The 56,147-nt window shown below is 64.7% G+C and carries 48 protein-coding genes and 1 tRNA gene (1 of these 49 only partly in view); 18 read left to right on the forward strand and 31 right to left on the reverse strand.

Features of this window, described 5'->3' with window-relative positions; translation table 11 throughout:
- The 3 genes from spoT to CR917_RS01095 all read right to left on the reverse strand — a co-directional run.
- Positions 1–1,349, reverse strand: the 5' portion of a protein-coding gene (gene spoT, locus CR917_RS01085) for a bifunctional GTP diphosphokinase/guanosine-3',5'-bis pyrophosphate 3'-pyrophosphohydrolase (protein ID WP_043861568.1). It extends 760 nt beyond the left edge of the window; 1,349 of the gene's 2,109 nt are visible here — the first part of the coding sequence; it begins with the start codon at positions 1,347–1,349; its stop codon lies beyond the left edge, outside the window.
- A gap of 60 nt (positions 1,350–1,409) precedes the next feature.
- Positions 1,410–1,676: a DNA-directed RNA polymerase subunit omega gene (gene rpoZ, locus CR917_RS01090; protein ID WP_043861569.1), complete on the reverse strand. Its 267-nt coding sequence runs from the start codon at positions 1,674–1,676 to the stop codon at positions 1,410–1,412.
- A gap of 253 nt (positions 1,677–1,929) precedes the next feature.
- Positions 1,930–2,820: a LysR family transcriptional regulator gene (locus CR917_RS01095; protein WP_054916676.1), complete on the reverse strand. Its 891-nt coding sequence runs from the start codon at positions 2,818–2,820 to the stop codon at positions 1,930–1,932.
- 243 nt (positions 2,821–3,063) lie between these two features.
- On the opposite strand from CR917_RS01095, the gene CR917_RS01100 reads away from it, so the two are divergent.
- From CR917_RS01100 to CR917_RS01110, 3 genes are all read left to right on the forward strand, one after another.
- Positions 3,064–4,446 carry a glutamine synthetase family protein gene (locus CR917_RS01100; RefSeq protein ID WP_043861571.1) on the forward strand — a complete coding sequence of 461 codons (1,383 nt, stop codon included), beginning with the start codon at positions 3,064–3,066 and terminating at the stop codon, positions 4,444–4,446.
- Positions 4,447–4,479: 33 nt separating this feature from the next.
- The gene (locus CR917_RS01105) at positions 4,480–5,250 is read left to right on the forward strand and encodes a gamma-glutamyl-gamma-aminobutyrate hydrolase family protein (protein ID WP_104571778.1); all 771 of its coding nucleotides are present in this window, start codon (positions 4,480–4,482) and stop codon (positions 5,248–5,250) included.
- Positions 5,251–5,356: 106 nt separating this feature from the next.
- Complete coding sequence (locus CR917_RS01110; RefSeq protein ID WP_043861573.1) at positions 5,357–6,877, forward strand: APC family permease; 1,521 nt, start codon at positions 5,357–5,359, stop codon at positions 6,875–6,877.
- An 18-nt stretch (positions 6,878–6,895) separates the two neighbouring features.
- On the opposite strand, the gene gmk is transcribed toward CR917_RS01110, so the two are convergent.
- Positions 6,896–7,516 (reverse strand): guanylate kinase, encoded by a 621-nt coding sequence (gene gmk, locus CR917_RS01115; protein WP_043861574.1) that lies wholly within the window; start codon positions 7,514–7,516, stop codon positions 6,896–6,898.
- A gap of 13 nt (positions 7,517–7,529) precedes the next feature.
- Positions 7,530–8,393 carry a YicC/YloC family endoribonuclease gene (locus CR917_RS01120; protein WP_104571779.1) on the reverse strand — a complete coding sequence of 288 codons (864 nt, stop codon included), beginning with the start codon at positions 8,391–8,393 and terminating at the stop codon, positions 7,530–7,532.
- A 264-nt stretch (positions 8,394–8,657) separates the two neighbouring features.
- Here CR917_RS01120 and rph point away from each other — a divergent pair, with 264 nt between their 5' ends.
- Together rph and CR917_RS01130 are read left to right on the forward strand one after the other, a co-directional pair.
- Positions 8,658–9,380, forward strand: a complete 723-nt coding sequence (gene rph, locus CR917_RS01125) for a ribonuclease PH (protein ID WP_043861576.1) — start codon at positions 8,658–8,660, stop codon at positions 9,378–9,380.
- A gap of 12 nt (positions 9,381–9,392) precedes the next feature.
- Positions 9,393–9,758 (forward strand): DUF4870 domain-containing protein, encoded by a 366-nt coding sequence (locus CR917_RS01130; RefSeq protein WP_043861577.1) that lies wholly within the window; start codon positions 9,393–9,395, stop codon positions 9,756–9,758.
- A gap of 135 nt (positions 9,759–9,893) precedes the next feature.
- On the opposite strand, the gene CR917_RS01135 is transcribed toward CR917_RS01130, so the two are convergent.
- Positions 9,894–11,113 (reverse strand): IS3 family transposase gene (locus tag CR917_RS01135; RefSeq protein WP_104571780.1). Its coding sequence is split into 2 segments (ribosomal slippage): positions 9,894–10,765 and positions 10,765–11,113, totalling 1,221 coding nucleotides; the frame shifts between segments, so codons are not numbered across the junction.
- A 325-nt stretch (positions 11,114–11,438) separates the two neighbouring features.
- Between CR917_RS01135 and rhtA the strand changes: the two genes are divergently transcribed.
- Together rhtA and CR917_RS01145 are read left to right on the forward strand one after the other, a co-directional pair.
- A complete protein-coding gene (gene rhtA / locus CR917_RS01140) occupies positions 11,439–12,326 on the forward strand; it encodes a threonine/homoserine exporter RhtA (RefSeq protein ID WP_054915733.1) in 888 nt (295 codons plus the stop codon).
- Between the two features lie 181 nt (positions 12,327–12,507).
- A complete protein-coding gene (locus CR917_RS01145) occupies positions 12,508–12,789 on the forward strand; it encodes a hypothetical protein (protein ID WP_043859840.1) in 282 nt (93 codons plus the stop codon).
- 43 nt (positions 12,790–12,832) lie between these two features.
- On the opposite strand, the gene CR917_RS01150 is transcribed toward CR917_RS01145, so the two are convergent.
- The 4 genes from CR917_RS01150 to CR917_RS01165 form a co-directional block, all read right to left on the reverse strand.
- The gene (locus CR917_RS01150) at positions 12,833–14,623 is read right to left on the reverse strand and encodes an aminopeptidase P family protein (RefSeq protein WP_371920427.1); all 1,791 of its coding nucleotides are present in this window, start codon (positions 14,621–14,623) and stop codon (positions 12,833–12,835) included.
- Positions 14,624–14,695: 72 nt separating this feature from the next.
- Positions 14,696–15,856 carry a cysteine desulfurase family protein gene (locus CR917_RS01155; protein ID WP_078480526.1) on the reverse strand — a complete coding sequence of 387 codons (1,161 nt, stop codon included), beginning with the start codon at positions 15,854–15,856 and terminating at the stop codon, positions 14,696–14,698.
- A 105-nt stretch (positions 15,857–15,961) separates the two neighbouring features.
- Positions 15,962–17,401, reverse strand: coding sequence for an FAD/NAD(P)-binding protein (locus CR917_RS01160; RefSeq protein WP_104571782.1), 1,440 nt, complete (start codon positions 17,399–17,401; stop codon positions 15,962–15,964).
- Positions 17,402–17,478: 77 nt separating this feature from the next.
- Positions 17,479–18,459, reverse strand: coding sequence for a GlxA family transcriptional regulator (locus tag CR917_RS01165; protein ID WP_104571783.1), 981 nt, complete (start codon positions 18,457–18,459; stop codon positions 17,479–17,481).
- 104 nt (positions 18,460–18,563) lie between these two features.
- On the opposite strand from CR917_RS01165, the gene CR917_RS01170 reads away from it, so the two are divergent.
- Positions 18,564–19,121 carry a cysteine hydrolase family protein gene (locus tag CR917_RS01170; RefSeq protein ID WP_043859844.1) on the forward strand — a complete coding sequence of 186 codons (558 nt, stop codon included), beginning with the start codon at positions 18,564–18,566 and terminating at the stop codon, positions 19,119–19,121.
- Between the two features lie 7 nt (positions 19,122–19,128).
- Here CR917_RS01170 and CR917_RS01175 read toward each other — a convergent pair whose 3' ends face one another.
- The gene (locus CR917_RS01175) at positions 19,129–19,692 is read right to left on the reverse strand and encodes a helix-turn-helix domain-containing protein (protein ID WP_104571784.1); all 564 of its coding nucleotides are present in this window, start codon (positions 19,690–19,692) and stop codon (positions 19,129–19,131) included.
- A gap of 84 nt (positions 19,693–19,776) precedes the next feature.
- On the opposite strand from CR917_RS01175, the gene CR917_RS01180 reads away from it, so the two are divergent.
- The 7 genes from CR917_RS01180 to CR917_RS01210 all read left to right on the forward strand — a co-directional run bounded on the left by CR917_RS01180 (position 19,777) and on the right by CR917_RS01210 (position 26,946).
- Positions 19,777–20,724 carry a DMT family transporter gene (locus CR917_RS01180; RefSeq protein WP_104571785.1) on the forward strand — a complete coding sequence of 316 codons (948 nt, stop codon included), beginning with the start codon at positions 19,777–19,779 and terminating at the stop codon, positions 20,722–20,724.
- 149 nt (positions 20,725–20,873) lie between these two features.
- A complete protein-coding gene (locus tag CR917_RS01185) occupies positions 20,874–23,792 on the forward strand; it encodes a monovalent cation/H+ antiporter subunit A (protein WP_054915726.1) in 2,919 nt (972 codons plus the stop codon).
- On the forward strand, positions 23,792–24,136 hold the full coding sequence (locus tag CR917_RS01190; protein ID WP_007986256.1) for a Na+/H+ antiporter subunit C: 345 nt from the start codon (positions 23,792–23,794) through the stop codon (positions 24,134–24,136). Before CR917_RS01185 ends, CR917_RS01190 begins: the two co-directional genes overlap by 1 nt.
- Entirely contained in the window at positions 24,133–25,818 is a 1,686-nt protein-coding gene (locus CR917_RS01195; protein WP_043860101.1) for a monovalent cation/H+ antiporter subunit D, read from the forward strand. The genes CR917_RS01190 and CR917_RS01195 overlap by 4 nt, the downstream gene beginning before the upstream one ends.
- On the forward strand, positions 25,815–26,303 hold the full coding sequence (locus tag CR917_RS01200) for a Na+/H+ antiporter subunit E (protein ID WP_043860102.1): 489 nt from the start codon (positions 25,815–25,817) through the stop codon (positions 26,301–26,303). The genes CR917_RS01195 and CR917_RS01200 overlap by 4 nt, the downstream gene beginning before the upstream one ends.
- Complete coding sequence (locus tag CR917_RS01205; protein WP_043860103.1) at positions 26,300–26,578, forward strand: K+/H+ antiporter subunit F; 279 nt, start codon at positions 26,300–26,302, stop codon at positions 26,576–26,578. Before CR917_RS01200 ends, CR917_RS01205 begins: the two co-directional genes overlap by 4 nt.
- Positions 26,575–26,946: a Na+/H+ antiporter subunit G gene (locus tag CR917_RS01210; protein ID WP_043860104.1), complete on the forward strand. Its 372-nt coding sequence runs from the start codon at positions 26,575–26,577 to the stop codon at positions 26,944–26,946. Before CR917_RS01205 ends, CR917_RS01210 begins: the two co-directional genes overlap by 4 nt.
- Positions 26,947–26,955: 9 nt before the next feature.
- Here CR917_RS01210 and CR917_RS01215 read toward each other — a convergent pair whose 3' ends face one another.
- From CR917_RS01215 to CR917_RS01305, 18 genes are all read right to left on the reverse strand, one after another.
- Entirely contained in the window at positions 26,956–27,165 is a 210-nt protein-coding gene (locus tag CR917_RS01215) for a hypothetical protein (protein WP_235384112.1), read from the reverse strand.
- A complete protein-coding gene (locus CR917_RS01220; protein WP_043860106.1) occupies positions 27,162–27,629 on the reverse strand; it encodes a hypothetical protein in 468 nt (155 codons plus the stop codon). The genes CR917_RS01215 and CR917_RS01220 overlap by 4 nt, the downstream gene beginning before the upstream one ends.
- A gap of 535 nt (positions 27,630–28,164) precedes the next feature.
- Positions 28,165–28,374, reverse strand: a complete 210-nt coding sequence (locus CR917_RS01230) for a hypothetical protein (RefSeq protein ID WP_054915725.1) — start codon at positions 28,372–28,374, stop codon at positions 28,165–28,167.
- Between the two features lie 117 nt (positions 28,375–28,491).
- On the reverse strand, positions 28,492–30,099 hold the full coding sequence (locus CR917_RS01235) for a methyl-accepting chemotaxis protein (RefSeq protein WP_043860108.1): 1,608 nt from the start codon (positions 30,097–30,099) through the stop codon (positions 28,492–28,494).
- A 162-nt stretch (positions 30,100–30,261) separates the two neighbouring features.
- A complete protein-coding gene (locus tag CR917_RS01240) occupies positions 30,262–30,666 on the reverse strand; it encodes a TraR/DksA C4-type zinc finger protein (RefSeq protein ID WP_043860109.1) in 405 nt (134 codons plus the stop codon).
- Positions 30,667–30,916: 250 nt separating this feature from the next.
- Entirely contained in the window at positions 30,917–32,599 is a 1,683-nt protein-coding gene (locus CR917_RS01245; RefSeq protein ID WP_054915724.1) for a NahK/ErcS family hybrid sensor histidine kinase/response regulator, read from the reverse strand.
- Positions 32,583–33,746 (reverse strand): alcohol dehydrogenase-like regulatory protein ErcA, encoded by a 1,164-nt coding sequence (ercA, locus tag CR917_RS01250; protein WP_043860111.1) that lies wholly within the window; start codon positions 33,744–33,746, stop codon positions 32,583–32,585. The genes CR917_RS01245 and ercA overlap by 17 nt, the downstream gene beginning before the upstream one ends.
- Positions 33,747–33,868: 122 nt before the next feature.
- Positions 33,869–33,940, reverse strand: a complete 72-nt coding sequence (gene pqqA, locus CR917_RS01255) for a pyrroloquinoline quinone precursor peptide PqqA (protein ID WP_020289857.1) — start codon at positions 33,938–33,940, stop codon at positions 33,869–33,871.
- Between the two features lie 109 nt (positions 33,941–34,049).
- Positions 34,050–35,570: an aldehyde dehydrogenase family protein gene (locus CR917_RS01260; RefSeq protein ID WP_043860112.1), complete on the reverse strand. Its 1,521-nt coding sequence runs from the start codon at positions 35,568–35,570 to the stop codon at positions 34,050–34,052.
- Positions 35,571–35,700: 130 nt separating this feature from the next.
- Entirely contained in the window at positions 35,701–40,278 is a 4,578-nt protein-coding gene (locus CR917_RS01265; RefSeq protein WP_104571786.1) for a hypothetical protein, read from the reverse strand.
- A 72-nt stretch (positions 40,279–40,350) separates the two neighbouring features.
- Entirely contained in the window at positions 40,351–41,124 is a 774-nt protein-coding gene (locus CR917_RS01270) for an enoyl-CoA hydratase (protein ID WP_043860114.1), read from the reverse strand.
- A gap of 14 nt (positions 41,125–41,138) precedes the next feature.
- Positions 41,139–42,266 carry an acyl-CoA dehydrogenase gene (locus CR917_RS01275; RefSeq protein ID WP_043860115.1) on the reverse strand — a complete coding sequence of 376 codons (1,128 nt, stop codon included), beginning with the start codon at positions 42,264–42,266 and terminating at the stop codon, positions 41,139–41,141.
- A gap of 8 nt (positions 42,267–42,274) precedes the next feature.
- Positions 42,275–43,468, reverse strand: coding sequence for an acetyl-CoA C-acyltransferase (locus tag CR917_RS01280; protein ID WP_058541898.1), 1,194 nt, complete (start codon positions 43,466–43,468; stop codon positions 42,275–42,277).
- 14 nt (positions 43,469–43,482) lie between these two features.
- The gene (locus CR917_RS01285) at positions 43,483–44,250 is read right to left on the reverse strand and encodes an SDR family NAD(P)-dependent oxidoreductase (RefSeq protein ID WP_104571787.1); all 768 of its coding nucleotides are present in this window, start codon (positions 44,248–44,250) and stop codon (positions 43,483–43,485) included.
- A 9-nt stretch (positions 44,251–44,259) separates the two neighbouring features.
- Positions 44,260–45,912 (reverse strand): AMP-binding protein, encoded by a 1,653-nt coding sequence (locus CR917_RS01290; protein ID WP_054915718.1) that lies wholly within the window; start codon positions 45,910–45,912, stop codon positions 44,260–44,262.
- Between the two features lie 136 nt (positions 45,913–46,048).
- The gene (locus tag CR917_RS01295) at positions 46,049–50,617 is read right to left on the reverse strand and encodes an NEL-type E3 ubiquitin ligase domain-containing protein (protein ID WP_104571788.1); all 4,569 of its coding nucleotides are present in this window, start codon (positions 50,615–50,617) and stop codon (positions 46,049–46,051) included.
- A gap of 82 nt (positions 50,618–50,699) precedes the next feature.
- Positions 50,700–51,713 (reverse strand): AraC family transcriptional regulator, encoded by a 1,014-nt coding sequence (locus CR917_RS01300; RefSeq protein WP_043859675.1) that lies wholly within the window; start codon positions 51,711–51,713, stop codon positions 50,700–50,702.
- 73 nt (positions 51,714–51,786) lie between these two features.
- A complete protein-coding gene (locus CR917_RS01305) occupies positions 51,787–52,647 on the reverse strand; it encodes a LysR substrate-binding domain-containing protein (RefSeq protein ID WP_104571789.1) in 861 nt (286 codons plus the stop codon).
- Positions 52,648–52,759: 112 nt separating this feature from the next.
- On the opposite strand from CR917_RS01305, the gene CR917_RS01310 reads away from it, so the two are divergent.
- The gene (locus CR917_RS01310) at positions 52,760–53,866 is read left to right on the forward strand and encodes a 2-aminoethylphosphonate--pyruvate transaminase (RefSeq protein ID WP_078480504.1); all 1,107 of its coding nucleotides are present in this window, start codon (positions 52,760–52,762) and stop codon (positions 53,864–53,866) included.
- 49 nt (positions 53,867–53,915) lie between these two features.
- On the forward strand, positions 53,916–54,743 hold the full coding sequence (phnX, locus tag CR917_RS01315; protein ID WP_100634742.1) for a phosphonoacetaldehyde hydrolase: 828 nt from the start codon (positions 53,916–53,918) through the stop codon (positions 54,741–54,743).
- A 100-nt stretch (positions 54,744–54,843) separates the two neighbouring features.
- Here phnX and CR917_RS01320 read toward each other — a convergent pair whose 3' ends face one another.
- Entirely contained in the window at positions 54,844–55,398 is a 555-nt protein-coding gene (locus CR917_RS01320) for an NADPH-dependent FMN reductase (RefSeq protein WP_043859679.1), read from the reverse strand.
- 147 nt (positions 55,399–55,545) lie between these two features.
- Here CR917_RS01320 and CR917_RS01325 point away from each other — a divergent pair, with 147 nt between their 5' ends.
- The gene (locus CR917_RS01325; protein WP_043859680.1) at positions 55,546–55,764 is read left to right on the forward strand and encodes a hypothetical protein; all 219 of its coding nucleotides are present in this window, start codon (positions 55,546–55,548) and stop codon (positions 55,762–55,764) included.
- Positions 55,765–55,875: 111 nt separating this feature from the next.
- Here the strand turns inward: CR917_RS01325 and CR917_RS01330 are convergent.
- A tRNA-Val gene (locus tag CR917_RS01330) sits at positions 55,876–55,952 on the reverse strand.
- Positions 55,953–56,147 lie beyond the last annotated feature (195 nt).

A 56,147-nucleotide genomic window follows, 5' to 3' on the forward strand; every position in this document is an offset into this window, starting at 1 on the left:
GGGGCGCTGACGATCTCGACCGTCGAGCCGCTCTGCAGCGGTTCGGACAGCGGTGCCAGGCGGCGGTTGATGCGGCACGCGATGCAGCTGTTGCCGACGTCGGTATGCACCGCGTAGGCAAAGTCGACCGCCGTGGAGCCCTTTGGCAGCTCCATGATGCGGCCCTTGGGCGTGAACACGTAGACCTCGTCCGGGAACAGGTCGATCTTCACGCTCTCGATGAATTCGAGCGAGTTGCCCGCGCGCTGCTGCATTTCCAGCACGCCCTTGACCCACTGGCGCGCCCGGGCATGGGTGCCCTTGGGCTGCTCGTCGTCACTGGACTTGTACAGCCAGTGTGCCGCGATGCCATTGTTGGCCATCTCTTCCATCTCGCGGGTGCGGATCTGGATCTCGATGGGCACGCCGTGCATACCGAACAGGGTGGTATGCAGCGACTGGTAGCCGTTGGCCTTGGGGATCGCGATGTAGTCCTTGAAGCGCCCCGGCAGCGGCTTGTAGAGGTTGTGCACGGCGCCGAGCACGCGATAGCAGGTGTCGACCTTGTCGACCACGATGCGGAAGGCGTACACGTCCATGATCTCGTTGAAGGCGCGGCGCTTGCCGCGCATCTTCTTGTAGATGCCGTAGATGTGCTTCTGCCGCCCGCTGACCTCGCCTTCGATACCGTCCACGGCCAGGCAGTGGCTGAGCGATTCCTCGATCTTGTTGACCAGCTCCTTGCGGTTGCCGCGGGCACGCTTGACTGCCTGGTAGATACGCGCCGAGCGCATCGGGTACATGGCCTTGAAGCCCAGGTCCTCGAACTCCACGCGCACAGTGTGCATGCCCAGGCGGTTGGCGATGGGGGCGTAGATCTCGAGGGTTTCCTTGGCGATGCGCCGGCGTTTTTCGCCCGACAGCACTTCCAGGGTGCGCATGTTGTGCAGGCGGTCGGCCAGCTTGACCAGGATCACGCGAATGTCGCGGGCCATGGCCATGGCCATCTTCTGGAAGTTTTCGGCCTGGGCTTCGGCCTTGGTCTCGAAGTTCATCTGGGTCAGCTTGCTGACGCCATCGACCAGTTCGGCGACGGTTTCGCCGAATTGGGAACTGAGGGCTTCCTTGGCGATGCCGGTGTCTTCGATCACGTCATGCAGCATGGCGGCCATCAGGCTCTGATGGTCCATGTGCATGTCGGCAAGAATGCTTGCCACCGCCAGCGGGTGCGTGACGTATGGCTCGCCGCTGCGACGGCGCTGGCCGTCGTGGGCTTGTTCGGCGTAGAAATACGCCCGGCGTACCAGGTTGACCTGGTCGGCGCCGAGGTAGGTCGAGAGGCGATCGGCGAGGGCGTCTATGCTCGGCACGATGTTAGCTCCTGCCGAGAAAGTGGGCCCTGCGCCGTACAACGTCGACCAGGCATGGACTTAGACGGCCTCGTTGGCCTCGTCCTCACCGAATGCAGCGAAGACCGGGTCTTCGTGGACGATGTCCTGTTCGGCCATGAATTCTGGGGTGCAGATGCCTTCGGCGATTTCGCGCAGGGCGACGACGGTCGGCTTGTCGTTTTCCCACGCCACTTTCGGCTCTTTGCCGCCGGTGGCCAGTTGGCGGGCACGCTTGGTAGACAGCATGACCAGCTCAAAGCGGTTATCCACGTGTTCTAGACAATCTTCAACGGTTACGCGGGCCATGGTCTTCCTCAGTAGCAAATGCGGTGTTCAGCCCGAATGGGCGAGCGGACTCGATAGTTTAAAAAATCACCAGCCTTTAGGGAAGCGCTGATTTCACGTCGAGACCTATGTAAGCCGACAATAACCAGTTGTGAGGCTCTAGCACAACTGTCTTGTGGGGGTGGATTCAAATGCTTGGCCGGCAAGGTCGGCGCCTGCAGAACTGCGCACCTGCCCCGTGGGAGCCGGCCTTGCCGGCGAAGGGGCCCGAAAGTCAGGCCTGGCCCTCCTGGCGCCCCAGCATCCCGCGCAAACGCGGGGTCAATTCGTCGAACAGGGTCTGCACCGAACGCAGCGCACGGCAATCGGGGCGGGTCAGCAGCCACAGTTCGGTATTGCACCCGGGCAGGGCACCGCTCAACTGTTCCACCCCCGGCAAGGTATCGGCCATGTAGTCGGGCAGGGCAGCCACCCCCAGCCCGGCCGCCACCAGCTGTGCAATCGCCGCGATTCCGCTGCAGCGATAGCGCGGCATCACCCCCGGCAACTGCTGGCTGCGCCACACCACTGTGGCGTGGTCCTGCATGGAGTCGTCGGGGGCAATCCAGGGCACGCTGGCCGGGGCCTCGGCCAGCCGCTCGCGGTACTCCTCGCGCCCGCACACCACATACGAGGCCGCCCCCAGGCAGCGCCCCACAAGGTGCTCGGGTGGCGAATTGGTCAGGCGCAGCGCCAGGTCGGCGTCGCGCCGGCTGAGGTTGGCGAAGGTGTTGGAGGTCGCCAGTTCCAGTGACAGGGCCGGGTATGCCGGCATGAAGTCGGCCAGGGCGGGTAGTAGCAGGCTGTGCAGCACCGCATCGGTACAGGTCAGGCGCACCGTGCCGCTGACCACCTGTTCGCCGTGCTCCAGCGCCACCCGCGCCGCATCCAGCGCCTGCTCGGCGCGTTCGGCCTGCTCAGCCAGGGCCTGGGCGGTGCCGGTGGGGATGTAGCCCTTGCGGCTCTTCACGAACAGCGCGGTGCCCAGTGCGGCCTCCATGCGCCGGATCGAGCGGAACACCGTCGACACATCGACCCGCAGCAGGTCTGCAGCCTTGGCCAGGGAGCGTCCGCGTACCAGCGCGAGCACCAGGGAAAGGTCGGCGTGACTGATCTGATATTGCATGGGTGCACTCTTTGCTTGCCTAAATGCCAATGTCTGTTGCGTGGGGGCCATTCTATAGTGAGGCGGCAGTCGTGAATCAACCCGCGACGTTGTCAGAACCTGGAACGACCGTGCAATGCCGCGGCGTTCGGCATTCCCCACGATGGGAACCTTAAAAAGAACAAATGAAACCATCGCCGCTCCCGATAGCGCAGTAACACCTCCTCCATTGCCGCCCGATAAAAAATCAAAGGATGCCTAGCCATGACGTCGGTCTCCCCGTGCGCCATCCCTCTCGACGAGATGGGTGAATTTCTCAAGGCCCACCCTGAGGTGCAATTTGTCGATCTGCTGATTGCAGACATGAACGGCGTGGTGCGTGGCAAGCGCATCGAGCGTGCGAGCCTGGTCAAGGTCTACGAAAAAGGCATCAACCTGCCGGCTTCGCTGTTTGCCCTGGACATCAACGGTTCCACCGTCGAAAGCACTGGCCTGGGCCTGGACATCGGCGACGCCGACCGTATCTGCTACCCGATCCCCGGCACCCTGAGCTTCGAGCCCTGGCAGAAGCGCCCTACCGCGCAGCTGCTGATGACCATGCATGAACTGGACGGCACGCCATTCTTCGCCGACCCACGCGAAGTGCTGCGCGGCGTGGTGGAGAAGTTCGACGCGCTGGGCCTGGATATCTGCGCCGCGTTCGAGCTGGAGTTCTACCTGATCGACCAGGACAACCTGAACGGTCGCCCGCAGCCGCCGCGCTCGCCGATCTCCGGCAAACGTCCGCAATCGACCCAGGTGTACCTGATCGATGACCTGGACGAGTATGTCGACTGCCTGCAGGACATGCTCGAAGCGGCCAAGGAGCAAGGCATCCCGGCCGATGCCATCGTCAAGGAAAGCGCCCCGGCGCAGTTCGAGGTCAACCTGCACCACGTGGCTGACGCGATGAAGGCCTGCGACTACGCAGTGCTGCTCAAGCGCCTGATCAAGAACATCGCCTACGACCATGAGATGGACTCCACCTTCATGGCCAAGCCGTACCCTGGCCAGGCGGGCAACGGCCTGCACGTGCACATCTCGCTGCTGGACAAGAAGACCGGCAAGAACATCTTCGCAACCGACGACCCCGAAAACAGCGAAACCCTGCGCCACGCCATCGGCGGCGTGCTCGAAACCATGCCGGCATCGATGGCCTTCCTGTGCCCCAACGTGAACTCCTACCGCCGTTTCGGCGCGCAGTTCTACGTGCCCAATGCCCCGAGCTGGGGCCTGGACAACCGTACCGTGGCCGTGCGCGTGCCTACCGGCAGCAGCGATGCCGTGCGTATCGAGCACCGCGTGGCCGGCGCCGATGCCAACCCGTACCTGATGATGGCTTCGATCCTGGCCGGCATTCACCACGGCCTGACCAACAAGGTCGACCCGGGCGAGCCGGTCGAGGGCAACTCCTACGAGCAACTGGAGCAGAGCCTGCCGAACAACCTGCGCGATGCGCTGCGCGAGCTCGATGACAGCGAGGTGCTGAACCAGTACATCAGCCCCGACTACATCGACATCTTCGTGGCCTGCAAGGAAAGCGAGATGGCGGAGTTCGAAGTGTCGATCTCCGACCTCGAATACAACTGGTACCTGCATACGGTGTGATGGCTGGATAAAGCTGCAACGGAGGCTTAACCGATGAACGAGCGCGCAGGGCGGCTGCCCCTGATTGGTGTGAGTGCTTGCCGCCAGCAACTGGGCAAGAACTCGTCGCATACCGTGGGCGACAAGTATGTCGAGGCGGCCGGTTTTGCCGGATTGCCGCTGATTCTCCCGGCCCGGGACGTCGCAAGCGACCCGAACCTTGTGCTGGAGCATCTGGATGGCATTCTTTTTACCGGTTCGCCTTCTAATGTCGAGCCGCATCATTACAATGGCGCCCCCAGCGTGGAAGGCACCCGCCACGACGTGTTTCGTGACCGGCTGACCCTGCCGCTGCTGCAGGCCGCGATTGCCAGGGGTGTGCCGGTGTTCTGCGTGTGCCGGGGCTTCCAGGAACTCAACGTCAGCCTGGGCGGCACCTTGCACCAGCGTGTGCAGGAGCTGCCAGGCTACCTGGACCATCGCGAGTCGCAGGATGCGCCGCTGGAAGAGCAATACAGCCCCCGCCACCTGGTGACATGCCAGCCCGGGGGGAAATTCGAGCAGATGGGGCTGCCTGCCCGCTTCATGGTCAACTCGCTGCACAGCCAGGGCATCGATCGCCTGGCCGACGGCCTGCGCACCGAAGCCCTAGCTCCCGATGGACTGATCGAAGCCGTGTCCATGGATGACGCCCCAGGCTTTGTGGTCGGTGTGCAATGGCACCCGGAATACCGCTTTGCCGAAAACCCGGTGTCGCTGCGCCTGTTCGAGGCGTTTCGCGAAGCCTGCATCGCCCATGCGCTGCGCCGGGAGAAGGCCCTATGAGGTCACCCGGCTGAGCCGGCGATGCACTGCAACAAGTTTCATTGAGTGATAGCGGGCACCCCACGGGGGGCCCGGAAAATAATACCAATAGTGACGGCAACTACTCATGAGCGAACACAAAGCAGGCCTGTCCCCAGGTGTGGGCGGGCGATCCAAAGGGCTGGCCAAGGGCCGGCTCGGACTGCTGGCCAGCATCGTGCTGGGCATTTCCACTATTGCGCCGGTGTATACCCTCACCGGCGCCCTCGGCCCGACCGTACGCGAAGTCGGCGCCCACCTGCCGGCGGTGTTCATCGTCGGTTTCCTGCCCATGTTGCTGGTGGCGCTGGGTTATCGCGAGCTGAATGCCGCCGAACCCGACAGCGGCACCTCGTTCACCTGGTCGGTACGTGCCTTCGGCCCGATGATCGGCTGGATTGGTGGCTGGGGGCTGGTCACCGCCACCACCATCGTGTTGTCGAACCTCGCCGGTGTGGCGGTGGACTTCTTCTATCTGTTCCTCGGGCAGATCACCGGCAAACACGAGGTGGCGGCGCTGGCCGACAACCTGCTGGTCAATGTGACCACCTGTTGCGTGTTCATCGCCATGGCCGTGTGGATCTGCTGTCGCGGCATCGCCACCACCATGACCGTGCAGTACGGCCTGGTGGCGCTGCAACTGATCGTGCTGCTGGGTTTTGCCATGGCCGCATTCGGCGGGTCGTCGGAGGCGCCGCCGCTGACCTTCGAGATGGACTGGTTCAACCCGTTCGGGGTGGAGTCGTTCTCGGCCTTCACCGCCGGCCTGTCGCTGTCGATCTTCATCTTCTGGGGCTGGGACGTGTGCCTGAGCATCAGCGAAGAATCGGTGGGCAGCGATGACGTACCGGGCAAGGCAGCGACCCTGACCGTGCTGCTGATTCTGGGCCTGTACCTGGTGACCGCAATTGCCACCCTGCAGTTTGCCGGCATCAGCGATATCGGCCTGGGCCTGGGCAACCCGCGTATCCAGGAAAACGTCTTCGCCCACCTGGCCGGCCCGGTGATGGGGCCGCTGGCGATCCTGATGTCGATCGCGGTACTGGCCAGCACCGCGGCCTCGTTGCAGTCGACCTTCGTTTCGCCGGCGCGCACGCTGCTGGCGATGGGGTACTACGGCGCAGTGCCGGAGCGCTTCGCGAGCGTCTGCCCGCGTTCGAAAACCCCGCGTTATGCCACCATCTGTGCCGGCGTGGCCGCCGGCGTGTTCTACGTGACCATGCGTACCCTGAGCGAGAACGTGCTGGCCGACACCATCACTGCCCTGGGCATGATGATCTGCTTCTACTACTCGCTGACCGCGTTCGCCTGCGTGTGGTACTTCCGCCACAGCCTCACCGACAGCCTGCGTCACTTCCTGATGCGCGGCCTGTGCCCGTTGCTGGGCGGCGGCATTCTTTCGGTGATTTTCCTGCAGACAGCCTATGACAGTGCTTCGCCGTCGTTCGGCAGCGGTTCGCATGTAGGGGGGTTGGGGCTGGTGTTCGTGATCGCGATGATTATCACCCTGCTGGGCCTGGTGCTGATGATGCTGTCGCGCCTGCGTGCGCCGGCGTTCTTCCTGGGCATGACCCTGCGCCGTCACGCAACGGTGCCCGGCCGCGGTTAAGCGGCCGGGGCACGCTGCTCAGGCAAGCAGTTGCCTGAGCAGTTCGCTGTGACGTTGCTGCTGCTGGCCGCGCTGCAGGCGGTTGGCACGGAACACCGCCTTGAGGTCGTCCAGTGCCGTGGCGAAGTCGTCGTTGATGATGACGAACTCGTATTCGTCGTAATGCACCATCTCGCTGACCGCCTCGCGCATGCGCCCTTCGATGATCTCGTCACTGTCGGTGCCGCGGTTGGTCAGGCGCTGGCGCAGGGCCTGCTGGCTGGGCGGCAGGATGAAGATCGAACGCGCCTCGGGCATCAGCTTGCGCACCTGCTGCGCACCCTGCCAGTCGATTTCCAGGATCAGGTCATGGCCCTGGTCAAGGGTCTGCTGCAGTGCGCTGCGCGAGGTGCCGTAGCAGTTGCCGAAGACTTCGGCCTGCTCCAGGAAATCGCCCTGGGCGATCATGCGGTCGAACTCGGCGCGGTCGACGAAGTGGTAGTTCACCCCGTCATGCTCGCCCGGACGCATGGCCCGCGTGGTGTGCGAGACCGACACGCGAATGTGGTTGAGGTCGTCGGTGAGCGCCTTGACCAGGCTGGTCTTGCCGGCGCCCGAAGGGGCCGAGACGATGAAAAGGGTGCCGCTGCTGTGGGTCATGGTAGGGGTGGCCTTACTCGATGTTCTGTACTTGTTCACGCATCTGCTCGATCAGAACCTTGAGGTTGACCGCCGCTTGGGTGCTGCGTGTGTCAAAGGCTTTGGAGCCCAGGGTGTTGGCTTCGCGGTTGAGTTCCTGCATCAGGAAATCCAGGCGCCGGCCGGCGGCGCCGCCCGACGTGAGCACGCGGCGCACTTCGGTGACATGCGTGCTGAGGCGGTCGAGTTCTTCGGCCACATCGCTCTTCTGCGCCAGCATCACCATCTCCTGCTCCAGACGCTGCGGGTCGAGTTCGGCCTGCATGTCGGCAAAGCGGTCCAGCACCTTCTGGCGCTGGGCGGCGAGCATCTGCGGCACCAGGGCGCGCAGGGTGGTGACTTCCTCACTCATGCTGTCGAGGCGCTCGTTGATCAGTCGGGCGAGTTCCGCGCCTTCGCGGTTGCGGCCGTTCTTGAGCTCCTTGAGGGCCTGTTCGAACAGGCCCATGGCCTCGGCATTGAGCGCCTGCGGGTCGCTGGCATCGGCCACCAGCACGCCCGGCCAGGCCAACACCTCGAGCGGGTTGAGGGGGCCGGGCTGCTTGATCAGGCCGGCCAAGGTCTCGGCGGCGGCGACCAGCTGAGCGGCACGCTCGCGGTCGACCTGCAGCGGCTTGCCGGCGTTCTCTTCATTGAAGCGCAGGGTACATTCGACCTTGCCGCGCGACAGGCCCTGGCGCAGGGACTCGCGCACCGCGCCTTCGAGGTCGCGCAGGGCTTCGGGCAGGCGCAGGTGCGGCTCGAGGTAGCGATGATTGACCGAGCGCAGTTCCCAGATCAGTGTGCCCTGGGTCCCGGCCTGCTCGACGCGGGCGAAGGCGGTCATGCTGTGCACCATGGGAAGTACCTCGCAGATTAGGGAGCAAGCCGACAGCCTGCAAAGGCGCAGGATTGTAACGCAGTGCGGCGCCGGCTCCCAATGCGCTGATGCTACAAAGCAGCGGGCAGGGCGCCGCAAATACCGGGCGGCGCGGGCAGATCGGGGCTTGTGGCGTGGTGCGCCGATGATCGGCTGGCCGTGCATTTGGCCGCAGGCATGTCCACCGAGGGCCCTGTAGCCCTATAATGCCGGGCAGATTCATATCCAGTACAGGTAGCCCAAATGAAACGTCCAAGTGGTCGCGTTGCCGATCAGCTGCGCTCGATCCGCATCACCCGCAACTACACCAAACACGCCGAGGGGTCTGTACTGGTCGAGTTCGGAGACACCAAAGTCATCTGCACGGTCAGCGTCGAGAACGGCGTACCGCGCTTCCTCAAAGGCCAGGGCCAGGGCTGGCTGACCGCCGAGTACGGCATGCTGCCGCGCGCCACCGGCGAGCGCAACCAGCGCGAAGCCAGCCGCGGCAAGCAGGGTGGTCGTACCCTCGAAATCCAGCGCCTGATCGGCCGCTCGCTGCGCGCCGCGCTGGACATGAGCAAGCTGGGCGACATCACCCTGTACGTCGACTGCGACGTGATCCAGGCCGATGGCGGTACCCGTACCGCGTCGATCACCGGTGCCATGGTTGCGCTGGTCGACGCCCTGCGCGTGGTCAAGAAGCGTGGCGGCCTGAAGGGCGGCGACCCGGTCAAGCACATGATTGCGGCCGTATCGGTCGGCATGTACCAGGGCGTGCCGGTGCTCGACCTGGACTACCCGGAAGATTCGGCGGCCGAAACCGACCTGAACGTGGTGATGACCAGCGCCGGCGGTTTCATCGAAGTCCAGGGCACCGCCGAAGGGGCTCCGTTCCAGCCTGAAGAGCTCAACGCCATGCTGGCGCTGGCGCAGAAGGGCATGACCGACCTGTTCCAACTGCAGCAGGCCGCGCTGGCGGACTGATCGGGAGTCGTCATGGCCGAGCCGTCCAACGCGCCGATGCCCGGTGATGCAGCCCGTCATTGGGGCATGTTGTGCCACCTGGCGGCGGCTGCCGGCATGGTGGTGCCGTTCGCCAACCTGATCGCGCCGCTGGCCTTGTGGTGGTTCAAGCGCGGCATCGACCCGTACGTCGACGCCCAGGGCAAGGAGGCGGTGAACTTCCAGCTGACCATGACCCTGCTGGGCATGGTGTGCGTGGTGGGGTTTACCGTACCGATGGCCAAGCTGGCGCTGACCATTATCTCGCTGGGGGTGGCGGTACTGATCGTCATTGCGGCGGTCAAGGTCAAGCAGGGCAAGGCCTTTCGTTATCCGTGGGCCTGGCGTGTGCTGACCTGACATGCTTCGTCGGCAAGGCCGGCTCCTACGGCGGTTGCGTTGACCCGGTAGGAGCCGGCCTTGCCGGCGAAAGGGCCCAAAGGCCATGTCTAGTCCTGAAATAGGTTTACACCTGTTCAGGTAGGCCGATAGGCCTCAAAACGCCCGATGCACCGCATCGGGCGTTTTGTTTTTCAGGGCCATATGGGGCCGTTCTGTGTTGTAGATCTGCACTGCCTCATCAACCATCTGCCTCGCTTGCTCCAGATCTTCAGGTCTGCTTAACAGCAGCTCCATCTTGAGGATTCCGTTGATTCGCTCAGCCAGCGCGTTCTGGTAGCAGTCATACCCATCAGTCATGGAGCACTGAACGCCGTGCCGTTGGTGCAGTGACTGGTATAGCGCCGAGCAATATTGGATGCCTCGATCCGAATGGTGGACTAATGGCTGGCGACGACGTCGCTTTCGTAAGGCCTGCTTGAAGGCTTGCGCTACTGACTCGGCATGCAGGCTTTCATGGACGTGGTGACCAACAATTTTCCTGGAGTACGCGTCCGTTACCAGGCTCAGGTACAGCGGGCCGTTACGTGCGGGCAGATAAGTAATGTCGGCAACCCAGACGTGCTCCGGCCTTGTCGGAACGACTTGGCTTGGACCGGGCTTGATTAAGTTGGGATGGCGGTAGAAGCGATGAAAGCTCTGTGTTGTCTTGTGGTATGCCCGCTTGGGCAGTACCAGCAAACGGCGCTCTCCCAAGACCTGAAACAGCCTATCTCGGCCGACCTGGAATCGTTTGTCAGGTTGGCAATGCAGCAAATAGTGCAGCTTACGGGTACCCAGACGGGGCTGGCGCAGCCGGACTTGCTGAACAAACTGAACCACCCGATCTGCCTGGCGCTCTTTGCCATCAGCAGCTCGGTTGCGCTTGTAGTAAGCCTGTCGACTGATGCCTAGAAACTGACAAGCCCTGGCAATGCTCAGTCCTGCGACTTGACCTTGCGAGAGGACTTGCCGGATCGCTTTTTTACGACCGAGACACCATAGTCATTTTTCAGAACATCAACGACCGTTTCAAAGAACTGGGCCTTCTGGCTCATCAGCTCAAGCTGCTGCTCAAGCTCTTTGATTCGCTGCTCTGGAGTGAGCATTTTGGGGTCAGACATCGCGCAGCTCCTCTCGTCGCGGATCGAGGCCCCCTGGCTCCAATCCTGCCGACCGTGCTTACGCAACCATACCAGAACCGTCGACCGTCCCTGGATGCCATACCGCACCTGGGCCTGCTTGTAGGTCAGTTCGCCTTTTTCAATCTGATCAACCACCGCCAATTTAAAAGACAGTGAGTAATCACGCTGTGTGCGCTTTACACCTTGCTCCATCTGACTCTCCGGAAATTCGGGATGGGAGGTGTAAACCTTATTCAGGACGGGACANCAACCACCTTTTTCACCGCTGCCGATCTTTCGATCGAAGCACCTCCAGCCTGACCTGAAACGTTCAACTCATTGATATTCAAGGAGTTTTTCGTTCAGACTGCGCCGGAAGTGGGGCGAATTATAGAGAGATTAAATCGTGCGTCAAGGGTTAATTGGCGATATTCGATGAACAAAGAAAGTTGCGCACTATATTGCTCATCTTCGCCTCCTTGCGCATCATAGAGGCCAGGCCACACGCCTCTCTCTATATAAGGAAGCAACTCCAACAATGAACACCCACCCCCGCAGCCTGGCCTCCAGCCTCTTCCCCATTGGCCTGCTGCTAATTGCAATGGCATCCATCCAGTCCGGCGCCTCGCTGGCAAAAAGCATGTTCCCGCTGGTAGGTGCGCAAGGCACCACAACGCTGCGCCTGATTTTCGCCAGCCTCATCATGCTGGTGCTGCTGCGTCCCTGGCGCGCGCGCTTCACCTCCAGCACCCTCAAGTCGGTCATCATCTATGGCCTGGCATTGGGCGGCATGAACTTTCTCTTTTATATGTCCTTGCGCAGTGTCCCGCTGGGTATCGCCGTTGCCCTGGAGTTCACCGGCCCGCTGGCCGTGGCGTTGTACGCATCGCGCAGGGCCATGGATTTCGTATGGATCGGGCTGGCAGTGATCGGCCTGTTGCTGCTGATACCCATCGGGCAGACCGGGGCGGCCATCGACCTGGTAGGCGCCGGCTACGCACTGGGCGCCGGCGTGTGCTGGGCGCTCTACATTCTGTATGGGCAGAAAGCCGGGGCCGAGCACGGCATTCAGACCGCCGCACTTGGCGTCATGGTTGCCGCGCTGTTCGTTGCGCCGATCGGCATCGTTCATGCCGGCAGTGCCCTGCTCAACCCTGCCCTGCTACCCGTGGCGATTGGCGTGGCCATTCTGTCGACAGCATTGCCGTACAGCCTGGAAATGGTGGCCCTGACACGCCTGCCCGCTCGAACCTTCGGCACACTGATGAGCATCGAACCGGCATTCGGCGCATTGTCGGGACTACTGTTTCTCAACGAAGTGTTGAGCATGGCGCAATGGCTGGCCATCGCCGCGATCATTACTGCCTCGGTGGGTGCCACACTGTCCATGCGCAGGGAAAGCCCAGCACTGGTGCCAGCCGACTGATTTGAGAAATATTTCCATTTGAACCTGTTTTTGTCATTGTGTCGCCATGGCACCCTGTTTAAGCTGTAATTCAATGCACTGCTTAAAGTTTTAACTTAAGACAAGGACGCGAGAGGCATCAGGAAGAGGCGCAGGTAACCGTCTCGGGCTTGCAGACCCGACACTCTTTGTAAGGACAGGAATGAAACGAATTTTGCTCATCCTAGCCATTCTGGCCATTGCTGGCTGTGCGGCGAACGCCAAAACTGAGGTCAAACACGGCAAGAAGGGCATGCACATCAACTGCTCGGGCCTGTCGTCTTCATGGAACAAGTGCTACGCCAAGGCCGCCAGTTCCTGCGGCACCAAAGGCTACAAAGTCGTCGCCAAGTCTGGCGATGGCGAAGACGAGCCAGGGGACTACCCCTTCGGTCTCAACCCCGCCGGCTACACCAGCCGAAGCATGATCGTCATCTGCAAGTAACGAAAAAGGGCAACCCGCAGGTTGCCCTTTTTCATGTGCCCGATCAGACAGCTTCGGTTCTTTGTTCCAGCCAGTGCAGAGCAGCACCTGCCAGCAGTGGCGAAAGCCGTTCACGCACCGTGCGGTGGTAATCATTGAGCCATTCGCGTTCTTCGCTGCCCAGTTGCTCAGGCAACAGGCATCGTGTGTCGATAGGGCACAAGGTCAGCGTTTCGAATTCAAGAAAGTCACCAAACCCACTCTTGCCCGAATCCCGGGTGAACACCAGGTTCTCGATGCGCACGCCCCACTGCCCAGGCCGATAGGTGCCCGGCTCGATGGAGGTGATCATGCCGGCCTGCATGGCTGTGTGCGGCGCAGGCGAGGCCTGATAGGCGATCACCTGTGGCCCTTCGTGCACGTTCATGAAGTAGCCGACGCCGTGGCCGGTGCCATGCCCGTAATCCACATGCTCGGCCCATAACGGTGCTCGGGCAATCGCATCGAGCAAAGGCGAGGCAATGCCCCGCGGAAAACGCGCCCTGGATAGTGCAATCATGCCCTTGAGCACCCGCGTGCAATCCAGCTTCTGTTCCAGGCTTGGCGTGCCGATGGGCACCATACGGGTAATGTCGGTGGTCCCTCCCAGGTACTGCCCACCTGAATCGATCAACAACAGCCCATCACCTTCGATGAGCGCATGCGAGGCGTCGGTGGCGCGGTAATGCGGCATGGCCCCATTGCTGTTGAAGGCGGCAATGGTGGCAAAGCTTGGGGACACATGACCGGGACGTCGAGCCCGGGCTGCGCCGAGCAAGGTGTCAACACTGACCTCGGTAAGGGTCGAATGCCCCAGTGCGGCTTCGAAGTCCGCGAAGAACTCGCACAACGCCGCACCATCCTGTTCCATCACCTGCCTGATATGAACGAGGTCCGCCTCGCTCTTTCTCGACTTGGACAGAACGCTTGGATTGATGCCTTCGAGCAGTTGCACCTGGGCACCGAGGTTGGCCAGCAACCCGCTGGTCACCCGTGCCGGATCTACCAGCAGGACACTGCCCGCCTCGATGCCTGCCAGCGCGCTGCCCACTGCTTCATACTCGCGCAGTTGCACCCCGTCAGACTCAAGTGCCTCGCGCACAGCGCTGTCGACCTTGCTCGATGCCACGAACAGAATGGCCTGATGCTGACCGATCAATGCGAAGGAAACGAATACCGGGTTGTATGAAACGTCGCTGCCACGCAGGTTGAACAGCCAAGCGATGTCATCCAGCGTCGCAATGAAATGCCAATCTGCGCCGCGCTCCTTGAGCGTTGTGCGCAGTTGCGCCAGCTTGTCGGCACGGCTGACGCTCGCGTGCGGCGGCAGGTGCTGGTAAACCGGGCTGCCTGGCAACGCAGGCCGCTCCAGCCACACCTGTGCCAGCAGGTCCCTGTCACTGAGCAGGCGCACATTGCGCACCCTGAGGCGATCCTGCAGCTGCCGCGCCGACGCCAGTTGCATCACCGCACCGTCTACTGCCACCGTGCCGCCTGCGGGCGCCTGCTCTGCCAGCCAGTCAAGGGCCCCCGGCTGACCCGGCATCAGCTTCATCAACGCGATGCCGCTACCCGCCAGCTCCTTTTCGGCCTGCTCCCAGTAACGACTGTCGGCCCACAGCCCGGCAAAATCGGCCGTCAGCACCAGCGTACCCACCGAGCCATGAAACCCGGACAGCCATTGGCGCCCCTGCCAGTAGCCTGGAAGGTATTCGGACAGGTGCGGGTCTGCCGAGGGCACCAGCAGTGCATCGACCCCTTCGCGGTTCATCACTGCACGCATGCGCGCCACGCGCGCGGTTACTGCTTCCTGCATTCCAGGCTGACTGTTCATTATGTTGTGCCACCACCGCGACCAATGTTCTGGTGGACGATAATGAAGCAGCACTCAACCGTGGGCAACCGCCCAGAAAGGCACATTGTGTAACGCTGCGTGGATGGCACCGGCAGCGGCGTCGATATCCTCTTCGCGGGTATAGCGCCCCAGGCTCAGACGCAACGTCTGCCGTGCCGCACGCTCGTCATGCCCAAGCGCCAGCAGCACATGCGAAGGCGCACTGCTGGCCGAATTGCAGGCCGACGTCGAGGAAAACGCCAGCGTACGGGCCAGCGCCTGCAGATCGATACCGTCACCGCCAAAGGTCAGGCTCAACGTATGAGGGATGCGCTGGACAGGGCTGCCGTTGAGCCCCAGGCCGGGAATATCGGCCAACTGCTCCAGCAGCCGCTCACGCAACCGGTGCATACGTGCAACTTCCTGCTGCTGCACCTGCCCGGCCAGTGCGAAGGCAGCGCCCATGGCGGCAATCTGGTGAGTGGCCAGGGTGCCCGAGCGCAATCCGTTCTCGTGCCCGCCACCGTGAATCTGTGCCTGCAGCAGCGGCGCGGCGCGCTTGCCGACGTAGAGCGCACCGATCCCTTTGGGCCCATACACCTTGTGCGCCGAAAACGACATCAGGTCCACCGGCCAGCGTGACAGGTCGATAGGCACCTTGCCTGCCCCCTGGGCGGCATCCACATGCAGCAATGCGCCGTGGCGGCGCACCCGCTCGCCGATGGCCTGCACATCGTTCAGGGTGCCCAGTTCATTGTTGACCAGCATCAGCGATACCAGAAAGGTGTCGTCACGCAGCGCCGCCGATACCGCCTGTTCAGTGATCAACCCCTGGGCATCGGGGCTCAGCCACGTCACCTCGATGCCTGCCAGCTCGAGCTGTCGGGCAGTATCGAGCACGGCTTTGTGCTCGATGCGGCTGGTGATGACATGCCCACCTGTGCGGCCCTGAGCCAGCCCTTTGAGGGCCAGGTTGTTGGATTCGGTGGCACCCGACGTCCAGATGATCTCGTCGGCCCGCGCCCCTACCAGGCCGGCGACCTGGGACCGTGCCTGCTCGACCGCCAGGCGTGCCTGCTGACCATACCGATGGGAGCTGGAAGCCGGATTGCCAAAACGCCCGGATACCCCCAGACACTCCACCATTACCTGAATGACTCGCTCGTCGACGGGTGTCGTGGCGGCGTAGTCGAAATACAGCGGGAGTGTGGTCATGGCCAGGCGCTTCCTGAATGCGTGGAGTAGTCGTGCATCTATAGTGCACGAACACGCATAGAACAATTAATTATCAATTTTCATATTTATATAACAAAAATATCATTACGGTGATGACTCAGGCTCCCGCGTCAGACGAGCAGCCAATCCCTTGGCCTGCAACGCCACATCGGTGACGGCAGTACTTTCCCACCACAGGCCACGCAGCGGCGGGCCCATCGCAAACAGGCGCGTACTGACCGCGCCATCGGCATCGACCACTGCGCCCTGCGGGTCGGCATCAATTCCAAGGGCCAGCGGCCCTGGCCGGATCAGCCTGCGCTGCAACAACGCTTGCGGTAGCGGGCGTGCCACGCGCCGCCAGTCATATTCGATACCGGTGGAGTTGACCAGTGCGGCACCCTCAACCCGCGTCGCCTGGGCCTCGCCGCGAAACCGCAGACGCACCCCCACCCCGGCTCCGGTAGCCGGTTCGACCCTCTGCAGGGAGGCCGCATGAATATGCAGGCGCCCCTCCTGGCGCAACCGCTCCAGCAGCGCTGCACCCTGGGGCGGCGAACGGTGATGATGGCTTTCCCACCAGGGCCGCACATGGCGCACGAACTGGCGGCGTTCGCGGTCACTGGCCTGGCTCCACAGCCTGGGGATATGCACCCGCACAGTGTCCAGCGGGGCCTGCCAGTCGATGCCCTGGGCCAACGCCAGCCTGCATTGCCGGCGCAGCGCACGCAGCAACTGGCGCGGGCTGCGCAGCGAAGGGTCCGCCTCGAGAAAATCCTCCCAGGGCGGTGGCTGACGGCGCTCGTGGGGCCACAACCCGTGGCGCGAGAATACCTCGACAGGCCCACGATGCCCGGCCAGTTGCAACGACACCAGGGTGTCGACCATGGTCAGCCCGGAACCGATGATCAACACTGTGCCTTGCGGGTCGATCGTGCGCATGGCGGCCACGTCCCAGGGGTCGATGGCTGCGGCGTTGAGGCTGTTCTCACCCACCTGCGCCGTGCGCGCCGCGGCAAACATGCCGGTAGCCAGCACCGCCTGGCGCGCCTGCACCCGGCGCCCATCCTGCAATTGCGCCTGAACCCTGTCATCGTGCACCTGCAGGTCAACCACCTCGGTACACACATGCTCCAGCGTGGAGCCGGCCTTGGCGCCGACACGCTCGGCCTCTGCCAGACGCTGGCGGGCATAGCGACCGAACAGACCTCGCGGCGGGAACAATTCGGCCACCGGCACGCCCTGCTCGGCGGATTCGGGCCACTGCCCGGCATCGATCTGCTGTTGCAGCCAGTGGGTCAGGTCATCGGGATTGTCCGGATCGACGCTCATGCGCGCCGCATTGCCATTGAGGGTATGACCGTTTTCGGTAGCGCTGTAGGCTTCGCCACGCCCCAGCTCCCCACGCGGCTCGACCACCAGCAGGCGCCGGCGTCCGGGGCGACGCAGCAATTGCGCCGCCAGCAAGGCGCCGCTCAGGCCACCCCCGATGATCAGTACATCCGCCATGTCGTCGCAGGCAGGTGCCGGTTGTTGTTCGTGCATCGGTATCTCCTTTCCCGGGAGACCGGATAATAAGCAGCAATCCACCGCAAGGGCAGCGGTGCGGTACCAAAGGAGGATCAGCCCGCAGGCCCGACCACGTGCTTGCGGTACTCGCCTGGCGCAAGCCCTGTGACCTTGTGGAAGACCTTGCGAAACGCACCAGGGTCCTGGTAGCCAACACCCCAGGCGATCTGGTCGATGCTGCGGTTGGTGAACTCGAGCATCCGGCAAGCGCGCCCTACCCTCACCTGCTGACAGTACTCGGTGGGTTTGAGGCCGGTGGCGCTGCGAAAACGCCGCAGGAAGGTGCGCTGCTCGAGCCCTGCGCAGTCGGCCATCAAGGCCAGGTTGACCTCCCGCGCCCCCGTGCTCTGCAGCCAGTGCTGCACCTTGAGCACCGCTTCGTCGCCATGGTCCAGGCGCGGGCTGAACACGCTGCCCGGCCCAGGCATGGCATGCACTGGCGCCACCGCGAGAAATCGCGCCGTCTCAGCCGCCAGGGTCTGCCCCTGGAAGCGCTCGACCAGCTTGAGCCCCAACTCGGTCCAGGCCATCAATCCGGCCGAGGTAATGATGTCGCCATCTTCCAGCAACGGCAGGTTGGCCTCGACCTTGACCAGGGGAAAGCGCTCGGCCAGCGATTGGGCAAAATTCCAGTGAGTAGTGGCGGAGCGACCGTCGAGCAGGCCGCTGGCGGCAATGAAGAACACCCCGACACACACCGACACCAGCAGCGCGCCTTCGCGGTGCCACTGACGCAGGTCGTTGCAGAAACGTTCGATCAGGTCGGGGCCCGGCTCCTCGGTCAGGCTGGGCGGGATGATCATCACTCGCGGGCGGTGATGCGCCTGCGGGTGACTGTCGAAGCTCACCGCCAGCGGCTGTCCCGGCATCTCGGCCCAGTGGCACACCCGCAGCAGCGGGCTGCGTCGCGCCCCGAGGTCCGCGGCCATGCGGTTGGCCACCGCGAACAGGTCGGTCAGGCCATGCACTGCCGCCATCTGGGCACCTGGGTAAACCAGAATACCGATCTCGACCTGATCGCCGATTGCATCCATTGTCAGTTTTTCCCGCCAATTTGTCGGTCGCGCCAATGCGCAAGCCTGTCGCACAAGCCTATAACTATCAGCACGTCACAACCATTCTCCTGAAGGACTGCACCATGAGCAAACAGGCACTGATCATCGTCGACATCCAGAACGACTACTTCCCCGGCGGCAAATGGACGCTGCACGGCGCCGATGCGGCCGCCGACAACGCCGCACGGATCATCCAGGCTGCCCGCGAAAACGGCGACCTGGTGGTCCATGTACGTCATGAGTTCGAGTCCGCCGATGCACCTTTCTTCACTCCGGGCTCCGAAGGCGCGCAGATTCATCCGAAAGCAGCTGCTCGCGAGGGCGAGCCGGTGGTGCTCAAGCACAACGTCAACAGCTTTCTGGGCACCGACCTCAAGGCCCTGCTCGACCAGCACAGGATTACCGGCCTGACCCTGGTCGGCAGCATGAGCCACATGTGCATCGATGCCGCCGCCCGGGCCGCCTCGGACATGGGCTATGGCACCACGGTGGTGCACGATGCCTGCGCCACCCGCGACCTGGAATTCAACGGCGTGGTCGTACCGGCGGCCCAGGCCCACGCGGCGTACATGGCATCGCTGGCCTTCGCCTACGCGCAGGTGGTCTCCACCCAGGAGTGGCTTGACGCCAATCGGCGCTGACAGGCCTTCAGATCACCACGTTGCGCACGAAGCGCGTCGCCACGTCGCCATCGTTGCGGTAGGCATGCATGCGGTTGCTGGCGAAGCTGTAGAAATCGCCAGCCGCCAGCACATATTCCTGCGTTTCTATCACCAGGGTAAGGCGCCCCTCGAACACGTAGATCTGTTCGCTCCAGCCGTCGAAATCGGCCTCGGCCGGGTACACCTCGCCCGGCTCCAGGCGCCACTCCCACAACTCCACCTCGCGGCTGGCCCTGGAACTTGCCAGCAACACGGCCTTGCTGCCGGGGTGCACACCGGCCCAGGCCAGTTCGTTGATGCGATCAGGGTCACGGCTGTCAGGTGCCTGGATCAGGTCGCTGAACGCCACCGACAAGGCCTCGGCGATCAGGTCGAGGGTGGTCAGGCTGACATTCTTTTCACCCGCTTCTATTGCCACCAGCATGCGTCGGCTGACACCGGATTTTTCTGCAAGGGCGCTCTGGCTCAGCTCTGCCGCATGGCGCAGGCGCCGGATATTCTGGCTCACGTGCTGAAGCACGGAGGCCCGCTGACTGGAATTTTTGTGCACTATATTGCTCACTCACATGGCTTGCGCAGTATACTGCCCACCTTCCGACGCATTGTGCGTCGCTCGCCCCACGTGTGCAAGCCCATGACCTCGCCGACCACTGCCCGATCCCTCTTCCTTTCATTGCGCCTGAGCAAGGCCGAACTGGTGCTGGTGTTCATCACCATGCTCTGGGGCGCCACCTTTCTTCTGGTGCATAACGTGATGAGCGTCAGCGGCCCGATGTTCTTCGTCGGCCTGCGCTTTGCAGCGGCGGCGCTGTTTGTCGGAGCGTTCAGTGCGCGTGCGCTGTCCGGCCTGACCTGGTTCGAGGTCAAGGCCGGCGTACTGATCGGCGCCTCGATCATGCTGGGCTACGGCTTGCAAACGGTGGGCCTGCAAACCATCACCAGCAGCCAGTCGGCATTCATCACCGCCTTGTACGTACCTTTTGTACCGCTGCTGCAGTGGCTGGTGCTGGGCCGGCGCCCGGGGCTGATGCCGAGCCTGGGCATTGGCCTGGCGTTCGCCGGACTGATGCTGGTGGCCGGCCCCAGTGGCAGCTCGCTGCAGTTCAGCCCCGGCGAAATCGCCACGCTGATCGGCGCCGTGGCGATCGCAGCCGAGATCATTCTGATCAGCAACTATGCCGGCAAGGTGGACGTGCGCCGCGTGACCGTGGTGCAACTGGCTACCGCGTCGGCGCTGTCGTTCATGATGGTGGTGCCCACCCGGGAAGCCCTGCCGGACTTTTCCTGGCTGCTGCTGGGCAGTGCCGTCGGCCTGGGCGCCATGAGTGCGGTGATCCAGGTGGCAATGAACTGGGCCCAGCAATCGGTCTCGCCCACCCGGGCTACGCTGATCTACGCTGCAGAGCCGGTATGGGCCGGTATCGTCGGCCGCCTGGCGGGCGAGCGCCTGCCGGGCATCGCACTGCTCGGCGGGCTACTGATCGTGATCGCGGTGGTGGTCAGCGAACTGAAGATCAAACGCCGTGGCGAGCCCCTCGGCGCCAGCGATGACGATCAACAGGTGCAACAAACGGACCGGTAATCTGCAATAGCGGCACAATTCTTGTAAAAAACTGTTATAAAAAAACGCGTTGATGAGGCGCAAAAGTAGGATTCTGCGACAGCTTGCGTGTTGGTGATCGACGGGGCGCCACGTATGATCCCTTACAAACCTCTGCAGATTAGAAATCTATGTCCTTGATAGTTCTACTGCTTCTGCCGTTTGTGGGCAGCTGTCTGGCGGCTGTACTGCCGCACAACGCGCGTAACAGCGAATCACTTCTGGCCGGCCTTGTCGCGCTGGTCGGTACCGTTCAGGTCGCACTCCTGTACCCGCAAATTGCCGATGGCGGCGTCATCCGTGAAGAATTTCTGTGGCTGCCGAGCCTGGGCTTCAATCTCGTGCTGCGCATGGACGGGTTCGCCTGGCTGTTCTCGCTGCTGGTGCTGGGCATCGGCACCCTGGTGTCGCTGTATGCGCGCTACTACATGTCACCCCAGGACCCGGTACCGCGTTTCTTCGCGTTTTTCCTGGCGTTCATGGGTGCCATGCTGGGCCTGGTGATCTCTGGCAACCTGATCCAGATGGTGTTCTTCTGGGAACTGACCAGCCTGTTCTCGTTCCTGCTGATCGGTTACTGGCACCACCGTGCCGATGCACGGCGCGGCGCCTATATGGCGCTGATGGTCACCGGGGCCGGTGGCTTGTGCCTGCTGGCGGGGGTACTGCTGCTCGGCCATGTGGTGGGCAGCTATGACCTGGACAAGGTCCTGGCCGCCGGTGACCTGATTCGCAGTCATGCCCTCTACCCCATTCTGCTTCCCCTTATACTGCTCGGCGCCCTGACCAAGAGCGCTCAATTCCCCTTCCACTTCTGGCTTCCCCACGCCATGGCCGCGCCCACGCCGGTCTCGGCCTATCTGCACTCGGCCACCATGGTCAAGGCCGGGGTGTTCCTGCTGGCCCGGCTATGGCCGTCGCTGGCCGGCAGCGAAGAATGGTTCTGGATCGTCAGCGGCGCAGGGGCCTGCACCCTGCTGCTGGGCGCCTATGCGGCCATGTTCCAGAACGACCTCAAGGGCCTGCTGGCCTACTCGACCATCAGCCACCTGGGCCTGATCACCCTGCTGCTGGGCCTGAACAGCCCGCTGGCAGCGGTAGCGGCGGTGTTCCACATTCTCAACCATGCCACCTTCAAGGCCTCGCTGTTCATGGCCGCCGGCATCATCGACCATGAAAGCGGCACCCGCGATATCCGCAAGCTCAGCGGGCTGTTCCGGCTGATCCCGTTCACCGCCACCCTGGCCATGGTCGCCAGTGCCTCGATGGCCGGCGTACCCTTGATGAACGGCTTTCTGTCCAAGGAAATGTTCTTCGCCGAAACCGTGTTCATCAGTTCCACGGCCTGGGTCGAAACCACCTTGCCGATCATCGCGACCCTGGCGGGCACCTTCAGCGTCGCCTATGCGCTGCGCTTCACCGTCGACGTGTTTTTCGGCCCGCCGGCCACCGACCTGCCCCATACCCCCCACGAGCCGCCGCGCTGGATGCGCGCGCCGGTCGAATTGCTGGTGCTGACCTGCCTGGTGGTGGGTATCTTCCCTGCGCAGTCGGTGGGCCCGCTGCTGGCCGCTGCCGCACTGCCGGTGGTGGGTGGCACGCTGCCCGAGTACAGCCTGGCCATCTGGCACGGCTGGAATGCACCACTGATCATGAGCCTGATCGCCATGTGCGGCGGCGTGGTGCTCTACCTGGTGCTGCGCAATCAGCTCAAGCGCGGGCGCTTCCTCTACCCGCCGCTGATCGAGCTGTTCAATGGCAAGCGCCTCTTCGAACACGGCCAGGTGCTGCTGATGCGTGTGGCGCGCCGCTTCGAGCGCCTGTTCACCACCCGCCGCCTGCAGAAGCAGCTGTTCATGCTGGTGCTCATCGCCCTGCTCGCCGGCGTGCTGCCCATGCTGCAAACCGGGTTGAGCTGGGGCGACCGGCCCAAGATCCCGGGCTCAGGTGTATTCGTGATGCTCTGGCTGATCGCGATCATCTGCGCCATCGGCGCTGCGTGGCAGGCCAAGTACCACCGGCTGGCGGCCCTGACCATGGTCAGTGTCTGCGGCCTGATGACCTGCATCACCTTTGTCTGGTTCTCGGCGCCGGATCTGGCACTCACCCAACTGGTGGTCGAAGTGGTCACCACGGTACTGATCCTGCTGGGCCTGCGCTGGCTGCCACGGCGTATCGAAGACATCTCGCCCCTGCCCGGCAGCAAGGAGCGCGCTGTGGCACGCCGCCTGCGCGACCTGCTGCTGGCGGTGCTGGTCGGCGGTGGCATGGCCTTGCTGTCGTACGCAATGCTGACCCGCCCGACACCCAACGTGATTTCTTCCTTCTACCTGAGCCGGGCGCTGCCCGAGGGTGGCGGCACCAACGTGGTCAACGTGATGCTGGTTGACTTCCGCGGCTTCGATACCCTGGGTGAAATCACCGTACTGGTGGCCGTGGCACTGAGCGTGTTTGCCCTGCTGCGCCGCTTCCGCCCGCCCAAGGAGAGCATCCAGCTGCCTGCCCAGCAGCGCCTGCTGGCGCCGGACGTGGTCACCGACCTGGTCAACCCGCGTCAGGCCGCCGATACCGCGCTGGGCTTCATGATGGTGCCCGCCGCCCTGGTGCGACTGCTGCTGCCGATCGCGCTGGTGATCTCGATGTACCTGTTCATGCGCGGCCACAACCAGCCCGGTGGCGGCTTCGTCGCCGGCCTGGTGATGTCGGTGGCGTTCATCCTGCAGTACATGGTCGCCGGCACCCAGTGGGTGGAAGCCCAGATGAGCCTGCGTCCGCTGCGCTGGATGGGCACCGGGCTGCTGCTGGCAACCCTCACCGGGGCCGGGGCGATGCTGCTTGGCTACCCGTTCCTGACCACGCATACCGCGCACCTTGACCTGCCGATATTGGGCGACATCCATGTCGCCAGCGCCCTGTTCTTCGACACGGGCATCTTTACCGTGGTGGTCGGGTCCACGCTGCTGATCCTCACCGCACTGGCCCACCAGTCGGTGCGCAGCCACCGGCCGAGCAGCCAGCCCAAACCCACCGTCAACCCGGGAGCCGCCTGATGGAAGAAGTGATTGCAATTGCCATCGGTGTGCTCGCCGCGTCAGGCGTGTGGCTGATCCTGCGCCCACGGACCTTCCAGGTGGTGATGGGCCTGTGTCTGCTGTCGTACGGCGTCAACCTGTTCATCTTCAGCATGGGCAGCCTGTTCATCGGCAAGGAGCCGATCATCAAGGACGGCGTACCCCAGGACCTGCTCCATTACACCGACCCGTTGCCCCAGGCACTGGTACTGACGGCCATCGTCATCAGCTTCGCCATGACCGCCTTGTTCCTGGTGGTGCTGCTGGCTTCGCGCGGGCTGACCGGCACCGACCACGTGGATGGCCGGGAGCCTAAAGAATGAGTGTGATGAACCAACTGATCGTCGCGCCCATTCTGCTGCCGCTGCTGACCGCCGCACTGATGCTGCTGCTGGGCGAAAAGCGCCGGCCGCTCAAGGCCCGCATCAACCTGATCTCCAGCCTGGCCGGGCTGGGTATTTCGATCTGCCTGCTGCTGTGGGTGCAGGAGCAGGGCCAGGCCAGCTCGATCGGCGTGTACCTGCCGGGCAACTGGCAGGCACCCTTCGGCATCGTGCTGGTACTCGACCGCCTTTCGGCACTGATGCTGGTACTCACCGGCATCGTCGGGGTCAGCGCGCTGGTGTTCGCCACCGCGCGCTGGGACCGCGCAGGCGCCAGCTTCCACGCCCTGTTCCAGATCCAGCTGATGGGCCTGTACGGCGCCTTCCTGACGGCCGACCTGTTCAACCTGTTCGTGTTCTTCGAAGTGCTGCTGGCCGCCTCCTACGGCCTGATCCTGCATGGCTCGGGTCGTGCGCGGGTCAAGGCCGGCCTGCACTACATTGCCATCAACCTGCTCGCTTCCTCGCTGTTCCTGGTGGGGGCGGCGATGCTCTACGGGGTCACCGGTACCCTGAACATGGCTGACCTGGCCCTGAAGATTCCGCTGGTGCCCGAGGCCGACCGCGGCCTGCTGCATGCCGGCGCGGCGATTCTGGCCACGGCCTTTCTGGCCAAGGCGGGTATCTGGCCGCTCAACTTCTGGCTGGTCCCGGCCTACTCGTCGGCCAGCGCCCCGGTTGCCGCACTGTTCGCGATCATGACCAAGGTGGGCACCTATACCGTGCTGCGCCTGTGGACCTTGCTGTTCTCCGGTCAGGCCGGCGCTTCGGCGTTCTTCGGCGGCGAGTGGCTGGTCATCGGTGGCCTGGCCACCCTGGGCTGCGCAGCGTTGTCGATCCTGGCGGCGCAACGCCTGGAGCGCATGGCCAGCCTGAGCATCCTGGTCTCGGCCGGCACCTTGCTGGCCGCCATCGGCTTCGGCCAGGCGGCGCTGACCGCGGCCGCACTGTTCTACCTGGTGAGCTCCACCCTGGCCTTGTGCGCGCTGTTCCTGCTGGCCGAGCTGATCGAGCGCTCGCGCTCGGCCAACGAGATCCCGCTGGAAGACGACACCGATGCGCTGCCCTCGCCCCTGGAATCGCTGCAGCCGCCCAAGGGCATCAACCTGGACGATGAACAGAAGGCGGTGATCGGCCAGGTGATTCCCTGGACCATGGCATTCCTGGGCCTGAGCTTCATCGCCTGCGCGCTGCTGATCATCGGCATGCCGCCGCTGTCCGGCTTCATCGGCAAGCTGAGCCTGATCAGCGCCCTGTTCAACCCCAACGGCCTGGGCGTGCCGGTCGACCAGCCGCTGTCCGCAGCCGGCTGGGGCCTGGTGGCCTTGCTGGTGCTCTCGGGCCTGGCATCGCTGATCGCCTTGACCCGTGTCGGCATCCAGCGCTTCTGGACCCCGCAGGAGCGCCCCTCGCCGTTGCTACGGCGCAATGAGTGCATTCCCATCGTGCTGCTGCTGGGGCTGTGCGTGCTGCTGAGCGTGCGCGCCGAACCACTGCTGCGCTACACCCAGGACACGGCAGCCGGGCTCAAGGACCCTGCCAGCTACGTCAATGCGGTACTCGGCACGCGACCGGTGCCCGGCCCCACCAGCGAGGCGATTGCCGGGCAGGTGCAGCCATGAAGCGCCTGTTTCCCGCGCCACTGCTGTCGCTTTCGCTCTGGGGGTTGTGGTTGCTGCTCAACCTCTCGCTGAGTGCCGGCAACCTGCTGCTTGGCGCACTGCTGGCAATCCTGGCACCCATCCTGATGGCGCCGCTGCGTCCGCTACCGGTGCGCATACGCAAGCCGGGCACCATCGTGCGGCTGATTCTGCGAGTGGGGGGCGATGTGGTGATGTCCAACCTGCAGGTTGCCCGTAGCGTATGGCAGGCCGGTGGCCGGCCGCCACGCTCGCGCTTCATCCGTATTCCGCTGGACCTGCGCGATGCCCATGGCCTGGCGGCGCTGTCGATGATCACCACGGTCATTCCCGGCACCATCTGGTCGGAGCTGGCGCTGGACCGCAGCATCCTGCTGCTGCATGTCTTCGATCTGGACGATGAAACGCAGTTCATCGACCACTTCAAGCACACCTACGAACGTCCGCTGATGGAGATTTTCGAATGACTGGCCTGCTCGCCAACGCCATTCTCGCCAGCCTGTTCATCTTTGCCCTGGCCATGGCCCTGACCCTGGTGCGCCTGTTCAAGGGCCCTTCGGCACAGGACCGGGTACTGGCGCTGGACTACCTGTACATTCTGGCCATGCTGATGATGCTGGTGCTGGGTATCCGCTACGCCAGCGACACCTACTTCGAAGGTGCGCTGCTGATAGCCCTGTTCGGCTTTGTCGGCTCGTTTGCCCTGGCCAAATTCCTGCTGCGTGGCGAGGTGATCGAATGAACTCGACCGTCGAATTGCCGTTCTGGCTTGAAGTGGTCACGGCTGTGCTGCTGGTCGTCAGCAGCCTGTTCGCCCTGAGCGGCGCGGTAGGCCTGCTGCGCCTGAAGACCTTCTTCCAGCGCATGCACCCGCCCGCCCTGGCGTCGACCTTCGGCACCTGGTGCGTGGCCATGGCTTCGATCCTGTACTTTTCGGGCCTCAAGCACTCGCCCGTACTGCACGCCTGGCTGATCCCGATCCTGCTGTCGATCACCGTGCCGGTGACCACCCTGCTGCTGGCGCGGGCCGGGTTGTTTCGCAAGCGCATGGCCGGGGATGACGTGCCCGAAGAGGTCAGCAGTGGCCGCGGGCGCGATACCGGGCACTGACACCTGGCCCTATCGAGCTGCCAACACCTGCAGCTCGCGGCGCACCATCGCCGCATATTCCGGCGGGCTCAGCTGATACAGCTGCCCTGCCACCCAGTTCAACCAGGCGCCCTGCAGCACCGCGCGTTGTGCCAGCCACTCCAGGGCCTGGGCCTGGGCGCGGGCCTGATGCTCGGCGTGGAAGCGCGCACGCCCCGACGCCGCAGCGGTACTGCTCACTCGCTGGCCTTGAAGGTCAGTTCGCCCTTGCGCCATTTGGCGGCCTTGGCCGTGGCAGCCTTCAGGGTCTTGGTCAGGCCTTCCTTGATCTGCTCGTGGGCAGCAAACACCATCACCACGGTCTGCCCCTCGCGGAACACGATGCCATGCCCTTCGGGCACGGTCACGAACGCATAATCGCCCAGTTCGTAGACGGTCAGCTTGATGTCGCGAAAGCGGATCTCCAACTTGCCACCTTCGCGGCTGGGCAATACCGCCGCCCGAAAGTGATCGCCCACTTTCAGTTCAAGCCGCTGTTTGTCATCGACCACCAGGGCCTCTTCGGTATCGATCTCGGCAAGGTAGATACCTTCGGCACTTTGTTCGGTCACGTAGACGAAGCGCGATTGAAACTGTTTGACCAACTTGGCCCGCAGGTCGCCCAACACGAAGAGGGCGTGCATATCCAGATTACTGACTGCCAATGATTAATTCCTCAAAACCAGCATCACCCCGCCACCTCGCAGGCGGCACTGCGCCGCGAAGGTCCCGGTTTTCAATTTGAAGTCTGAAAGACTAGTGGATCAGTGCCAGGGTTGTTCGTACGCACAGACACCAGGCTGCGAAGGAAAACACGTCGTGCCCTGCCAGTTGATAACCGGCGGCTACAAACAGCCATTTCCCAAAGTGCAACCGATTTCTCTGACAGCGTGCTCGCTGAAAAAATGCGATAGCTGAAAGAAAGATCCCAGAACGAAGGACCTCTGGACGAACATGTTCACTGCACAGGGAAGCGAATATGCACGAAAACACCGAAACACGTCGAGTGGGCAATACACTTGAAGTATCAAAAAATATCGGGAGCGCATCCGGCAAAACCCGGCCGCGCTACATTGTAGTGCCGGCTGGCGTCGGTTTTTTCCATATCACGGAGTCTGCCACGGGCCGGGTGAAAGGCTTTCGCCGACATCACGGGGAGGCCTGCGACCTGGCAAGGACCCTCGAGGCCAGGCCCCGCGCCTACCCGGCCTGACAGGCGTCCAGCCCCTGCCCATCGAACTGTGCCAGCCAGGCGGCGCGACAGGCGTGTGCCTCGTCACGGCTGGCGAACGCGGTGCCTCTGCGCTCACCGTTGACCAGCACCACCCAGCACACGCGCATGCCCACCGAACGCAGCGAAATGGGAACGCCACTGCCGATCATCACCGCCACATCGACCTTGCACTGCATGATTCCCTCCGGAATTTAATTAGCAGCCTAACGATGAGGCGATGATAAACCCCTGCCCCTTGCGGGAAAAAGCTATCCCCGGCATAGCTGTTTTGCATCAAGCGCAACAAATCCGACTCAGGAAATCACGCTGTGCTGGGGTCGATAGCCCAGGCGCAAGCCGCCCCAGTGGCGCCCCTGTACCTGGATCGGCACCGACAGGTCATGCATCAGCTCGCCCGTGTCACGGGTATAGGTCTGCAGCAGCACCGGTTGCTGATGGCTGCCGCAACGGATACCGGTACGGTCGTCGAACTTGCGCTTGCTGCGGTTGTGCGCGGTATCGGTCGCCTCGTCGCCGGTCAGTGGCTGGCTGAAGGCGTTGTTGTGGGTCGGCACATAGCCCTGCTGGGTACAGGCAATGGCGAACACCAGGCCTTCATGCTGGGCCAGCAGCGGCTCCTGGATCGCGGGCAGTACCTGGTCGGTGTAGTCGTCGAAACGCGTGCGGTAACGGGCCGGGCGGGTACCGGGCAGCAGCTGATACTGGCGATCGAACAGAGCATCGACGCTGATGCGCCCCTGGGCGATGTCGGCCTCGAAGCGTTCGGCGATTTTCTGGGCCCCCTGGCGGGCAAGGTCGTATACGCGCTGGTGGTAGTCATCCAGCCCCACCTCGGCCAGTCGCTCGCTGATACGCTCGGCCTGACCTTCCATCTGCACGGCTGCCTGGGCCAGGCGCTGGGTCTGCTGATCGCTCACCACCAGGTCGCTGCGCATCTGCGCCACGGCCTGGAACAGGCTGTCGAGCTGAGTACGGTTGGTCTCGGTACCGGCAGCGATCGCATCGATCTGCTGCTCGACGCCAGCGGCGAGCCCGGCGATGGCGTCCAGTTGCTCGCCGGTGTGCTCGACCTGGTCCACCCCCTGGTGCAGGTCATCGGACAACTCACGGATCTGCTCCACCACCTGGGCGGTACGCTGCTGGATATCGGCCACCATCAGGCCGACCTCCTCGGTGGCACTGGCGGTACGTCCGGCCAGGCCACGCACCTCATCGGCCACCACGGCAAAGCCACGACCGTGTTCGCCGGCGCGCGCGGCCTCGATGGCCGCGTTCAATGCAAGCAGGTTGGTCTGGCTGGCAATGGTCTGGATCACCAGGGTAACCCGGGCGATGTCTTCGCTGCGCTGGTGCAGCGCCTCGATCAGTTCGCGGCTGTCGTTGGCACGGGCGCTGAGCTGGTGCATGCGCTGGATCGACTCGGCCAGCACCGTTCTGCCGGCAGCACTGCTGTGGTGGGCCTCGCGGGCCGCGCCCAGGGCCTGCTGGCTGAGCTGCGAAGTGGCTTTCTCGGTACCGATCATGACTTCGGCACTGCTGACGATCTGCGCCGCCGACACCAGTTGCGATTGCAGCTTGTCGGCCAGTTGCTGCACCGCATGGGCAACGCCAGCGGCAGACAGCGCGTTGTGGCTGGTGGCCTGGGCCAGGTCACGGGTCAGGTCGCCCAGCGGGTCCTGCTCGCTCACCACCTCGGCCGGCCGCTTGCGCATCAACGGCAGCCACAGGGCCAGCAAGGCCAATGGCAGACACAGGTAGAAGGACACATCGGCAAACGCCATGGCACTGAGCAACACCACCAGCACCAGGCTTTGCAGCGCCGTGCCCGACCAGCGCCGGGCGCCAGTGGACGTACCTTGCAGCGGCACCAGCGTGCCAGGCAGAGATCCTTCTCGCATCATAACAATGGTTCCCGCAGTGTCGTTATTGTGCCCCCATTAAACGCCACTACAAGGCCATTATCCATGCTTCGTTGGATGTAAGACCCTCCTGCTTGATGCAAGGCAAAGAAACGCAAAAGCCCCGGGCTGTGAACCCGGGGCTTGCTGGTACGACAGCGGGCGTCAGGCCTGACGCTGGTGCTTGTCGAGCTGCTCGTGGCGCTCTTGCGCCTCGATGCAGTACTTGGTGGTGGGGCTGATCAGCAGGCGCTTGAGGCCGATCGGCTCGCCGCTGTCCTCACACCAGCCGAAGCTGTCGTCCTTGATGCGGCCCAGGGCAATTTCCAGCTGGGGCAGCAGGCGCTGGTCGCGGTCGATGGTGTTGACCAGCCAGTGACGCTCTTCTTCGACCGAGGCGGCGTCGGCAGGATCAGCAGGGGTGTCCAGGCTTTCGATGGCTACACGACTTTTCTCGATGCGCTCATGGATCTCCACTTTCATCGACTGCAACAGCTCGGTGAAAAAGGCATGCTGCTCAGCGTTCATGTAGTCATCGGCCGGCATGGCCAGCAACTTTTCCTTTGTCATTGATTTCTCTATAAAAAATACGTGCATTTAGGCGATCGGGTGCTACCGGCGAACAGCTCGCCGGCGGCGCAATTCTTCAAGCACCATCCGGCACTCAATTTACAGGGGGCGGCAGTCTAAGGCCGAGTTTCGCAAGGGGCAATACAAATGAAGGTGGTTTTGTCCGAAATGCCCCTCGAACGAGCGTCAACGCTCCCCTGAGGGCGGCCTTTATAGCAAAAAAACTCGTCCGCGGGGGTAGTCTCGCTGTTTATCGCACGCCCGCCTCGCCCAGCAGCTGGCTCAGCACCGCACGCAGCTTGCCCGGCTTGACCGGCTTGTTGAGCAATGGCGCGCCCAGGCGCTGCATCGCACGGCGACTCTGGTCGCTGCGATCGGCGGTGATCATCACGGCGGGTATGGTCACCGCGAAATGCTCACGCAGGTCGCGCACCACTTCGCAGCCGGTCACCCCGTGGTCCAGGTGAAAGTCCGCCAGCACCAGTTCCGGCGCGCGCCCCTGCAACACCTGAAATGCCGTCTCGCGGTCGGTCGCGGTCAGCACCTCGCACCCCCACTGGGCCAGCAGGGCGGCCATGCTCTGCAGGATGCTCAGTTCGTTGTCCAGCACCAGCAGGCGGCGCCCCGGCAGCGGGTCGCCGACGCTCGGCAGCGGTGCTGGCGCCAGCACCGGCGGGCAACGACGTTCGGTGGAGAGCGGCACATCGATGCTGAACACCGAACCGCGCCCCGGCCAGGAGCGCACCCGTACCGGGTAATCGAGGATCCGCGCAATGCGCTCGACGATCGCCAGGCCCAGGCCCACCCCCTTGCGATCGGCGGCGCGGCCCACATCGAGCTGGTTGAATTCGAGAAAGATCGATTGCAGGCGCTGCGCAGCAATGCCGCGCCCGGTATCCCAGACCTCCAGGCGCAGGCAGTCGCCACGCCGCCGCGCCCCCAGCAGGATGCGCCCCTGTTCGGTGTAGCGGCAGGCGTTGCTGAGGAAGTTGCGCAGGATCCGCGTCAGCAGCCGCACATCGGTGCGGATCACCTGGCGCCCGCTGCGCAAACGCAGGCCCAGGCCCTCGGCAGCCGCCACCGGCTGGAACTCCGAGGCCAGCGGCGCCAGCACATCGTCCAGCAGGTACAGGTCAAGGTCAGGCTTGATTGCCGCCTGGTCGAGCCGGGAAATATCCAGCAGATCGCTCAACAGGTCTTCGGCACCTTCCAGCGCCTGGTGCGCGCGCTCCACCAGCAATTGCTCGGCCTGCGGCAACTGGCGCTCGCGCAGGGTCGAAATCAACAGGCGTGCAGCGTTGAGCGGTTGCAGCAGGTCGTGGCTGGCGGCGGCCAGGTACTTGTCCTTGCTGCGGTTGGCCGCCTGGGCCGCATCGCGTGCCTCCATCAACTGGCGGGTACGCTCGGCCACGCGCTGCTCCAGCTCGTCGTTGAGTTGCTGCAGACGCTCCTGCGCCAGCTTGCGCTCGGTGATGTCGGCGACGAACCCCTCGACCACACCCTCCTCGTCCGGGCGCAGCAACAGGTTCATCAGCACATCGATGCTGCTGCCGTCCTTGCGTCGCAGCTGGGTTTCGTAACCCAGCAGGGCCTGCTCGCGCTGCAGCACCTGGGCAATGTCCTGCAACTCGGCCTGGCCGCCCACGAACAGGTGGCTGGCCAGGTCACGCCGGGAAAACAGAACCGCCTGGGGGTCGGCATACCCCAGCATGCGCGCCAGCGCCGGGTTGGCGGCGCGCAGGCCATCGTCGAGGCTGGCCTGGAAGATGCCGTGCACCGCATGCTCGAACAGCCACGAATAGCGCTTGCGCTCGGTTTCCAGCTCGTCCAGGCGCGCCGCCAGTTCCGGGTAGTGGCTTTTGCGAACAGTGTGGTTGCTCAGCCCCAGCAGCCCGGCCAGCGCATTCGCGCCAGGCTCAGAGGGCCTCGCCATACACCACCTCGACATCACGCTGGCTCGAGGTCCGCGGGTTGGTGAGGATGCACGGGTCGTCCATCGCATGCTGCGACAGGAACGGAATGTCGCTGCTGCCCACCCCGTGCAAGGCCAGGGTTTCGTGAAAGCCCACGGCGTGCTTGAGCGCGATCAGGTGCTCGACCAGGCGCTGGCGGACCTGATTGTGGTTCAGCCCGCGGCAATCGATACCCAGGGTCTGCGCGATCAACTTGAAGCGATCGGGGGCGGCGCTGTAGTTGAAGGCCACCACATGCTCGACCAGCACCGCATTGCACAGACCGTGGGGCAGGTCGAGAAACCCGCCCAGGCTGTGGGACATGGCGTGCACCGCCCCGAGGATGGCATTGGAGAAGGCCAGCCCGGCCTGCATGCTGCCGAGCATGATCTTCTCGCGCAGGGCAATGTCCTGCGGGTTGGCGATCATCTGCACCAGGTTGCCGTTGATCAGGCGCATTGCCTCCAGGGCATGGGGGTCGGTCAGCGGCCCATGGCCGGTGGACACGAACGCCTCGATGGCATGCACCAGCGCGTCGATGCCGGTACAGGCCGACAGGAACGGGTCCATGCTCAGGGTGGTTTCAGGGTCGATCAGCGACACATCGGGTACCACCGCCTTGCTGACGATGGAGAACTTCATGCGTTCCTGCTGGTTGGAGATGATCACGAACTGCGACACGTCGGCCGAGGTGCCGGCGGTGGTCGGGATCAGGATCAGCGGCGGGCTCGGCACTCGGATGGTGTCGACCCCTTCGAACTCCAGGATGTGCCGGCCGTGGGCCGCCACGATGCCGATGCCCTTGGCGCAGTCCATCGGGCTGCCGCCGCCAACGGCCACGATCACGTCGCACTGTTCGCTGCGATAGCGCTCGGCGCCGGCCATGACCTCTTCGACCCGCGGGTTGGGCGACACGTCGCTGTACAGGCAGTAATCGATGCCCTGCGCCTGCAGGCTGGCCTCGATGTCGCCGACCCAGCCGGCGGCGATCACGCCAGGGTCACTGACCAGCAGTACCTTGCGCGCGCCGAAGGTCCTGGCGTAATTGGCCACATGGTGCCGACAGCCGGCACCGAAGATGATTTCCGGAGAGACGAATTTACGCAACTGGCTCAGGTTCGGGCTCATGCGACGCCTTCTTGTTCTTTTAAGGTAGCGCCAGCCTAAAGCATCAGGAGGGTTTTGCAATCAGACGATAGGGGGGATGCACAAGGCAGCGCCGGTGCCTTGGGGCACCGGCGCAAGAGGGATCAACGGCTGGCGAAGTACATGGTCACTTCAAAGCCGATACGCAGATCAGTGAACGCGGGTTTTTTCCACATAGGTCCATCCTCTTCTGGCACCACAGGATTGCGGTGCGTCTATTAATACACCGTTGCCGGCGCAGGTCGAATGCTACTTTGGAACAGATTTTCCCACAGCCATCGGGCGTCAGAAGAAGCCCAGCGGATTGATGTCGTAGCTCACCAGCAGGTTCTTGGTCTGCTGGTAGTGGTCGAGCATCATCTTGTGGGTTTCACGACCCACGCCGGACTTCTTGTACCCGCCGAACGCGGCGTGCGCCGGGTACAGGTGGTAGCAGTTGGTCCACACGCGCCCGGCCTTGATGCCACGGCCCATGCGGTAGGCACGGTTGATGTCGCGGGTCCACAGCCCGGCGCCCAGGCCGAACTCGGTGTCGTTGGCGATTGCCAGGGCCTCGGCCTCGTCCTTGAAGGTGGTCACGCCCACCACCGGGCCGAAGATCTCTTCCTGGAACACGCGCATCTTGTTGTGGCCCTTGAGCAGGGTCGGCTGGATGTAGTAACCGGTCGACAGGTCGCCGGCCAGGCGCTCGCTGGCGCCACCGGTCAGTACCTGCGCGCCCTCTTCGCGGGCGATGTCCAGGTACGAGAGGATCTTGTCGTACTGCTGCTCGGACGCCTGGGCACCAACCATGGTTTCGGTGTCCAGCGGGTTGCCACGCTTGATCTGGGCGATCTTCTTCATCACCACGGCCATGAACGGCTCGTAGATCGATTCCTGTATCACCGCACGCGATGGGCAGGTGCACACTTCGCCCTGGTTGAAGAACGCCAGCACCAGACCTTCGGCGGCCTTCTCGATGAAACTCGGCTCGGCCTGCATGATGTCTTCGAAGAAGATGTTCGGCGACTTGCCGCCCAGTTCCACGGTGCTGGGGATGATGTTCTCGGCAGCGCACTTCATGATGTGCGAGCCCACCGGGGTGGAACCGGTGAAGGCGATCTTGGCGATGCGCTTGCTGGTGGCCAGCGCTTCACCGGCCTCGCGTCCGAAGCCCTGCACGATGTTGAGCACGCCCGGCGGCAGCAGGTCGCCCACCAGCTCGGCGAACACGGTGATCGACAGTGGGGTCTGTTCAGCCGGCTTGAGCACCACGCAGTTGCCGGCGGCCAGGGCCGGGGCGAGCTTCCAGGCGGCCATCAGCAGCGGGAAGTTCCATGGAATGATCTGCCCGACCACGCCCAGCGGTTCATGGAAGTGGTAGGCGGCGGTGTTTTCGTTGATCTCGGCGGCGCTGCCTTCCTGGGCACGGATGCAGCCGGCGAAGTAACGGAAATGATCGGCGGCCAGCGGCACGTCGGCATTCAGGGTTTCGCGAATGGCCTTGCCGTTGTCCCAGGTTTCGGCAATGGCCAGCACTTCGAGGTTCTGCTCGATACGGTCGGCAATCTTGAGCAGGATGCGCGAGCGGTCCTGCACGCTGGTACGGCCCCAGGCATCGGCAGCGGCATGGGCGGCGTCCAGGGCGCGCTCGACGTCTTCGGCGCTGGAACGTGGAAATTCGGCGATGACCTGGGCGTTCACCGGCGAGCTGTTGGTGAAGTACTGGCCGTTCAGCGGGGCAACGAACTCGCCGCCGATGTAGTTGCCGTAACGCGGTTTGAAGTTGACAAGGGCGCCTTCGGTGCCGGGAGCTGCATAGATCATGTTCGGGCCTCTGTTGATCCGGGCCTGTCATGACGACAGGCGGTGTACGGATCTTAGGCAGCCCGGGGCGGCTGACGAATCGCCCTTTGGCAGAGGACAACTCGTCATTTGGTAGTAGGCGCGGGCGCCGCTACAGGTCCAGGAACAGCGCCCGGGCCGAGCGGCTGTCGATCTGGCTGCGGTAGATCTGGATCACGCGCTCATTGTCGGCGTCTGCCGGCAACTGGTACTGCCCCCCCTCGAACCGCTGTGCGGCGGTTTTCAGATGCGCCGCGGTGTACAGCCCAGGCTCTGCGTCCAGGGTCGCGTAATGAAAGTGCGCCACCCACAGCAACTGCCCCGCCTTGTCGTGGATTTCGTACTCCTGAAGGAAATCCTGGGCATGACCCTTGCGTTTTCGCGTGGGCTTGCGCGGCTGGAGCCTGTGCAGGCTGACCTCGCCCTGGGCCTTGAGGTAGGCCACCCGACTGACCGTCGGCAACTGTGCCAGGGTCATCTGCACACGCAGACGCCGCCCTTCATCACGCAGGTGCTTGGCCTGCTCGAGCAGGGCCTTGGCTTGGAGCGCCGCATCCTGGCCGGCAGCAGACCGGTCGGTGTCGTTGCCGGCAGTCAATGCCTGTTCGATCTGCCGGGCCAGCTCGTCAAGCGGGCGCGCCTGGTGCGTCAGGATTTCTTCCATCTCCACCGGAAGCATGGCGGTCCTGGCCTGGGCGACGGCGCGCCTGAGCTGCTGCGCCGAGTCGTTCAGCAACCGCGTGGAGCGCTCCAGCAAGCCCGGCAACTGTGCCTGGGTGGCGCGCGCAGGTGCTGGGCGGGGGCGCTCCACCGGCTGCCAGATACCGGCCTCGGCGGTTTCCTCGTAGCGGGCCAGCTCGCGCTGTTCCACCGGGTCGATCACCACCACCACGTCGCTGTCGGCCCCTGCCAGCCGACGCTGCTGGCCCACCACCACGCCGCGGTTGCGGGTGCGTATCAACGTGCGCGAGCGGCTGCCTGAGGCCGGTGGCGCCGAAGGTTGGCGTGGCAGGTCGCGAATCAGCCCGGCCAGTCGCTTCTGGGCAGCATCATGCAGGGCCTGCAGCACCTGCTGGTACTCCTCCACCTGTGCCGCCCCCTGCAAAACCGCGCTGGAGGCCTTGTACAGCTGGGTGCCCTGCAGTGCACTGGCATAGTGGCGCACACTGCTGTCGAGCATCTGCACCCGCTCCTGATCGGTGAACGCCCCGCCCATCTCGAGCTCCAGTTGCAAGCCCAATCGGGCAGACAACACCGTCTCGTAGATACCCTCGCCCCCGGCGTGCCCGCGGTCTGCCTGCAGCACCAACACCCCCAGCATGTTGATCTGGGACGAACGCCAGGCCTGGACTGACAGCTCTTCACCGCGCATCGCCTCGATCCTGCTTGCCTGGGCCGGGCCGCCGGGCAGGATCTGGCGCAGCTGCCCGGTCAGGCGATCGAGGGCCTGATAGCAGTCGATGATCTGCTCGGTCAGGGTCTTGGCCCCTTCGAGCAGCACCACCAGTTGCCGATAGGTGGGCGAAGTGCCTTCCAGCACCAGTTCGCGCAGACGGTCCTGACCCTGGCCGCCGCGAAGGTTGTTTATGCCGTCCTTGTTATGCATGAACAGGCTTCGCAAGGCGTACAGCAACTGCACGGTAATGCTGGACTCCTCGAACAGGTAGTTGCCCTGCTGGGCGCGAAAGTTTGCCAGGGTTTTAAGCTGGTTCAGTTGCGCATGGCTTTCCCGCGCCTTGGCCAGCCCCTGCCCGTGCCGTCGCAGGTCATCCACATAGCGCTGCAATCGCTCGGCCGAGGGCTGCGGCTCCTGTTTCACCACCTCGTCCAGATCGCGCTTGAGCTGCAAGGCGCTGGCCTGGCGCACCGGCTGGTAGTCGTCCAGTTCCTTCTGCAGAACCTCCACGCGAGCCTGGTTGGCCAGACGCAACTGCTGGATGCGCCGATTCAGCGGCATGCCGCCACGCAAGCGCAAGCCCAGGTCGAATTGCCAGCTGCCATCGGCGGCGTGCCGCAGCCAGGGCCCGGGAGGCTGTTGCGCGTCGCGGATTCGCAGGCCGGCATCCTCCTCCACCACGGGGTAGACCTGCCCGCTGACACCCACCCACAGACGGTCCTCATGCAGGTACAACCCCTGCCAGGGCCCGTGGCTGATCGGTGCTCCCAGCCCCTCGCGGCCCTGCACGCGCTGCAGGGGCACCAGCCGCGCGCGCTGTTCGCCGTTCAGTCGGTCCGCCGCCGCTGCCCAGCTGAAATCCAGGCTGTCCAGCGCCTGGCCCGAGGGCGAAGCAAGGGCATGGCCGAACTCGGGCTCCAGCACCTGGGCCAGCGGCGACTCGCCCCTCTGCGCAGGGGTTGAGAGCTTGAGCCGGGTGGTGTCGGTCCTGCTCGCCAGCAACGTCAGCGCCAGGTTGAACAACCATCCCGCCAGCTGCCCGTCACCCTCGCTCTGGTGTTGCTGCAAGGTATCGCGCAGGCCTGCCGTCAGTTGCACCAGCCAGCCGGCCACCGCAACCGGGCCATTGCACAGTGGCAACAGCGTGTTGAACATCAGCCAGCCCAGTTCGGCATAGGCCGCCCAGCGCTGTTCGCTGGATGACTGCGAGCCGGCCCGGGCACGGGCCACCAGTTCCTGGGCGCAGCTACGGTACAGATGCACCAGCGGGTCGCCGTCGATCAGCGCGTCGCTGAACGACGCCGGGGCCGGCACCTGAAGGGGAGCGAAGTCCGAGCCGGGCAGAAAGCGCACCGTATGCGGCTGCTCCAGCCCGCCACGCGCGTACACCGGCTGTGCCTTGGCAGGCAGCCGCGCCAGCAGATCGTCGTGCAGCGCGCCGGGCTCGCACAACCGCTCGAACAGGGCCTGGCGCGAGCTGAACTCCTGCAGCGGCTCGCGGTGCAGTGGGCGATACAGCAGGCACGGCCCCTGGCGCGGGTCGCGACCCTCGACCAGGTACGCATTGAGCGCGACATCAGGGTGTGCACCCGCCTCGCGCAACAGGCCCAACGGACGCAGCACCGCGTCGGTTTCCTCGCCACGGCACAGTGCCGTGACACGCCGGGCACTCAGTGCACTGACCCCTTCGCGTTGACGCAGGCAATACTCCAGCACCAGCATCGGCAGTTGTTCGCGCAACTGATCGACGAACAGCTGCTGGCGACTGGCCGACTGCACAGGGTCATCCAGCAGGCTGTGCTGCAACAGGTCCGGGTAGGTCTGGCCCACGTCCAGGCGGGTGACCTGGGCCTTGATGAATGCAAGATCCAGCCATGTCGGCAGCACTGCGCCGCTGCGGCTGCGCAAGGTGACGCTGCCTGCCCTGAGCAGCCCCAGGTTGCCCACCGCCAGTTGGGCCAGGTTCAGCGTCACCTCGCGAATGCTGCCCGCCGGGGCAAAATCCCCCCCACTGCCGCCGGCGCCGGCAATCACCTGGCGGTTGACCAGCTCGACATCCTCCAGCTCGGCACGGGTAAATCCCGGGTGCCCGGCATGCACCGCCGCCTGCCACTGGGCCCAGGCGTACTCCGGCATGCCCGGCAGGTCATGCAGGAACGACTGCCCGCCACTGCGCTGCTGCGCCCGCGCCAGGCGCACCAGCATCTCGGTGTACTGCAGGCGCGGCGCCTCGTCAGCGTCGCGCAACCACGTCGGCAACAGCCCGCGCAGGCTGGCCAGGGTCTGGCGCTCGCTCACATCGCACACCTGCACCAGCGAGGTGGCTTCGTCCAGGCGCGCGACCAGCGTCTGCACCGGGTCGACCTGCGAATCGAGAGGTGCTGCGGCGATGGCATCGATCAGGCGCAATTGCTGTTCGAACAACAACCGCGCCTGGGCCTGGAAAATCGACAGTTCGGTCTGGTACAGGTTGAGCTTGAAGGTGCCCGAAGCCTGCGCGCCCCAGCCCCTGGCCAATGCCTCCAGCAGTGCCTGGCGCGAATCGAAGCGATACAGCCCACCCGCCAGGGTGTAGAGCACCACGACAGTGCGCAACTGGCCGAGCACCTGGCGCTCGATCAGCACCGCGCTGGCCAGTTCAGGGTCCAGCCCGCCACCGGGTTCGGCATCCAGGCACAGCAGCGACACGCGTACATCCGCGCCGTTGCCGAACTGCGCGCGCTGCGTCGCCCGTGGATAGATGCCGACCATCGTCGCCGTGGCCAGCTCCAGCCCGTCCAGCACGCCAGCCCCTCGGGCCAGTTCGCAGGCGCTGGAAAAACGGCTTTTGAGGTAATCGGCCAGCCAGTCCCAGCGCGCGGTCTGGCCCGGCTCGGCCTGGCCCCAGTAACAGCTGAGCACACGCTTGTATTCATCGAGCAGCAACGGCCCGCATTCATTGAGCAGGGTTTCGACCGCGTGCAGGTCGACATCGGCGGCCTGCGGATACTCGGCGCCGCGCTGCAGGGTGAGGTAGTCCAGCCCGCTGGCCAGGTTGAGGCAGGTGCGTTCGCAATAGCGCCGTATCAGGGCATCGGCCAGCGAATCGAGCCGCGCGCCCTGCCCCGGCCGCCCCCTGACCAGGGTCAAGGCCGATGGCGCCGGGCCCTTGATCCCGCGCACCTGCCATTGCTGCGCGCACACCTGCGCAGCCACGGCGTGCAACGAGGGCCGGGTGACCATCTGGCGGCCGATGGGGCCGCACAGCGAAGCGTGTGTGGCCAACTGCCCGAAAAGCGTATCTGCTGCATCCATGATGCGACTTCCTTGTGAGTAAAGAAGCCGCAGTACAGCGTCACGCCCTGCCGGGCAGGTGGTAGATGTTGCTCAGCGGTCCTTGAACTGGGCCTCGCGCTTGGCGATGAACGCCGCCATGCCTTCCTTCTGGTCTTCGGTGGCAAACGCGGCATGGAACACCCGGCGCTCGAAACGCACGCCTTCGGACAGGCTCACCTCGAAAGCACGGTTGATGCTCTCCTTGACCATCATCGCCACCGGCACCGACTTGCTGGCGATCTGTGCCGCCACCTTGAGGGCCTCCTCGAGCAGCTGCTCCTTGGGCACGATACGCGCCACCACGCCGGCACGCTCGGCCTCCTCGGCCCCCATCATGCGCCCGCTCAGGCACAGCTCCATGGCCTTGGCCTTGCCCACCGCGCGGGTCAGGCGCTGGGTGCCGCCCATGCCCGGCAACACGCCCAGGTTGATTTCAGGCTGACCGAACTTGGCATTGTCGGCGGCCAGGATGAAGTCGCACATCAGTGCCAGCTCGCAGCCACCGCCCAGGGCGAAGCCGGACACCGCGGCGATGATCGGCTTGCGGCGGTTGGCGATGCGGTCGCTGTCGCTGAACAGGTCGTCGATGTAGATCTGCGGGTAGCTCAGCTCGGCCATTTCCTTGATATCGGCACCGGCGGCGAAGGCTTTCTCCGAACCGGTCAGCACCACGCAGCCGATGTTCGGGTCGGCTTCGAGCTGGTCCAGCGCCTGGTTCAGCTCGCGCACGATCTGCGCGTTGAGGGCGTTGAGCGCCTGGGGGCGGTTGAGGGTGATCAGGCCGACCTTGCCACGGATGTCCAACAGAATGGTTTCGAAACTCATGCAAGCTGCTCCCTTCAAAGATTGCGCGCAATGACCATGCGCTGAATGTCGCTGGTGCCTTCGTAGATCTGGCAAACCCGCACGTCACGGTAGATCCGCTCCAGCGGGAAGTCGCTCAGATAGCCATAACCGCCCAGGGTCTGCAAGGCATCGGAACAGACCTTTTCGGCCATTTCCGAAGCAAACAGCTTGGCCATCGAGGCCTCCACCAGCGCCGGGCGCCCGGCATCACGCAAGGCGGCGGCATGATGCACCATCTGCCGGGCCACGGCGATGCGCGTGGCCATGTCGGCCAGGCGAAACGCCACCGCCTGGTGTTCGATCAGGGGCTTGCCGAAGCTCTCGCGTTCGCGCGCATAGTCACGTGCCACCTCGAACGCGGCCCGCGCCATGCCCACCGATTGCGCGGCAATACCGATGCGCCCGCCTTCCAGGTTGGCCAGGGCGATCCGGTACCCCTCGCCCTCCTCGCCCAGGCGATTGGCCAGCGGCACACGCACGTTCTCGAAGACGATCTGGCAGGTATCGGAGGCATGCTGGCCGAGCTTGTCCTCCACCCGCGCCACCTGGTAGCCAGGCGAGTCGGTGGGCACGATAAAGGCACTGATGCCGCGCTTGCCGGCTGCCGGGTCGGTCACCGCGAACACGATCACCACGCCGGCATTCTGCCCCGAGGTGATGAACTGCTTGCAGCCGTTGAGCACATAGTGATCGCCCTCGAGGCGCGCACGGGTTTTCAGGCTGCTGGCATCGGAGCCCGCCTGGGGCTCGGTCAGGGCAAAGGCACCGAGCATCGCGCCCGTGGCCAGCGGCGTCAGAAACTGCTGCTTCTGCTGCTCGCTGCCGAACTTGAGGATCGGCACGCAGCCCACCGAGTTGTGCACGCTCATGATGGTCGAGCAGGCACCATCGCCGGCGGCGATTTCCTCCAGGGCCATGGCGTAGGCGACATAGCCGGTGTCGCTGCCGCCCCACTGCTCCGGCACCAGCATGCCGAACAGGCCCAGCTCGGCCATCTGCTCGATAGCCTCCCGTGGGAAGCGGTGCTCGCGGTCCCACTGCTCGGCAAAGGGCCGCAGGCGCTCCTGGGCAAACTGGCGAACGGCGTCGCTGATCTGCTGTTGTTCATCGTTGACTAGCATGGTGCACCTCAGTCCAGACACTCGACAGCCATGGCCGTGGCTTCGCCACCGCCGATGCAGATGGCCGCGATGCCGCGGCGCAGGCCCTTCTGGCGCAGCGCGGCAAGCAGGGTCACCAGAATACGCGCGCCCGATGCGCCGATGGGGTGGCCCAGGGCGCAGGCGCCGCCGTGGATGTTGACCTTGTCGTGGGGCAGGTCCAGCTGCTTCATCGCCGCCAGGGTGACCACCGCGAACGCCTCGTTGATTTCGAACAGGTCGACCTCGGCCAGGCTCCAGCCGGTGCGCTTGAGCAGCGCATCGATGGCGCCGATCGGCGCGGTGGGGAACAGTGCAGGCTCGTCGGCGAACGCCGCATGCCCGTGGATCACCGCCAGTGGCTTGAGGCCGCGCTGCTCGGCCTGGGACCTGCGCATCAGCACCAGCGCCGCCGCACCGTCGGAAATCGAGCTGGAGTTGGCTGCCGTGACCGTACCGCCTTCGCGAAACGCCGGCCTGAGCTGCGCGATCTTGTCCAGGCGGGCCTTGGGCGGCTGTTCGTCGTGGCTGACCAGGCGGGTCTGCCTGCCCTCGGTCACCTCCACCGGCACGATCTCGGCGGCAAAGCTGCCGTTCTCGATCGCCTGTTGCGCACGGGTCAGCGAGGCAATCGCAAAGTCGTCCTGAGCCTGGCGGCTGAAGCCCTGGGCCTGGGCGCAGTCCTCGGCAAAGGTGCCCATCAGGCGACCCTTGTCGTAGGCATCTTCCAGACCGTCGAAAAACATGTGGTCGATGACCTTGCCGTGCCCCATGCGGTAGCCGCTGCGCGCCTTGTCCAACAGGTACGGGGCGTTGGACATGCTCTCCATGCCGCCGGCCACCACCACCTCGGCGGTACCGGCCAGCAGCAGGTCATGGGCCATGATCGCGGCTTGCATGCCCGAGCCGCACATCTTGTTCAGGGTGGTGCAGGTGGTGCCCTTGTCCAGGCCGGCCCCCAGGGCCGCCTGGCGTGCCGGGGCCTGGCCGAGACCGGCCGGCAGCACGCAGCCGAACAGCACCTGGTCGACGCTGTCGGCAGCCACGCCCGCACGCTCGACGGCTGCGCGAATGGCGGCAGCGCCCAGTTGCGGTGCAGTCAGGCTTTTGAGATCGCCCTGCAGGCCGCCCATGGGCGTGCGCACGGCGCTGACGATTACGATGGGATCATGGGACATGCTCATGCGGTTCTCCTGAATTACTTGGCAGCCATGCGCAAGGCACCGTCGAGGCGGATCACCTCGCCGTTGAGCATGCTGTTTTCAATGATGTGACGCGCCAGCGCCGCGTACTCCTGCGGGCGGCCCAGACGCGGCGGGAACGGCACGCCGGCCGCCAGCGAGTCGCGTACTTCCTGGGTCATGCCGGCCATCATCGGGGTTTCGAAGATGCCCGGCGCGATGGTCATCACGCGGATACCGAAGCGCGCCAGTTCGCGGGCGGCCGGCAGGGTCAGGCTGGCAATCGCGCCCTTGGAGGCAGCGTAGGCCGCCTGGCCGATCTGCCCGTCATAGGCGGCGATGGAGGCGGTACTGATGATCACCCCGCGCTCGCCGTCGGCGTCGGCACCGCCTTCGGCCATGGCCGCTGCCACCAGGCGCAGCAGGTTGAAGCTGCCGATCAGGTTGACGTTGATCACCCGGCTGAAGCTGTCCAGGCCGTGCGGCCCCTGCCTGCCCAGGACCTTCTCGGCGCCGACGATGCCGGCACAGTTGACCAGCCCGTGGAGGCTGCCAAAGGCGCTGACGGCCGCGTCCACGGCGGCCTTGGCCGGGGCCTCCTGACTGATGTCGGCCACGGCGAAACGGGCCTTGTCACCCAGGGCTTGCGCCTTGGCTGCAACGGCCTCGGCGTTAAGGTCCACCAGCATCACCTGGGCACCGGCGCCGATCAGCATCTCGGCGGTGGCGGCGCCCAGCCCGGAGGCGGCGCCGCTGACGATGAAGTTCTTGTTGGCAATTTGCATAAGGGGTCCTCAGGCGCTGGCGACGGGCGCCGGCGCGGTGTGTTGTTTGGCTATTTCCTGATTGCGCAGGATGAAACGCTGCAGCTTGCCGCTCGGGGTCTTGGGCAGCTCGCCGACAAATTCGATTTCGCGCGGGTAGGCATGTGCATAAAGGCGCTGGCGCACATGCTGGCGCAGGTTTTCGGCCAGCTCCGGCGTGCCCTCCACGCCGCTGGCCAGCACCACGAACGCCTTGATCAGTTCGGTGCGCTCCGGGTCCGGCTTGCCGACCACGGCGGCCTCGATCACCGCCGGGTGCTCGATCAGCGCGCTTTCCACATCGAACGGCCCGACCCGATACCCGGAGGTGGTGATCACGTCGTCGCTGCGCCCGACAAAGCTGATGCTGCCGTCCTGGTTCAGCTCCACCGTGTCGCCGCTGAGGTAGTACTTGCCGACGAAGGCCTTGGTCTGGACCCCGTGGTAGCCACCGAACCAGCACAGCGGTGACTGCTCGCGGTCCACCGCGAGGATGCCGGGCTGGCCGGGCGGCAGTTCGTGCTGCTGTTCATCAAGCACAACGATGCGATGACCCGGGATGGCAAAGCCGGCCGAGCCCAGGTGCACCGGGTGACGCAGGCCGTGGTGGTTGCACAGCACCATGCCCAGTTCGGTCTGGCCATAGTGATCGTGGATGGGCACCTGCAGGTGTTCGGCGAACCAGCGGATCACCTCCGGGTTGAGCGGTTCGCCGGCGCTGCTGACCACCCGCAGGCGGCCCTTGATCGGCTCGGCGAAGGCCTGGCCGGCAGCGATCAGCATGCGATAGGCCGTGGGCGACCCGGCCAGGTTGGTGATGGCGTACTTGTCGATCACCCGGCAGGTACTTTCGACACTGAACGGGCCGTCGAAGAAGGTGGTGGCCTGGCCCAGCGCCAGCGGCCCGGTGACGGCGTAGTACAGGCCGTAGGCCCAGCCGGGGTCGGCCAGGTTCCAGAAGTTGTCTTCGGGGCGCAGGTCGATGGCGTCGCGCATGTAGCCCTGAAACGCCACGATGGCCCGCAACGGCACCTCCAGCGGCTTGGCCGGGCCGGTGGTGCCGGAGGTGAACATCAGCAGGAAGGGGGCCTCCCCGGACAACAGCACAGGCGCGCAGTCGGCGCTGGCAGCGTCGAGGGCAGTGTGAAAATCCAGGTCGCCGCTGCCGGCCTGGGCATCGACGGTAATGATCCGCGCACAGCCCTCGACCTCGTCGAGCTTCGGGCGGTTGGTGCGGTCGGTGACCACCACGCGGGCGCCGGAACTGTGCAGGCGGTGCTCGATGGCCTTGGGCCCGAAGGCAGTGAACAGGGGCTGGTAGACCGCCCCCAGTCGCCAGGTGGCGAGCACCGTGACCAGCAGCTCGACGGTGCGCGGCAGCAGCCCCGCCACCCGGTCGCCCGGCCCCACGCCTTGCGCCTTGAGCACATTGGCCAGGCGTGCGGCGCGCTGCTGCAGGTCGGCAAAGGTGTACTGCGCGCAGGCCCCGTCGTGGCGCTCCCAGTACAAGGCCACGCCGCCCTCGGCGGCGTGCCGGTCGCAACACTCGACGCAGGCGTTGAGCGCACCCAGGTTGCCCGCCAGCACGGCATCGGCAGTGTGCAGGTAATCGAAAGCACGCTGCGCGTCGTGGTAATCACGCATTGCCAGACTCCTCGTTTCTTATTGTTGGAATAGAACGAATGATCTGACGATAGTCGCGCCACCAGCGCGCAGCGACAATGGCCAAAGCTGTCAATCTGGATGACTGGTTTGGCCACTGCCTGCACAGCCCCCGGGGCTAGCCCGCAGGCGGCGCGGCAGCCTCCAGCGCCGCCTGGGTCAGGCGCAATGCCAGCGCCTGCACTGCCGCCTCGCGTTCGCTGCGCAATGCGTTCATTCGCGTCAGGTACACCCCTTCCTGCAGCGTGCCCTGTTGCGCGGCCAGCACCTCGAGTCGATCCCAGAACGGTTGTTCGACCTGCTCGAACTCGCCTTCGTGAGCCTGGCGCAGGTAGGCCAGCCAGAAATCCCGGCCGCTGATGAACGTTGCCAGCTGGTCGGTCTGCTCGGCAGCCAGCACGACCCGCTGGGCCTCGTGTATCTGTGCCGGGGCCACGGCGGCCACTTCGGCGAACTGCATGTTGCGCGGTTGCCCGGGCAGGTCCAGTGCAGCGGCCAGACGGGTGCGATAGGCCAGGCTCACCTCGACCTCGTCCACCCCACGCGCCTCCTGCGTCCTGGCCTGGATGTCGGCACGCGCGAACTGTTCGACCTGTTCAAGACGAAACAGACGCCGCGCAAAGGCGAGCAACGCTTCGCCCTGCTGCTCGTTCGGGCTGTCTGCGCGCACGGTCTGAAACAGCAAATACCGCACTTCGAGCGCACTGTAGGTGGACGACACGCTGTCCACGCACGTGGTCGGGCTGGCCGCCAGCTCGAACAGTTCCTCGCGCAGCGCCGTGTGCTGCGCCATCGCCTCGAGCATGCGCCACACGCGCTGGTCCAGTTCGGCCCGGGTATGCTGGAAATCCGCCGACCCGGTCAGTTCGGTCAGCAACTGGAAGAAGTCTGCGGCGCCAGGCTCTGCAATCAGGCTGTCCCAGTAACGGCTGCGCACATCCAGCTGCGCCTCGTTCGCCAGCTCCAGCCACAGTGCGCGGGCTTGCGCAGTCGTTTCAGCACGTACCATGACACCGGCCGCAGCCTCCACCACGGGCAGCAACTGCTGCAGATCGTTGATGCGGTCCCAGGTGGCCTGCGGCAGGGGGTTACGCTGGAGCAGGTAGATGTTCAGCGACTCGGGCACGAAGAACGTCTCCGGCAACTGGGTGATGAGGTTGTCGCGCAAGTCGACCACATCCAGAAACGGACATTCGAGCAACCCGGTCGGGAACAGCTGCAGGCGCGTACTGCGCAACCACACGTGGCGCAAGTTGTACATGCCGGCCATGTTCGGCAGGATCTCGATGGGATTGTTGTCCAGGTTCAGCACTTCAAGCCGATGCAGGGACGCAAGGGTATTGACCCCGGTGTTGCGCAGGTTGATCTGGTTGAGGTTCAGGTTCACCTCACGCAACCAGTTCATGCCGTTCAAGGCAGGCGGTATGCGCCCGAAGCGGTTGTTGGCCAGGTTGAGCCAGCGCACGCCGACAAAGCGTTGCAGGAAGCTGTTCGACAGCTCGGTCAGGCCCATGCCCACCAGGCTCAGGTCTATCACGTGGGAAAAATCGATACCGGCCCCCAGCGGCGGCAGATGCCCCACCGGCATCGCCACCAGGTTCAGGCGATAGCCGATCAGCGTGCCACCCCCATTGGTCACGCGATCGGTCTGTCGTCGCCAGCACCGGCGCAGCTCATCGGCCACCAGGCGTCGCCACTCGCGGGACTGGCCAAAGACCTCCCGACACCACAGCTGCAGGCTCGCATCGAGGCGCTGGTACTGGTCCAGCAGGCGCATCAGTGCCGTCATCGGTTCAACCGAGCCCCCCTGCAGTTCGGTCAGAAGCACATCGATCTGGAGTTGGTCATAGCCCGGGAACAGTACACGCACCACACTGACCAGGGACCGTCGTGTCGCACTGCCCCGGCCACTGAGCGGATACCCGATGCGACCGTCGGGCAAGCGCTGGGGCGGGCTGAAGCGCCCGGCCGAGCGCGCCTGCCCGATCAGTTGCGCGGCCTCGGAGGGATTGGCCAGGGCCCGCGCAGCCAGGGCCTCGCGCATTTGTGCCGCGCTGTCATGACGCGTCCAGCCCAGGGCGCGACGCTGCTCGCGCGTCAGGCAGCAGGCAATCGCCTCGAACAGCCCCTGGGGCGCCGGGATCTCGTCGTCGAGCTCGTAGCCTTCAGTGTCGTACACCGAAAACTGCCCGTCGCGACGCACCAGCACGCGGGTCTGGCGGGTATCGCTGAGTGACAACTGGCGCTCGATCACCCGCCCGCTGGACGAACCTTCGCGCAGCTCCAGGTTCAGCCCGTCGGGCCAGGCCGGCATGCGTCGCAGCAAGCCGAAGGCCAGGCCCACGCTGTCGTCACTGTGCACGTTCTGCAGGCACAACCCTTCCAGCGCCCTGCTCAATCGCGCCTCACGCAAGGTGTGGCGTGCCTGCTCGGCGACCGCCAGCGGAATGCGGCGAGTCTGATCCATCATCTGGCGCTGCGTGGCATCGGCCTGCTCTGCCAGCGCCTGGGCATAGCGTCGCGCCAGCCCGGGGAAGTCACGTTGCAACAGGCTCACACGGCTATCGGCAGCGGTCAGCGTGGCCGCCTCAAGGTGCTCGAACAGTTCGAAGCGCAAGCGCGGCATCTGCTCCCAGATGTGATCGAGCTCCGAGTCCTGCCCCGCGTCTTCGACACCCTGCAGATGCTCCCTGCAGAAGGCATGGAGCACAGGGTCCAGGCCCTGGGCATCGGTTTGCCGGTGCAGGCGCTCGAAGAATGTCGAGATGCGCGTATCGATACCGAAGCGGACCAGGGTATCGCGCAGGCGAACCGGCATGCCCCGGTTCTCCACGTGCAGGCCGCGCAAACGCGCCTCGTCCATACCGGCAATCACCATGACCTGGTCGATCTGCGCATCGCTCAGCCCTTCGGCCAGCGGGCCCAGGCGCCGCACCAGCAGGGCATTGCCCGCCCACTGCAGCGCATGCTCGCCAGGCAGGCGCCAGGCGCCTTCGCCATTGGTTTCCAGGCCGGGCGAGTAGGCTTCGGCATGCTGCGGGTGCACCATAACCCAGCGCCCATCGCGCTGCTGAACCTGATAGGTCTGCCCTTCATGCCTGAGCCACAGCGCGCCTGCATCCTCATACAAGCCATCGCTGCGCGGCACCAGGGTTTCAGGCAAAGGGTGGGCATGACGGTAGCTTGCCAGGTCTTCGTTCCACAGCCTGTATTGGCCCGTGCTGCGCACTATCGGCATGAGGCCGTCGACGAAGGCCGAACGTTTGGCCACCGCCACCAGGCCCGCCACACCCGCCCCTGTTGCAACGCTGGCCAGCACGTTTTCGGCCACGCCGGTCAGATGCGCCAGGGCCTCCTTGCGCTGGCCCTTGCTCCAGTCGACGGCGCCCTCGTAGACCTCGCCCAGCAACTGCCCGACGCTACTGAGCAGCATGATCTGGCCAACCCCGGGGACGAACGAGGCCGCTATGCCGAGCAGGGTTTCACCTGCGGCCAGGTAGGCCTCGCGACGTGCTTCGGCCAGCGCATCGTCGACCCTGGCCGTAGGCACGGCAAGCACCGCTGCGTCGGCCTTGAGCCGGGCGATACGCCATTGCGCAAGGCTGGCGAACAACTCTCCGGCCAGCGGGTAATCGAGCAGTTCCAGGTCCGGGCGCGCCGCGTCTCGCTGCGCCTGCCACGCCGCGCCGAAAGCTGCACGCTCCTGCAGGCTGATCAGGCTCTGGAAGTAGCTCAGGTAATCAGCCGATTTCAAGGCCAGGCCCAGATCGGTTGCACAGGCATACCAGGTCGGATACTGACGCAGCGGGCGCTGCGGATCGCCAGGCAGAAACACCACCACCTGGCGCACCAGGCCGGCCTCGGTCCAGCGTATCGCCCCCTCCAGGGGTTCGCCACGGGCCAGAAAGGCGACCGCGCCCTGTACCTGCTGCCCCAGCACCTCGATGCTGCGCACCCTTACCGGGTGCTCGGCGTATGTCACCTGGCTCGCCCCGTCGACCACCTGGCGCAGCATGCGGTAGGCCACCTCGTCGATGTCCTTTTTCAGGTAGCCGACCTGGGCGGCCACATCCAGCTGATCGCGCTGTTCGCGGGCCAGCAGCGCATGGCGCTGGCGCTTGAGTGCGTCATCCGGCGGGTCGAGCACACTGTCCAGATGAGCCTGATACTTCTGGCCCAGGTCCAGCGTGCGGCACAGGCCGGCAAACCGCTCGGGCGCGACGCCCAGTGCCTGACCCGCAGACACGATCGCCGTGCCGCGAAAGAATCCCCAGTAGCCGCCGGCAGTCTCGCTGAAGTTCTGCAGGGCACGCTGCAACAGCGGGCTCTGGATCTCGATCGCCTCCAGATAAGGCATGGGCGTGACCGAAAGCCCCGGGCGGTACTGACGCAGGCGCACTTCCTTCCAGTGCGCCGCACGCGTGTCCAGTTGCAGCCCCAGGGTGTCGCGCAAGGCCTTGTCCAGCAGGGGCGCAGCGAACACGTCGGGCGACTGCAGGAGCTGGAACAACTCGGTCAACGCTTCAAGCGACGCCTGATGCCGGATCAATGCAGCGCTCACTGCGCGCGCCTGGTCCCTGGATGCCGTGCGCAGCCAACCCGGCAGGCGTTCGGAGATGAATTGATCGAGAATGGTGGGATCGTCTGTGGTGCCGGTGGTTTTGCGGGTGCTCGAGGTCGGGCTCATGGCGCCTGCTCCATCAAGGGGTGGGCACCCAGACTAGGAACAGCCCCGCCGGCAAGGGAGCGGGAAGGCTTGCCTCGCGGCCTCAGCCCGAACCCAGCACGAGGCTGCGGTAATGCCCGGGGTTGCACCCCGACCACTTGCGAAAGGCCTTGTAGAACGAACTGGTGTCGGCAAACCCCAGGCGTTCGGCGATCTCCACGTAGCTGACCTGCGCATCGGCCAGCCAGCCGATGGCCAGCTCGCGGCGCACGCTGTCCTTGAGGGCCTGGTAGGTCTGGCCCTGCTCGGCCAGGCGTCGGCGCAGGGTGGAGGCCGACAGGCACAGCTGCTGGGCCAGTGCCTCGGCATCCGGCCACTGGCTGGCGGGCAACTGGCGCAGGTCGTCGCGGATACGCCGCGCCAGGCTGGTGGGGTCGCGGTACTTCACCAGAATGTTGGCCGGCGCCTCGGCCAGAAAACGCTGCAGCTCTTCGGGTGTGCGCCTGAGCGGCAGGTCCAGGCAATCGGCAGCGAAAATCAGCCGCGTGCGTGGGCGCTCGAACTGCAGGTTCTGTGAAAACATCACCCGGTAGTCATCGCAGTAGTCCGGCTCGGCGCAGCGCAATTCGATGGCCAGAATCGGAATGCGCCGACCCGCCAGCCAGCAGGCCACACCATGCACGATCATCCAGAAGGTGAAATAGGTGAAGGGTCGGCGCGGCGCCTCGGCGGGTTCGCCGATCACGATTTCAGCCAGGCTTTGCTGGCGCACCAGCACCGGGTGCAGGTGCTCGAGCATCAGCGACAGAAACCCCAGCGCGCACTCCAGCCCCGCGCCCAGGGTCGGCTGGGCCATGGACGAGCGGCAGATGAACGCCAGGCTGCCGCTGCGCAGCCCGCGCGGGTCCATGCAGAAGAACTCGTCGTTGCAGCGACGCGCCAGCAGCCGCCACAGCCGGGCATAGGCACTGGCCGGCACGCGGGCCTGGGGCTGCTCCAGTTGCTGCGGGTCGATCCCCACCCGCTGCAGCAACGCCGCAGCCGCCGCGCCGGGTGCGCTGCTTTGCAACAGGGCCTCGCGCACCAGTTGCATGGAGATGGTGTCTTTCTCCTTCATCGACCCTCACTCGTGTTGCAGGTGGTGTGTGCCGGCCATCTTAGGGGGCCGACGGCAAAACGCCAACGCCGTGTCATGCCGGTGACGCCGGGCCGAGAAAGGCCTGGATCAGGCGCAACTCGCGGCGCCGCTCCAGGCAACCGAGCATGTGCTGGTTGACCAGCCCTGGCCCCTCTATGGGCCGGGCCACCACCCGCGGATCGTGGCTGGTCTCCATCGAAGAGACGATACCCAGCCCCAGCTGCGCGGCCACCGCCTCGGTCACCGCTTCGCGGCTGTCGAGCTCCAGCAGCACCCGTGGCTGCACCCCGGCCCGGGCACAGGCCTGGTCGAAGGTGCGCCGGGTGATCGAGCCGGGTTCGCGCAGCACCATGATCTGCTGGTCCAGTTCGGCAAGGGGCAACTCGGGGCGGCTGGCCCAGCGATGGCCGGCCGGCAGCAAGGCACAGATACGCGACGGGCCCAGGGCCTGCAGGTGCAGGCCCTTGCGCGGTTCGACCTCGGTCAGCACGGCCACGTCGGCATGCTCGGACAGCAGCGCCGCCAGGGTTTCCTGGGCATTGCCCAGGCGCAGGTTGACCGTGATGCCGGGGTAGCGCACGCGCAGTTGGGCCAGCATCGGCATGACCTGGTGTGGCCCGTCGGCGGCAACTTCCAGGCGCCCGGTAAGCAACTGGCGGTTGGCTTCGAGCATCACCTGCGCCTCCTCGGCCAGGCCGAACATCGCGCGGGTGATGGCGGCCAGGCGGGTGCCCTCCTCGGTCAGCTCCACACGCCGCGCAGTGCGCCGCAGCAGGGTGATCTGGTAATGCTCCTCGAGTGCCTTGATGTGCCCGGTGACCGCTGGCTGGCTGATGAACAGGCGCGCGGCAGCGCGAGTAAAGCTGCCCTCGCGGGCCACCGCATCGAAAGCGCGAAGCTGGAACAGGTTCATATCTATCGGCCTGACTTATGGTTGGCATAACGACAAACAATTTGATTGATGAAGCGCGCAATTGCAACGTAGGCACCGTAGTTTCAGCCCACCGCTTGCGAGGAGCATCGCCATGACCCACACCCCCGTCCTGCTGACGCCGGGCCCCCTGACCACCTCGGCACGCACGCGGCAGGCGATGATGCTCGACTGGGGCTCATGGGACCGCGAATTCAACACCTTGACCGCCAACCTATGCCAGCAGTTGCTGAGCATCGTCAATGGCCACGCCAGCCACCACTGCGTGCCCCTGCAAGGCAGCGGCACCTTCGCCGTGGAGGCGGCCATCGGCACGCTGGTGCCCCGTGACGGCAAGGTGCTGGTGCTGGTCAACGGCGCCTATGGCCAGCGCCTGGCCAGGATCTGCCAGGTGCTGGGCCGCGCATTCACCACCTTCGAGACCGCCGAAGACCAGCCCACCACCGCCGCCGATGTCCAACGCCTGATCCGCGCCGATGCCAGCATTACCCACGTGGCGCTGATTCACTGCGAAACCAGTACCGGCATCCTCAACCCGCTGGCGCAGATCGCCCAGGTCGTCGCCGAGCACGGCAAGCGCCTGATCATCGACGCCATGAGCTCGTTCGGCGCCCTGCCGATCGACGCGGCCCAGGTGCCTTTCGACGCCCTGATCGCGGCGTCCGGCAAGTGCCTCGAAGGCGTACCGGGCATGGGCTTCGTGTTCACCGACAAGGCCGCACTGGCTGGCGCCGAGGGCAACTCGCCGTCGCTGGCCTTGGACCTGCATGACCAGCATGCCTACATGGCCCGCACCGGCCAGTGGCGCTTCACCCCGCCCACCCACGTGGTGGCGGCGCTGCACGAGGCGCTGCTGCAGTACCACGAGCAAGGCGGCCTGGCGGCGCGCCACCAGCGCTATGCAAGCAACTGCAAGACCCTGCTCGACGGCATGGCGGCCATCGGCTTGCGCAGCTTTCTGCCCGCCGCCATCCAGGCCCCGATCATCGTCACCTTCCACGCCCCGCGTGACCCGCGCTACCAGTTCGCGGACTTCTACGAACGGGTCAAGGCCAAGGGGTTCATCCTCTATCCCGGCAAGCTGACCCAGGTCGAGACATTCCGCGTGGGCTGCATCGGCTGCGTCGGCCCCCACGAGATGCGCGCCGCGGTCCAGGCCGTGGCCGATGCGCTGCGGGAAATGGAAGTGCTGCACATCTGATTCCGTTTTATCCCCCTTTTCTGCGGTATACCGAACAAGGAACGCAATGATGAACTACAGCAACCCCACAAAACTGCAAGCGGCCATTCTCGACTGGGCCGGAACCGTGGTCGACTTTGGCTCGTTCGCCCCCACGCAGATCTTCGTCGAGGCCTTTGCCGAATTCGATGTACAGGTGTCCATCGAGGAGGCCCGCGGCCCCATGGGCATGGGCAAGTGGGACCATATCCGCACGCTGTGCGACCAGCCGCAGATTGCCGAGCGCTATCGCGCGGTGTTCGGCCGCGTGCCGAGCGATGATGACGTGACGGCGCTCTACAACCGCTTCATGCCGCTGCAGATCGAAAAGATCGCCACCCATTCGGCGCTGATCCCCGGCGCACTGCAGACCATCAGCGCCCTGCGCCGGCAGGGCCTGAAGATCGGTTCGTGCTCCGGCTATCCGAAGGTGGTGATGGACAAGGTAGTGGAACTGGCTGGGCACAATGGCTATGTGGCCGACCATGTGGTGGCCACCGACCAGACCCCCAACGGTCGCCCGTGGCCGGCCCAGGCGCTGGCCAACGTGATTGCGCTGGGTATCGACGATGTGGCGGCGTGCGTGAAGGTGGACGACACCGTACCGGGCATTCTGGAAGGGCGTCGTGCCGGCATGTGGACCGTGGCGCTGGTGTGCTCGGGCAACGCGCTGGGGCTGACCCATGAAGGTTACCTGGCACTGGATGCCGAGCAACTGGCCAGCGAGCGTGCGCGCATTCATGCGCTGTTCGAAGGGTCACGCCCGCACTACCTGATCGACACCATCAATGACCTGCCGCAGGTGGTGGAGGATATCAATCGGCGTTTGGCGCAGGGTGAGATGCCGCAGGGGGTATAGACCGCGTTGGGCTTTCGCCGGCAAGTCCGGCTCCTGCAATCGGCAAGGCGGCTCCTGCAGGCCAGGAGCCGCCCTCGCCAGCCAAGGGCGCGCCTGGGCCCTATGCCAGGTGCCGCGCCACCCACGCCGCATAACTGTCGATGAAGCTCTGCAGAAACGGCCGGGTCTTCTCCGAAAGCTTGCCATGCTCGTCGAACAGCGTCGCCGCCCCACCCACATAGGCCTCTGGCTGCTGCATGCAGGGCACATCGAGAAACACCAGGGACTGGCGCAGGTGGTGGTTGGCACCAAAGCCCCCCACCGCCCCCGGCGACACACTGATCACCGCCCCCGGCTTCTTGCTGAACACACTCTGCCCATACGGGCGCGAGCCGACGTCGATGGCGTTCTTGAGCACTCCGGGCACCGAGCGGTTGTACTCGGGGGTCACGAACAGCACCGCGTCGCTGGCACGCACCTTGTCGCGAAAGGCCTTGTAGGCTGCCGGTGGGTCGGTGTCGATATCCTCGTTGTACAAAGCCAGCTCGCCAATTTCGACGATACCCAGCTTGAGGCTGGCCGGTGCCAGCTCTGCAAGCGCCCTGGCGACCTTGCGGTTGATCGACTCCTTGCGCAAGCTGCCTACCAACACCGCAACCGAATAGACCTGGCTCATGACCACGCTCCAACCTGATCGACATAGAGAAGTGGTAGTTATAGACGCTACGGCGCGGCCCACAGGTTTTTTTCCAGGGGGACTAAACTTCCCAGGCAAAACAGTGGTCTATGGCCCATAGAGAACATTTCAGAGGGCACACGCCAAATGACAGCAGTACTGGTCGGACAATTTCATGCTCGGGATGCTGAAGGACGCATCTACCCCGTTCATGAATTTCAGGAAGCCACCCTGCAGGCCGATGGAAGTGCCGACTCCTTGCCGATCACCAGCTATCGCCTGGCCATCGGCGATCGGGTCAACCACCTGGGCGAGGATCGCTTCGAGCTGGTACAGAGCGGCGTGGAGATCACCCGTATCCCCTGACGCACCGCGCGGCCCGAGCAATCCGGCCGCGCCCTTTGCTTCAGGCAAACAAAAAGGGCGACCCTTGCGGGTCGCCCTTTTTGTGTTACCGCCAGCAGGGGCGGTGATGTTTGGTAGGCACAATTGGATTCGAACCAACGACCCCCACCATGTCAAGGTGGTGCTCTAACCAACTGAGCTATGTGCCTGCTGCGGGGCGCATTCTACTCAGGTTCAAGCCCCCTCGTAAAGCGAAATGTACAAAAAAATCAGCAGCTTTGCCGCGCCCATGAAAATAGCCCAAACGAAAAAGGCGACCCTCTCGGATCGCCTTTTTCGTGTACCGCCAGCAGGGGCGGTGATGTTTGGTAGGCACAATTGGATTCGAACCAACGACCCCCACC

This window comes from Pseudomonas sp. BRM28 (assembly GCF_002939405.1).
Taxonomy (GTDB): domain Bacteria; phylum Pseudomonadota; class Gammaproteobacteria; order Pseudomonadales; family Pseudomonadaceae; genus Aquipseudomonas; species Aquipseudomonas palmensis.

Excerpts from the sequence above, each read along its gene's own strand:
- CR917_RS01235 (WP_043860108.1), bottom strand. The coding sequence starts at position 30,099 with ATGATGCGAGAAGGATCTCTGCCTGGCACGCTGGTGCCGCTGCAAGGT.
- CR917_RS01190 (WP_007986256.1), top strand. The coding sequence starts at position 23,792 with ATGGAAGAAGTGATTGCAATTGCCATCGGTGTGCTCGCCGCGTCAGGC.
- CR917_RS01260 (WP_043860112.1), bottom strand. The coding sequence starts at position 35,570 with ATGATCTATGCAGCTCCCGGCACCGAAGGCGCCCTTGTCAACTTCAAA.
- CR917_RS01305 (WP_104571789.1), bottom strand. The coding sequence starts at position 52,647 with ATGAACCTGTTCCAGCTTCGCGCTTTCGATGCGGTGGCCCGCGAGGGC.
- CR917_RS01240 (WP_043860109.1), bottom strand. The coding sequence starts at position 30,666 with ATGACAAAGGAAAAGTTGCTGGCCATGCCGGCCGATGACTACATGAAC.
- rph (WP_043861576.1), top strand. The coding sequence starts at position 8,658 with ATGAAACGTCCAAGTGGTCGCGTTGCCGATCAGCTGCGCTCGATCCGC.
- CR917_RS01170 (WP_043859844.1), top strand. The coding sequence starts at position 18,564 with ATGAGCAAACAGGCACTGATCATCGTCGACATCCAGAACGACTACTTC.
- CR917_RS01180 (WP_104571785.1), top strand. The coding sequence starts at position 19,777 with ATGACCTCGCCGACCACTGCCCGATCCCTCTTCCTTTCATTGCGCCTG.
- CR917_RS01310 (WP_078480504.1), top strand. The coding sequence starts at position 52,760 with ATGACCCACACCCCCGTCCTGCTGACGCCGGGCCCCCTGACCACCTCG.
- CR917_RS01195 (WP_043860101.1), top strand. The coding sequence starts at position 24,133 with ATGAGTGTGATGAACCAACTGATCGTCGCGCCCATTCTGCTGCCGCTG.
- CR917_RS01270 (WP_043860114.1), bottom strand. The coding sequence starts at position 41,124 with ATGAGTTTCGAAACCATTCTGTTGGACATCCGTGGCAAGGTCGGCCTG.
- CR917_RS01150 (WP_371920427.1), bottom strand. The coding sequence starts at position 14,623 with ATGCAGGAAGCAGTAACCGCGCGCGTGGCGCGCATGCGTGCAGTGATG.
- CR917_RS01095 (WP_054916676.1), bottom strand. The coding sequence starts at position 2,820 with ATGCAATATCAGATCAGTCACGCCGACCTTTCCCTGGTGCTCGCGCTG.
- CR917_RS01280 (WP_058541898.1), bottom strand. The coding sequence starts at position 43,468 with ATGAGCATGTCCCATGATCCCATCGTAATCGTCAGCGCCGTGCGCACG.
- CR917_RS01120 (WP_104571779.1), bottom strand. The coding sequence starts at position 8,393 with ATGGTGCACAGCATGACCGCCTTCGCCCGCGTCGAGCAGGCCGGGACC.
- CR917_RS01160 (WP_104571782.1), bottom strand. The coding sequence starts at position 17,401 with ATGCACGAACAACAACCGGCACCTGCCTGCGACGACATGGCGGATGTA.
- CR917_RS01300 (WP_043859675.1), bottom strand. The coding sequence starts at position 51,713 with ATGAAGGAGAAAGACACCATCTCCATGCAACTGGTGCGCGAGGCCCTG.
- CR917_RS01295 (WP_104571788.1), bottom strand. The coding sequence starts at position 50,617 with ATGAGCCCGACCTCGAGCACCCGCAAAACCACCGGCACCACAGACGAT.
- CR917_RS01285 (WP_104571787.1), bottom strand. The coding sequence starts at position 44,250 with ATGCAAATTGCCAACAAGAACTTCATCGTCAGCGGCGCCGCCTCCGGG.
- CR917_RS01200 (WP_043860102.1), top strand. The coding sequence starts at position 25,815 with ATGAAGCGCCTGTTTCCCGCGCCACTGCTGTCGCTTTCGCTCTGGGGG.
- CR917_RS01145 (WP_043859840.1), top strand. The coding sequence starts at position 12,508 with ATGAAACGAATTTTGCTCATCCTAGCCATTCTGGCCATTGCTGGCTGT.
- ercA (WP_043860111.1), bottom strand. The coding sequence starts at position 33,746 with ATGAGCCCGAACCTGAGCCAGTTGCGTAAATTCGTCTCTCCGGAAATC.
- rpoZ (WP_043861569.1), bottom strand. The coding sequence starts at position 1,676 with ATGGCCCGCGTAACCGTTGAAGATTGTCTAGAACACGTGGATAACCGC.
- CR917_RS01320 (WP_043859679.1), bottom strand. The coding sequence starts at position 55,398 with ATGAGCCAGGTCTATTCGGTTGCGGTGTTGGTAGGCAGCTTGCGCAAG.
- CR917_RS01185 (WP_054915726.1), top strand. The coding sequence starts at position 20,874 with ATGTCCTTGATAGTTCTACTGCTTCTGCCGTTTGTGGGCAGCTGTCTG.
- CR917_RS01100 (WP_043861571.1), top strand. The coding sequence starts at position 3,064 with ATGACGTCGGTCTCCCCGTGCGCCATCCCTCTCGACGAGATGGGTGAA.
- phnX (WP_100634742.1), top strand. The coding sequence starts at position 53,916 with ATGAACTACAGCAACCCCACAAAACTGCAAGCGGCCATTCTCGACTGG.
- CR917_RS01210 (WP_043860104.1), top strand. The coding sequence starts at position 26,575 with ATGAACTCGACCGTCGAATTGCCGTTCTGGCTTGAAGTGGTCACGGCT.
- CR917_RS01155 (WP_078480526.1), bottom strand. The coding sequence starts at position 15,856 with ATGACCACACTCCCGCTGTATTTCGACTACGCCGCCACGACACCCGTC.
- CR917_RS01265 (WP_104571786.1), bottom strand. The coding sequence starts at position 40,278 with ATGGATGCAGCAGATACGCTTTTCGGGCAGTTGGCCACACACGCTTCG.
- CR917_RS01165 (WP_104571783.1), bottom strand. The coding sequence starts at position 18,459 with ATGGATGCAATCGGCGATCAGGTCGAGATCGGTATTCTGGTTTACCCA.
- CR917_RS01110 (WP_043861573.1), top strand. The coding sequence starts at position 5,357 with ATGAGCGAACACAAAGCAGGCCTGTCCCCAGGTGTGGGCGGGCGATCC.
- rhtA (WP_054915733.1), top strand. The coding sequence starts at position 11,439 with ATGAACACCCACCCCCGCAGCCTGGCCTCCAGCCTCTTCCCCATTGGC.
- CR917_RS01275 (WP_043860115.1), bottom strand. The coding sequence starts at position 42,266 with ATGCTAGTCAACGATGAACAACAGCAGATCAGCGACGCCGTTCGCCAG.
- CR917_RS01245 (WP_054915724.1), bottom strand. The coding sequence starts at position 32,599 with ATGGCGAGGCCCTCTGAGCCTGGCGCGAATGCGCTGGCCGGGCTGCTG.
- CR917_RS01325 (WP_043859680.1), top strand. The coding sequence starts at position 55,546 with ATGACAGCAGTACTGGTCGGACAATTTCATGCTCGGGATGCTGAAGGA.
- CR917_RS01130 (WP_043861577.1), top strand. The coding sequence starts at position 9,393 with ATGGCCGAGCCGTCCAACGCGCCGATGCCCGGTGATGCAGCCCGTCAT.
- CR917_RS01230 (WP_054915725.1), bottom strand. The coding sequence starts at position 28,374 with ATGCAGTGCAAGGTCGATGTGGCGGTGATGATCGGCAGTGGCGTTCCC.
- CR917_RS01205 (WP_043860103.1), top strand. The coding sequence starts at position 26,300 with ATGACTGGCCTGCTCGCCAACGCCATTCTCGCCAGCCTGTTCATCTTT.
- CR917_RS01105 (WP_104571778.1), top strand. The coding sequence starts at position 4,480 with ATGAACGAGCGCGCAGGGCGGCTGCCCCTGATTGGTGTGAGTGCTTGC.
- gmk (WP_043861574.1), bottom strand. The coding sequence starts at position 7,516 with ATGACCCACAGCAGCGGCACCCTTTTCATCGTCTCGGCCCCTTCGGGC.
- CR917_RS01290 (WP_054915718.1), bottom strand. The coding sequence starts at position 45,912 with ATGCGTGATTACCACGACGCGCAGCGTGCTTTCGATTACCTGCACACT.